The organism is uncultured Pontibacter sp. (assembly GCF_947492645.1).
In the GTDB taxonomy this organism is placed as follows: domain Bacteria; phylum Bacteroidota; class Bacteroidia; order Cytophagales; family Hymenobacteraceae; genus Pontibacter.
Genome location: NZ_CANLMZ010000007.1, coordinates 172,798 through 228,191 on the forward strand (window position 1 = coordinate 172,798; position 55,394 = coordinate 228,191).

Sequence of the window (55,394 nt, forward strand, 5' to 3'; positions counted from 1 at the left end):
GATGTTAAAGCCAACATGACTGCACTTAACTACCCTGGCAACACCGGCTATATGGATGTTGAGTCTGGCTCAAGAAACATCAAAGTAACACCTGCCGGAGCTACAACAAGCAACGCCGTGATAAACGCTGACCTGAGATTGGACGAAAACCAGGCTTATAGTGTGTTTGCGATCAATACGCTTAGCAACATAGAGGCTTTAGTGCTTGAAGATAACCTGACTGAGCCAGCCTCGGGTAAGGCACACGTTCGTTTTGTGCACTTATCACCGGATGCGCCTAACGTGGATATTGCCGTTGCAAACGGGCCCGTACTTTTCTCTGACATCGCCTTTAAAGAAAATACTGCTTTTACGCCTGTTGATGCCGGCACTTATACCCTGGAGGTACGGGCAGCCGGCACCACGCCAGCTGTATTAAGCACCCAGGTGCAACTAGCCAATGGTGGCATCTACACCATATTTGCCAAGGGTTTTGCAACGCCACCATCAGGTAACAACAACAGCCTGGGCGCCGAGGTGATCGTTAACAACTAACCAGCCATTGAAGAAGACAACTACAGCAGCGCCTGCCTAACAAGCAGGCGCTGTTTGTTTTAAGGTAATGGCAAGAGTTTCAGAAGTATAAGCGAAGTATAGTTGAACTTGCGCAACAATTTGCGTAATTTTGTGTTTTATCTGAAAAAACAACAAGAATGATCGATACACAGCTTAAGTACAAAGTAAAAGATATCTCACTTGCAGAGTGGGGGCGTAAAGAAATTAGATTAGCCGAGGCAGAAATGCCTGGTCTGATGGCTATCCGTGAAGAGTACGGCCCAAGCAAACCGCTTGCTGGCGCACGTATTGCTGGATGTTTGCACATGACTATTCAAACAGCTGTTCTTATCGAGACATTAGTTGAGTTAGGAGCAGAAGTTACCTGGTCATCTTGCAATATCTTCTCAACGCAGGACCATGCTGCCGCTGCCATTGCCGCTGCCGGCATCTCTGTTTATGCCTGGAAAGGTATGACAGCGGAAGAATTTGACTGGTGCATTGAGCAGACTTTGTTCTTCGGTGATGAGCGCAAGCCGCTTAACATGATCCTGGACGATGGTGGCGACCTTACCAACATGGTGTTGGATAACTATCCGGAGTTGGCAGGTGGTATCAAAGGATTGTCTGAAGAAACTACGACAGGTGTTCACCGCCTCTACGAGCGTATGAAGAACGGTACGCTTACAATGCCTGCCATCAACGTGAACGACTCGGTTACCAAATCTAAGTTTGATAACAAGTATGGTTGTAAAGAATCTCTGGTAGATGCTATTCGCCGTGCTACTGACGTGATGATGGCTGGTAAAGTAGCTGTTGTTGCTGGTTACGGTGACGTAGGAAAAGGTTCTGCCGCCTCGTTGCGTGGTGCTGGTGCCCGTGTTATTGTTACCGAGATTGACCCTATCTGTGCGCTACAGGCTGCTATGGATGGTTTTGCTGTAAAGCGCATGGTGGATGCTGTAAAAGAGGCTGATATCGTGGTAACTGCTACAGGTAACAAAGACATCATTGGTGAGCAGGAGTTCCGCCTGATGAAAGATAAAGCAATTGTTTGTAACATCGGCCACTTCGACAACGAGATCGACATGGCTTGGTTAAACAAAGCTTATGGCAATACAAAAGATGAAATAAAGCCTCAGGTAGACCTTTATAACATCGATGGTAAAGATATTATAGTATTGGCTGAAGGACGTTTAGTGAACCTTGGTTGCGCTACTGGCCACCCATCGTTTGTAATGTCAAACTCTTTCTCTAACCAAACGCTGGCGCAGCTGGAGCTTTGGACAAATACAGATGCTTACGAAAACAAGGTTTATACTTTGCCGAAGCACCTGGATGAGAAAGTTGCCCGCCTGCACTTGTCTAAGATCGGTGTAGAACTGGATGAGCTCTCTCCTGATCAGGCACGCTACATTGGCGTAGAAGTAGAAGGCCCATACAAGCCAGAATACTACAGATACTAGGCTAGTATAAAGTATAAAAAGAGCCGGTGCAGTTTTCTGTACCGGCTCTTTTGTTTACCTCAATATCTTAAAGTATAGTTACAAGCTTATATAATGTTAAACCGCGACATCAGGGTTTTCTTATATGATTTTCCGATGGGCACGTCGCCTTTTGCGAATACGACAGAATTTTCCTCCAGGGCTTCTATTTTATCCAGGTTGGCTATGTAAGACCGGTGCACGCGCACAAAGTTTTGTTGTGGCAATTTGTGCTCCATATCTTTTAAGGTAGAGCTAACAAGGTATTTCTGATCTGCGGTTACAATAAAAGAATAATTGTCGTAAGCTTCTACCCATATAATCTCGCTGTAGTGTACTTTAATAATACGGTGCTTTACTTTTACAAAAATATAGTCGGTCGCAACTTCTTGTTCTTTACCGTTTGTTGCTGTCCCATTCATCTCTTTGTCTTCGCGGTGGCCGCTGTCATGCTTGTACAAAGCAATTTCTATAGCTGAGCGCAGGCTCTTTTCATCAAAGGGCTTTACCAGGAAGCCGTCAGGCTCTGTTTTTTTTGCTCTGTCTATAGTGGCGTGGTCTGCGTAGGCAGTAAGGTAAATAAAGGGTATATCAAACTCCTGCCTGATACGGGAGCCAATTTCTACACCATCCTGATCACCGCCAAGATTAATGTCGAGCAACACCAGGTCCGGTTGTGTTTCGCGGATTCTATCTATTGTATCTTGCCCCGAATCTATTGCGCACGTGGTATAGCCTAACTCTTCGAGGCTAGCTGCAAGATCCTCTGCAATTATGACCTCGTCTTCCGATATAAGAATTTTGGGTTTTGTCATAGCTTTAGGTTCTTACGATAATTATAAAATTACGATGGCAAAACAAAAAATAATATTGAATTTGTGCCATTGTTGTTAGAAAAATCAATCTTGCCGTTCACCTTTTTGCTTAGTGAGGATACTAATTGCAGTCCGAACGAGTGTTTCATCTTTTGCTCAAAGTTGATGGGCAAGCCTTTGCCGTTATCGCTTACGGTTAAAGTATAACGGCCGTTTTGCTGCGGCGTTAAAACGATGCGCAGCAACCCTTTCTGTTTAAAATCAGGGAATGCATATTTTAACGAATTGGAAACGAGTTCGTTTACAATTAACCCTAAAGTTATAGCGTTATCTATATCTACTTTTATGGATGGTATACTTAACTCCAGTTCTACCTGCTCTTCTGTAACGCCATAGGCCTCATAGAGGCTCTCGCAAATGCCCCTGAAGTAATCATCTAAATCAATTTCCCCGAGGTTATCGTGGCGGTAAAGGCGTTCGTGAAGTATGGCCATAGAGCGTACCCTGCTCTTTAGCGCCCGCATTACATCTATAGCTTGCGGGTCCTGCACGTGCCTGGCCTGCAGGTTCAGCATGCTGATTACAATCTGGAGGTTATTTTTTACCCGGTGGTGTATTTCCTGCAGCAGCATCTCTTTCTCGCGGTTCTTGCGCTCGAGCAGGCGGGTGCGGTGGTTTACCCGCATCTCCAGCAGCGTATTCATTTTTACAAGGCTCCGTTCGCGCAATTTTACAATGCTAAGTACCGCCCCGGCAATAACAAGCAGCAATACACCTATAAACCATTCACGGCGCCAAATGGGGGGCACAATCGAGAAAGTATACATCAGCGGTTTAGGCGTCCAGTAGCCATCGTTGTTTTGGGCTAATAGCTCAAATGTATAGTCGCCGGGCGCTAGGTTGGAGAAGGTGGCATAAGACTGGCTTGTGGCAGCAGACCATTGTTCCTGGTAGCCTACAAGTTTATACTTATACTTTACCTGCTCCGGTCCCGAAAGGCAAATGGCATGAAAATCAAAAGAAAGGTGGTTTTGAGTATGTGGCAAGCGCAGTTTTACAGGTAAGCCAGTTGCAGAATCAGCAGTATAGCCTAGCTGTTGCCAGTTTGTAGGCTTCTGGTATAGCATAATCTCATTTAAGGATAGCTCCGGATATACTTTGTTGCGCCTGTCGAGGGCGGGTATGTATTTGGTTAAGCCTTTTGTGGTGCCAAACCAGATGCTGCCATCCTGTGTTTGTGTTATGGCATTATTACTTATCTCAATCCCTCTGAAACCGTTTGCATTGGAGTAGCTCCTGTAGCTTAATTTTTGGTCCTGGCGCAGTTTAGGCAGCAATACTTTAAGCATGTTCCGGCTGGTGCCAACCCATAGGTTATCCTGTGTATCTACATAAAGGCCTTTTATGCCCTGGTTGGGTAAGCCTTGCTCTATTATAAAGAGTTTTGGCTGGCTCCACTCCGGGTTTAGGACTGCAATGCCATAATTAAATGCACCAAAGTATAAAACGCCCTTACCGTCTTCTGCTATCGATGTTACCTCTTCTAACTTAAACTGGCTAAGTTCAGGGGCTTCCAGCAGTTTATCATCCTCAACTTTGTACACACCGCCGGTGGTGCCTATCCAGATCCTGTTTCGAGAGTCTTTGTGCATCTGGTATACTCTGCCTACCTGTACATTACCGGGTAAGGTATACTTTTTAAATTTGCCGTTGCTGTAGCACGAAATGCCACTAGCCGTAGACATCCATACTTTTCCGGTGGCAGCATCAGGTAAGCATTGAAAAACCTCGTTGGCTGGTAAACCGTCTTTTACAGTAAAGTGTGTTGATGCTGTTGGCGTTAGCTTCCAGGCGCCGTTGCTGGTGGCCACCCATGATGTTGTGTTGTCGAGCAAGCTTATGTGATGTACCGTTGTGCCCTCTGCCCATGTAGGATGCATGTTCCAGTTCAGGCGTCCGGCTCCATCTAAATAGGCCGTATTTCCTTCGTCTGTTCCAACCCACACCCTGCCTTTAACATCTTTGGCAAGGGCTGTTATTCTAGGTTCGCTTAGCTCAGCAAAATCAAAGTAGTGCACAAACCAAGGCGATGTAAACTGCTGCAGGCCATACCCATTTGTTCCTATCCAGATATTCCCCTCCGAATCGGTTGCCAACGTGTTGATGCGTTTTGAGCGTAGGCCGTTTTGCCGTATTAAATAAGTGTACCTTTTACCGTCATACTTAACTAAGCCGTTTTGCTTCAGCCCAATCCAAAGGTAGCCATAAGCATCCCTTAGGAAAGAAGAAACAGCAAGGTCGGTGCGGTTGATGGGAATTTTGAAGGGCTGTAAAGCACCGTTTTTAAATCTGGCTGCACCTTTATCAGTTCCTATCCAGAGGTCGTTGTTTGTATCTTTAAATAAGGTGGTTACGAGGTTGCTGGGTAAGTGGCTGTTATCTGTTGTATAATGGTTAACCTCATTTAACAGTAAATGATACAAGCCATTAGCCTGACTGCCTGCCCATAGGGTACTATCTGGTAAGGCAACAATAGAAGTATAAGGTTGCTCAGGCAGGGCTTCATGCTTTGTAAAAGTGCTGCCTGAAGAATAGAATAAGCCTGCTTCTGTTGCCAGCCAAATGCGGCCAGTAACGTCTTCGGTTATATCGTAAATTGTGTTGGCAGTTATGCCAGCTTCTGCGCCATATTTCCTGAAACTGCTGCCATTATATGTTACTACTCCTCTGTCTGAGCTGCCAATCCAGATGTGGCGGTTCTTAGCCTGATACAGTACTGTGGCATTGTTGCTGCTGAGCCCGTTTTCTGTAGTATAAGTATGAAATTGCCTGCCGTTAAAGCGGCTCACACCACCACGTGTGGCAATCCATAAGTGGCCGGTGTGGTCCTGGAGTATATCGTTTACCTGCGACTGTGGCAAACCTTGCTCCAGCGTCCAGTTACGGAAATTATACTGCTGTGCCGCAAGCTGCAACGTATGCAGCAGGCAGAGCGCTAATAGCACCGCAAAAGCAAAATAAGGGCGTTTATTCATGGGGCGGCAGCAATTAAGCTGACAGTAGCTATTCTTTACACAGAAGCACAAATATGTGTTGTACTATCATATGGCGATTTTGTTACTTTTAAACCTGCTGTAGCATAAGTTTTTAGCGATAAAAAGACGATATTTGCACCGCATTAACCTTTTAGCATTCCTTTAATTTATGCAAGTAAAGCTGTCTGTTACCATTATTACCTTTAACGAAGAGCAGAACATTGAGCGATGCCTGAAGTCTGTAGAGGGTATTGCCGATGAAATAATTGTGGTAGACTCGCTTTCCACAGACAGAACAAAAGAGATATGCTTAAGCTATGGTGTTACGTTTGTGGAGCGGCCTTTTACAAGTATGATCGATCAGAAAAACTATTCGTTAAGCCTTGCTACGCACCAGCATGTTTTGTCGCTTGATGCAGATGAAGCCCTTACGGATGAGCTGAGAGAATCGGTATTAAAGGTAAAGCATAACTGGAAAGCAGACGCGTATAAACTAAATCGCCTGACCAATTACAGAGGGCAATGGATCAGGCACTCCGGCTGGTACCCCGATCGCAAATTAAGGTTGTTTGACAGAACTAAGGCGCATTGGGGCGGGCAGAACCCACACGATAGGGTAATACCAGAAGAAGGTGCTAAAGTAGAAAACTTGAAGGGAGATATGCTGCACTACTACAGCTACAATGTAAAGCAGCACCTGGACCAGATAAACAGGTACAGCGATATTTATATGAATGAGATGTGGCGGAAAGGCAAAAAAACCTCTTTGCTTGCTGTAATTGTAAAACCGCCGTTCCGTTTTGTTCGGACATACTTTCTGCAACGAGGCTTTTTAGACGGATTTAACGGTTTGTTCATTGCAGGCCTATCATCCTATACAGTTTTTTTGAAGTATGCCAAGCTGTACCTGGCGCACCAAAGTGGCGGCCCCGACAAAGTATAGACTGGTTGACGAAACATTATGGTAACAGGCATTTCTGTTGTAATACCCAACTATAACGGTATTCATCTTTTTAAGCATACACTTGATACAGTAGCTGAGGCGCTGCAGAACACAGGTAAGCCATCCGAGATTATTGTGGTAGATGATTGCTCTACAGATGCGTCTGTGGCTTATCTGCAGCAACATTACCCGAACATTAAACTACTCCATAACAGCGTAAACAGCGGCTTTTCAGTAACAGCAAATAAGGGTATAAAGGCTGCGGTGTATGATAAGGTACTGCTTCTGAATAGTGATGTTAAGCTAACGCCCGATTACTTTTCCAATCAGTATAAGTACTTTGATAAGCCGGATACCTTTGGGGTGATGGGCCGCATTGTTGGCTGGGATGATGATAAAATTCAGGATGGAGCCAAGTTCCCCTACTACCATGGCAGCAAGATTAAAACATCTGGCAACTACCTTCTAAAAGACGAGAAGCTGATGCAGGAGGGGCTGTTCTCTATGTATCTGTCTGGAGCCAACGCGTTTATCGATAAAGAGAAGTTTCTGTTGATAGGAGGCTTTAACGAAATCTTTTCCCCTTTTTATGTAGAGGATTACGAGCTTTCGCTGCGGGCATGGCGGCTGGGTTTTAAATGCTACTACGATTATAACAGCGTTTGCCGGCACCAGGTATCTACCTCTATCAAATCTAAAAGCAAGAAGAAGTACGTAAGCGCCATTTACGACCGCAATAAGATGTTCCTGCATGCCATTCATTTAGAGGGTGTACAGCGTATGTTGTGGTATCTGCAGCTTATACCGGAGGCGTTGATCAGAGTGGTCACCTTCAGGTGGCACTATCTAAAGTCATTAAGCATGTTCCTGAACTCTTCCGGGCTTGTAGTGCAATCGCGACAGGATTTTAACGATAAGGCTAAAAAACTTAAATCCAGGAAAAGCCTTCAGGAGATTAAGTCTTTTATACTTGGCAATATCAAAGGAGAGAGGGTTACCCTTTAAGTAATAGCCTGCGATATAACTGTGTACTGCCAAAACGGTACAATTTAAGAAGTATAAACTGGCTTATACTTCCAGAAAACCATGCTTAACCTAAAGCGTATTTAAAGCAGCAGCTGATAAGTAATTTCGTTAATTCTGATGTGCAAAAGGGCTTGGTATAACTTTTATCAGCCCATTTGGTAAAAGTATACTATGCCGCGTATGCTTCAGCAAAAATCTGATACATTTAGGGGGTATCTGTTGCAACCCTGAAGCCCCAAGCGAGGTATGTAATTAAAATTTCTATATTTGCGTACAAATACGCGATTGAGGACTTCACAATAGTACAAAATCCAAGTTGATGAGCGAGCAAACAGGTAAACAACTAAGTAAAGAGGAAAAAGACGCTAGGTTCGAGGCCGAACTTTTGCCTGTGCTTGACCCTCTGTACAATTTTGCCTACAGGCTCACCTTAGACGAAGACGACGCCAATGACCTGGTGCAGGAGACCTATCTTAAAGCCTATCGTTTTTTTGACTACTTCGAGCAAGGAACTAATGCAAAAGCATGGCTGTTCCGAATCCTGAAGAACTCATTCATAAACGAGTTTCGGAAAAAGAGCAAGCAACCTGCAAAAGTAGATTACAGCGAAGTTGAGGGGTATTACAACTCCGAAGACGTAGAAGGTGAAAGCGGGGTGGCCTCTACTACAGATATGCGCACAGAAAGTGTGCAGGATTTGATAGGAGATGAGGTAGCCAGCGCCCTGAATGCCCTGCCCGTAGACTTTAGGACAGTAATTATACTTTGTGATTTAGAAGGCTTTACTTATGAGGAAATGGCCAAGATTTTGGACATCCCGATAGGTACTGTAAGATCGAGGCTGCACCGCGCCCGAAACTCTTTGAAGGAGAAGTTGGAAAAATACGCCAAAACCATGGGTTACAACAGTTAGAAAGACACTAAGAGTTTTAAGTTAAGATGGAATCGAAAATTACAGAAGTTTACCACAAAGAGCCGGACGAGAGGCACAACACAGATTGTAGCAAAGTATCCGAAATGCTGGACCTCGTTATCGACGGCGAAGCCACCTCCGAAGAAGAGAGATTTTTCAACACTCATTTAGAGGAGTGTGTCAGTTGTTTCGAAACCCATCAGAAACAGAAGCTTCTTAAAGGGATCATCAGCGGCCATCTCAAACGCGTGATTGTGCCGGAAAGCCTTGCGCTTTCTATAAAAGCGAGGATTCAAGAAACTTTATAACCCCTAATGCAAGGTAAAATCATCATCTTTTCGGCTCCGTCTGGTGCCGGCAAAACTACCATTGTTAAGCATCTGCTCCAGGTAAATCCAAAACTGAGCTTTTCTATTTCGGCCTGCACACGCGATAAGCGCGGGCGCACCGAAGAAAACGGTAAAGACTACTACTTTATAACTCCAGAAGATTTTAAGGCAAAAATAGCTAACGACGAGTTCGTAGAGTGGGAAGAAGTATACGAAGGCGCATTTTACGGCACCTTAAAGTCAGAGATTGAGCGCATCTGGCAAAGCGGCAAGCATGTAATTTTAGACGTAGACGTTAAAGGGGGATTAAGTATAAAGCATTTTTACAAAGAAAGAGCATTAGCCGTTTTCGTAAAGCCGCCTTCTGTAGAGGAACTGGCAAAACGATTAACCGCACGCAACACCGATTCGGCATCCAGTATATCTAGCCGCGTGTTTAAAGCAAAGTTTGAGTTAGGTTTCGAAGATCAGTTTGATACTGTAATCGTGAACGACGATTTAAACAGAGCCTGCAAGGAGGCGGAGACGTTAGTAAACGAGTTTTTAAGTTCAGAGCCCGCTATCGTATGAAAGTAGGGCTGCTGTTTGGCTCCTTTAACCCGATTCATACAGGGCACCTTATACTTGCTAATTTTATGGCAACCAACACCGACCTTGATACGGTTTGGCTGGTGGTGTCGCCGCAAAATCCGTTTAAGCCAAGCAACACATTGCTGCACGAGTTTGATAGGCTGCACATGGTAACGTTGGCCATTGCAGATAATCCGAACCTGGGTGTATCAAACATCGAGTTTGGGATGCCTAAGCCAAGTTATACTATTGATACACTTACTTATATTCAGGAAAAATATCCGAGCTATGAGTTTGTGCTGTTGATGGGGGAGGATAACCTGCCGCTTTTTCCGAAGTGGAAGAACTACGAAAGTATACTTAAGTTTCACAAAGTATATGTTTATCCCCGGTCGGGCTCTATCACTACGTCATTACCCGATATGCCGGAACTAACCTTCGTAAAAGCTCCTATACTTGATATCTCGGCTACGTTTATCAGGCAGTGCATCAAAGAAGAGAAAAGTATAAAGTACCTGGTACCTGACGAGGTGGCAGAGTATATTAAAGTACATAAGCTGTACCAATAGCTTTTCCTGGTTTAAAGATTTTATAGTTGTCATTAAAAGAGAGAGCCCTACAATATTTGCAGGGCTCTCTCTTTTATACTTGGGCGTAAGGTTCTTTGCCTTTCGACCTGGATATTTCCTCTTTCAGGAATTTAGATCGTCATGATCTCAGCTTCTTTCTTGGCTAGCAACTCATCAATCTTAACGATAAATGCATCTGTCAGCTTCTGCACTTTAGCTTCGGCATCACGCACCGCATCTTCAGAAGTGCCCTCTTTCTGCAGTTTTCGTAAAGCATCGTTCACATCTTTACGGACGTTACGCACGCTGATCTTGCCGTTTTCTGTCTCGTTCTTTACCTGCTTCACAAGCTCGCGACGGCGCTCTTCAGTAAGAGCCGGAATGTTAAGACGGATAGCGTCAGCCTCTTGTTGCGGGTTAAGGTTAAGGTCGCTGTTCTTGATCGCTTTATTGATCTCGCCTAACATGTTCTTTTCCCAAGGCTTGATAAGTATGGTGCGGGCATCCGGAGCGGCGATGTTAGCTACCTGAGAAATAGGAGTAAGAGTGCCGTAGTAATCAACACGAAGGCCCTCTACCATTGCCGGAGACGCTTTGCCAGCACGAATTTTAGTAAGTTCTGAGCCAGTATGCTGTACTGCCTTTTCCATAGACTCCTCTGCTTCGCTGAGGTAAAACTGAATTTCTTCCGTCATATCAATTATCGCTTAAAAAAGTTCTGATGAAACTATACGTATGGTTACGCTGCAAAAATATTAATTTTATTTGTTTTGTTTCGCCTGAAGTTGATCAACTGTTTCCTGTAATCCTTCGGCTATATCATCCATTGAAACAAGGGTGCCAATCTCCTCGCCTTGTACCAGTCGCTTCAGGTTGCCCTGTGTATTCATGTCAAATACAATGATAGACAAACCGTTTTCCTTGCAAAGGGTAAAGGCCGTCATATCCATTACATTTAAGCCTTTTTCAAAAACATCCTTAAAGGAAATATTTCTGTAGAAGATTGCATCCGGGTCTTTTTCTGGGTCAGCAGAATAAATGCCGTCTACGCGTGTTCCTTTTAGTACTACGTCTGCCTCTATCTCAATAGCTCTAAGCGATGCAGCAGAGTCAGTTGTAAAGTATGGGTTACCAGTACCGGCACCAAATATTACCACGCGGCCTTTTTCGAGGTGGCGTACTGCACGGCGGCGAATATACGGCTCGCATACCTGCTGAATATTAAGTCCAGACAGCAAGCGTGTGTATACACCAAGTTTTTCGAGGGCGCTTTGTAAGGCCATACTGTTTATAACAGTTGCCAGCATTCCCATGTAGTCACCTTGCACGCGGTCAAGGCCAACCTGCTCGGCCTGCACACCTCTAAAAATATTGCCGCCACCAATAACTACTGCTACTTCAACGCCAAGCGCTGCTACTTCTTTAATCTCCTTAGCATACTGTATCAATCTGTTCGAGTCGATACCGTATTGCTGTTCTCCCATCAGCGCCTCGCCGCTAAGCTTTAGTAATATTCTCTTATACTTCACGATCTATACTATTATGTTATAAGTTTGGTCTATAGTTTTAGCGGGCAGGCGGGTGCTGCCCAACTGGCAACACTAAAAAATTAAAATAAAATCAATACCTGGTTTTTTTCCACGTTCTGGCGGGCCTGTACTTTGATTTCTTTTACAACACCATCACCCGGCGATTTCAGGATATTCTCCATCTTCATGGCTTCCAGAATTAAAATAGGGTCACCTTTCTTTACCTCCTGCCCTGGCTGCACCTTAATTTCAAGTATAAGGCCTGGCATCGGGGCTTTTACGTCGTTTACCTTTTGGGCGTTTGCATCGCTCATACCCAACTTGTCAAGCAACAGGTCAAAACGGTCTTTTGCGCTTACCGTTTGCTTAATACCGTTAATCTTAAATGTAAAAGTTTTGGCCTGGTAATCTGCCTCAACCAACTCTGCAGTATAAGACTTGTTATCCTTGATGATGTGGTACGTTTGGGGGCCAATAGGCTGGATGTCCCAGTTAAAAGGTGTTCCGTTTAAGAGGATGGTGTCTTTTTGAATATCAACCTGCCATGTTTTGTCGTTAGCGGTTTTTATCTGGAGCATCTGGTATATGTGGTTTTAGAGCTTAAAGATAATTGATTTCTCAGAGTATTTTTAGAACTTGACTTCAAAATTAAAACATTCCATCATGAATCATAGGTTTTTGAGTGTAGTTGGCTTGGCGGCGGCTATGGCTTTTTCAACGAGCTGCAGCACAAACAAGGCAGCCGTAGATAGTACAACTTTGAAGGCGGTAACTGGCAAAGCTGCACCTGTTGCAGCTGATAGCATACCTGTTTGGGCGCCTAAAAATCATAGTTTTAACCCTTCCCGCACCTTAGAGCACGATCTGCTGCACACAAAACTTCGCGTTAGCTTTAACTGGGAAAAACAGCAGCTAAACGGTATTGCCGAGCTTACACTAAAACCATACTTCTATCCTCAGAACAAACTTATACTTGATGCGAAGGGGATGGATGTGCATACTGTAAACCTGATGAAGGGGTATGATGGTACTCCGCTAACATACGAGTATGATGGTGAGAAGCTGACTATTAACTTAAACAAGACCTATAGCCGCACCGAAGAGTACACCATTGAGATAGATTATACTGCTAAACCCAATGAGCTTAAAAGTGGTGGAAGCGATGCGATTACTCAGGATAAGGGATTGTACTTTATCAACCCACTAGGGCAAGACCCGAATAAGCCAAAGCAGATTTGGACACAAGGCGAAACAGAGGCAAGCTCAGCCTGGTTTCCGACCATAGATGCACCAAACGAGCGCATGACGCAGGAGATTTACATTACCGTAGATCCAAAGTATACTACGCTTTCTAACGGCGTATTTATGTATGCCCGCCAAAATGCAGATGGTACCAAAACTGAATACTGGAAGCAGGAATTACCGCACGCGCCATACTTAACCATGATGGCCATAGGCGAATACGCGGTAATAAAAGACAAGTGGCGCAATAAGGAAGTAAATTACTATGTAGAACCTGCATATAAGGGTACCGCTAAGAAAGTATTCGGCAACACTCCCGAAATGATGGAGTTCTTTTCTAAAAAGCTAGGTGTTGATTACCCGTGGGCAAAGTATTCGCAAGTAGTTGTCCGGGATTTTGTGTCTGGAGCCATGGAAAACACATCAGCCTCTACTTTTATGGAAGACCTGCAATTAAATGAGCGGGAGTTGATAGATAAAGATTGGGATGGCATTATAGCACATGAGCTCTTCCACCAGTGGTTTGGGAACTATGTAACAACAGAATCTTGGGCCAACCTGCCGTTAAATGAGGCCTTTGCCAACTACTCCGAATATTTGTGGGCCGAATACAAAAAAGGAGCCGACGAAGCTGCATACTTACAGATGGATGAGTTGGGCCAATATTTAGATGAGGCAGAAACAAAACGGGAGCCGCTGATACGCTACCGCTATGGCAACAGAGAAGATATGTTCGACAGCCACTCTTACGCAAAGGGTGGGCGCGTACTGCATATGCTTCGCAAAATGGTGGGAGATGAAGCATGGTGGGCTTCGCTAAACCGTTACCTGACGCAGCACAAGTATACTGCTGTAGAAGTGGCGGAACTTAGGATGGCTTTTGAAGATGTTACAGGGCAGGACCTGATGTGGTTCTTCGACCAATGGTTTATGCAACCAGGGCATCCGGAGTTGCAGGTAAGTCATACGTACCAAAACGGGCAGTTAAGCCTGCATGTAGTGCAACAGCAGGATACAGCATACATGCCGGTTTATCGCCTGCCGCTAAAAGTAGCAGCTTGGGTTAACGGCAAGCGTACAGATTATCCTATTGTAATAGACAAAGCAGATCAAACCTTTACGTTCCCGATGCCCAGCCAGCCACAATTAGTGCTTTTTGATGCAGAGCAACAAGTATTGGCAACAGTAGAACACGAAAAGTCGAAGCAAGAGCTGGTCTTTCAGTTCAATAATTCCAAAATGCTGGCGCCTAAGCTCGAAACATTGGTAAAGCTTCAGGAGCAGCTAAGTGATGCAGAAGCTATGAGGGTTATGCAAACTGCATTGAAAGATGACTATTGGATTGTTAGAAGTACAGCTATTAACACGCTTAGCCAGCTAGAGGCTGATAAAGTGAATCTGGTAAAAGAAAATATAATACAACTAGCAAAAGTAGATAAAAAGGGAGCAGTTAGGGCAGATGCTATACTTGCGTTGGCCAATTGGGAAGGGGCAAAGTATAAAGATTTGTATGAGACAGCCATGAGCGACAGTTCTTATGCTGTAGCGGCGGCAGGTATACTAGCATATGCAGGTACCGGAGCAGAAGATACCAAAACTAAGCTTGCAAAGTTTGATAAAGAAAAAGGCGAGGAGGTAGTATTGGCTTTATCTACATACTATGCAGTACAAGGAGGACCGGAAAAACATACTTGGTTTATGGAGCAAGTAAAAAACGCAAAAGGAGGAACGCTATACTATTTACTCCAAAGCTACGGTGCATTCTTAGCATCAAACCCAGAGACAAATACCCCAGAAGCGATCTCTTTACTTTCCGAAATGGCGCAAATTCATAGTATTTACTATATAAGGGGTGCAGCCTACCAAACTTTAATAGTAATGTCAGAAAAACCGGAGGTGCAGCAAATTTTAACGGAAATAAAAGAGAATGAGACTGATAAGAGGCTTAAAGAGATGTACAATTGATAGCTGGAAGTAGTGTTGAAGAAAAAAAAAGAACTTTTTTTTCGAGAATGTTTGACAGGTAAGAAAAAGCGCTTAATTTTGCATCTCCTTAGAACGAAGAACGCTTCGAAAGCGGAAAGTTCAAAGGAAAAAGTTCTGCTGATTTTAATTTGAAATTAGCTTTTTGGGGAGATTCCAGAGCGGCCAAATGGGACGGACTGTAACTCCGTTGTTGTAATGACTTCGCAGGTTCGAATCCTGCTCTCCCCACAATAAATTTATGCCGGAAAGGCTTTTAGTAATTAAGCGGGAGTAGCTCAGTTGGTAGAGCGATAGCCTTCCAAGCTATAGGCCGCGAGTTCGAATCTCGTCTCCCGCTCTCTCAAACATGAGGGAGCTGTAATTCTATTTATGGATTTTTGATTGAAGGAATTTCATGTTTATGGATTTCCTTTTTACTATAGGTAAAGATTGCAGTTCTTAAAATGGAGAAAAGCCGACGTAGCTCAGGGGTAGAGTACTTCCTTGGTAAGGAAGGGGTCGTGGGTTCAATTCCCATCGTTGGCTCTAAGTCCGTTACGTGTAATTAAAAAGCGCGACATAAACTTAAACGTTTTAACCTTAATTTAATATCATACAATGGCTAAAGAAACATTTGACCGTTCCAAACCGCACGTAAATATCGGTACTATTGGTCACGTTGACCACGGCAAAACTACTTTGACTGCTGCTATTACAACTGTACTAGCTAAAAAAGGTCTTGCTGCACTTCGTGACTTCTCTTCAATCGACAACGCTCCTGAAGAAAAAGAAAGAGGTATTACTATTAATACATCACACGTTGAGTACGCTACAGAAAACCGTCACTATGCACACGTTGACTGCCCAGGTCACGCTGACTACGTGAAGAACATGGTTACTGGTGCTGCTCAGATGGATGGCGCTATCCTTGTAGTTGCTGCAACTGATGGTCCAATGCCACAAACTCGTGAGCACATCCTTCTTGCTCGTCAGGTAGGTGTTCCTCAGCTTGTAGTATTCATGAACAAAGTTGACATGGTTGACGATCCAGAGCTTCTTGAGCTTGTTGAGATGGAAATCCGTGAGCTTCTTTCATTCTATGATTTCGATGGTGATAACATTCCAGTAATTCAAGGTTCTGCTCTTGGTGGCTTGAACGGTGATGAGAAGTGGGTGAAGACTATCGAGGAATTAATGGATGCTGTTGATAGCTTTATTCCGATTCCAGCTCGTTTAACTGATCTTCCATTCTTGATGCCAGTAGAGGACGTATTCTCGATCACAGGTCGTGGTACTGTTGCTACAGGTCGTATCGAGCGTGGTGTAATCAACTCTGGTGAGCAGGTTGATATTCTAGGTATGGGTGCTGAGAACTTGAAGTCTACAGTTACTGGTGTTGAGATGTTCCGTAAGATTCTTGACAGAGGTGAAGCTGGTGACAACGTAGGTCTACTTCTTCGTGGTATAGAGAAAACTGATATCCGTCGTGGTATGGTAATCTGTAAGCCAGGTTCTGTTAAGCCTCACACACACTTTAAAGCAGAGGTTTACGTTCTTTCTAAAGAAGAAGGTGGACGTCACACTCCATTCTTCAACAAATACCGTCCACAGTTCTACTTCAGAACTACAGACGTAACTGGTGAGATCATCCTTCCAGAAGGAGTAGAAATGGTTATGCCAGGTGATAACATCACTATCGAAGTGAAGCTTATCAACGCTGTAGCTATGGAGAAAGGCTTACGTTTCGCTATCCGTGAGGGTGGTAGAACAGTAGGTGCTGGTCAGGTAACTGAAATTCTTGACTAACTTCTGATATGTTTCAAACCCGATCTTAAAAAACTTTAAGATCGGGTTTGTTTTCATAAAAGATTTATATAAATTTGCACTCCATTTGATAAAAATGGCGTGCATTTTTTTACGGGTGTAGCTCAATTGGTAGAGTAGTGGTCTCCAAAACCATTGGCTGGGAGTTCGAGTCTCTCCACCCGTGCAAATTAAATTAACAAGGAAGCGAAGCAATGAGCAAAGTAACAAACTACATAAACGAGACAGTTGAGGAGATGAAGCAGAAAGTTTCATGGCCTACTTATTCTGAATTGCAGAATAGCTCTATATTAGTACTTATTGGCTCGCTTATCTTTGCTTTGGTAGTTGGTGCAATGGATTTTGTTTTTGATTCAGGCCTGACGTGGTTTTACAACCAGTTTTAATTAAGACAAGATGGCTGAATTAAAGTGGTATGTAGTGCGCGCTGTAAGCGGGCAAGAAAAGAAAGCTAAGGCTTACTTAGAGAACGAAATCATAAGACAGAATTTAGGTGAGTACGTTCCGCAAGTTCTTATTCCTGCTGAGAAGGTGTATGAAATGCGCGGTGGAAAGAAAAGAATTAGAGAACGTAATTTCTTTCCGGGGTATGTACTTGTAAATGCTGATCTTTCTCATGGTGAAGCAGAGCACATAATTATTAGCACTCCTGGCGTGATTGGGTTTTTAGGATCAAACGAAAAGGATGCTACTAAAAAGCCGGTTCCTTTGCGACAGTCAGAAGTTAACAGAATATTAGGTACTGTGGACGAGGCTGAAGAGCAAGCGGAAGTGTTGGATACTCCATTTATTGTTGGCGAAACTGTGAAAGTAATGGATGGTCCATTCAGCGGTTTCTCTGGTACAGTAGAAGAAGTGTTTGAAGAGCGTAAGAAGCTTAACGTTATGGTGAAAATCTTTGGTAGAAATACACCAGTTGAGCTAAACTACATGCAAGTAGAAAAAGAATCGTAGTAAATAAATAATGGCAAAGGAAATAAAAGGTTATCTGAAACTTCAGATAAAGGGAGGTGCCGCGAATCCATCGCCACCGGTTGGACCTGCACTTGGTTCTAAAGGTCTTAACATCATGGAGTTCTGTAAGCAGTTTAATGCTAGAACTCAGGATAAGCCTGGTCAAGTGTTACCAGTATTGATTACAATGTATGCAGACAAGTCCTTCGACTTCGTGGTTAAGACTCCACCTGCTCCAGTATTGTTAATGGATGCTGCTAAAATTAAAGGGGGCTCAAAGGAGCCAAACCGTAACAAAGTAGGTTCAGTTACTTGGGATCAGGTTAAAGAGATTGCAGAAACTAAGATGCCGGATTTAAATGCGTTCAAACTGGAGGCTGCTATGAAAATGGTAGCTGGTACAGCTAGAAGCATGGGTATCACAGTAACTGGTAATGCTCCTTGGAACGAATAATTAGAGTTAAAGGATAATGGCTAAGATTTCAAAAAACAGAAAAGCAGCTTTAGCAAAAGCTGACTTGACAAAAGAATATTCTTTAACAGATGCCGCTTCAGTAGTAAAAGATATCACTTTTACCAAATTTGATGCCTCTGTTGATATCGATGTACGTCTTGGTGTAGACCCTCGTAAGGCTGACCAAATGGTACGTGGTATCGTGACACTACCTCACGGAACAGGTAAGGATGTAAAAGTCCTTGCGCTAGTAACTCCAGACAAAGAGCAGGAAGCAAAAGATGCAGGTGCTGACTTTGTAGGTCTTGATGATTATATCCAGAAAATCGAAAAAGGATGGACTGATATAGATGTAATTATTACAATGCCTGCAGTAATGGCTAAAGTAGGTCGTTTAGGTAGAATTTTAGGTCCTAGAAACCTAATGCCAAACCCTAAGTCAGGTACAGTTACTCAAGATGTAGCGAAAGCAGTTAAAGAAGTTAAGGCGGGTAAAATTGACTTTAAAGTTGATAAATTCGGTATCATACACACAAGTGTAGGTAAAGCTTCTTTCTCAGCAGAGCAGCTTGCTGCAAACGCAGCTGAAGTTATTCAAACACTTAACCGTTTGAAGCCTTCTTCTGCAAAGGGTACTTACATAAAGAGCATAACATTGTCTAGTACAATGAGCCCGGCCGTAATCGTTGACAAGAACGCAACTATCTAAGAAAATGACCAGGGAAGAAAAAGAAATAATTGTAAAGGACCTGAGCGAGAAGTTAGCGAATACAAACTACTTCTATATTACTGATGCTACAACAATGACTGTTGCAAGTGTCAACGCTTTCAGGAGACTAGCATTCGATAGAGGTATCGAATATAAGGTTTATAAGAATACACTAATCAAGAAGGCTCTAGAAACTCTAGAGGCTGATACTACTGAGCTTGAAGGAGTTTTGAAAGGCGCTTCTGGCATCCTGTTCTCTACAGAGGCGGGCAATGCCCCTGCAAAACTAATCAAAGACTTCAGAAAAAAAGGTAATCAGCTTCCTCTCCTGAAAGGTGCATACATCGATGCAGGCTTATATGTTGGAGATGAACAGTTAGATGCTCTAACCAAGATCAAATCTAAGGAAGAGCTCATCGGCGAGATTATTGGCTTACTTCAATCTCCTGCGAAGAATGTGGTATCTGCACTTCAGAGCAGCGGCGGCAAGTTAGCTGGTATCTTGAAAACATTATCTGAAAAAGAATAAATTCTAAAAACGTAATCAATAAGTAACTTTTAATTTCAATAAAAATGGCAGATTTGAAAGCATTCGCTGAGCAGTTAGTAAACTTAACTGTTAAAGAAGTTAACGAACTAGCTACTATTCTTAAGGATGAGTATGGCATCGAGCCTGCTGCTGCTGCTCCAGTAATGGTTGCTGGTGGTGGTGGTGCTGAAGGAGGAGCTGCTGCAGAAGAGAAGACTTCTTTTGACGTAATCCTTAAGTCAGCTGGTGCTCAGAAACTAGCAGTAGTTAAGCTTGTAAAAGAGCTTACTGGTCTTGGTCTTAAAGAGGCTAAAGAACTAGTTGATGGCGCTCCAAAATCACTTAAAGAAGGTGTTGCTAAAGACGAAGCAGAATCACTAAAGAAATCTTTAGAAGAAGCTGGTGCTGAAGTAGAGGTTAAATAATCTCATTTCATCAACATACCGAAAACAGGTAGACCTGGCAAGTTCGTCAGGTCTTTTCCTGTTTGTATATGGATTCAAATTTTGAATCCTTTTTGGTCCACAGCTGTTTTGGACTCTGTGTACCTTTAACTGATTGTAAACGTAAAACTTCAAGGCTTTGGCTAAGAATAAAACGACAGATCGAATCAATTTTGCCTCTATAAAGCAGGTAATTGACTATCCTGACTTCTTAGATGTTCAGGTTCAGTCATTCCAAGACTTTTTTCAGTTGGAGACCCCAGCAGAAAATAGAGCTCAAGAAGGCTTGTTCAAGGTGTTTGCCGAGAACTTTCCTATCTCAGATTCCCGAGAAAACTTCGTGCTGGAATTCATCGATTACCACATCGATCCTCCAAAGTATTCTGTTGATGAAAGCATCGATAGAGGCCTTACATACTCAGTTCCTCTTAAAGCTAAACTGCGTCTTATCTGCAACGATGAAGACAATGAAGATTTTGAGACAATTGAGCAGGAGGTTTTCTTAGGAAATATTCCATATATGACAGAGAAAGGATCTTTTGTCATAAACGGTGCTGAGCGTGTTATTGTATCTCAGTTGCATAGATCACCAGGGGTGTTCTTTGCACAGAGCAAACACACGAACGGTACAAAATTATATTCTGCCAGAATTATCCCTTTTAAAGGATCTTGGGTTGAATTTGCTACAGACGTTAACAACGTTATGTACGCTTACATCGACCGTAAAAAGAAATTTCCAGTTACTACTCTTCTTCGTGCTATTGGTTATGGTACGGATAAAGATATATTAGACTTATTTGGCCTATCTGAAGAGATTCCTGCTACAAAAGCAGCTCTGAAGGATGTAGCAGGACGAAAGCTTGCAGCACGGGTTCTTAGAACATGGACTGAAGATTTCGTTGATGAAGATACAGGTGAGGTAGTATCAATAGATCGTAATGAAGTACTTCTTGAGCGCGATTCAGAAATAACAGCTGAGGACATTAACGTAATTGTTGACTCAGGTGTTAAATCTGTAATTCTGCACCGCGAGAATGTAAATATTGCTGATTACGCTATTATATATAATACACTTCAGAAAGATAACTCTAACTCTGAGCAAGAAGCAGTAGAGCAAATCTACCGCCAGTTGCGTAATACAGAGGCCCCAGATGTTGAGACAGCCCGAGACATTATTCAGAAGTTGTTCTTCTCAGACAAACGTTATGATTTAGGAGAAGTAGGACGTTACAGAATTAATAAGAAGCTTGGCTTAGATACAAATTGGGATGCTAAAGTTTTAACAAACGAAGACATTGTGTTGATCGTGAAGTACCTAATAGGTTTGATCAACTCAAGAGCAGTAGTGGATGATATTGACCACTTAAGCAATCGCCGTGTTAGAACTGTAGGGGAACAACTTTATGCACAGTTTGGTGTTGGTCTTGCACGTATGGCACGCACGATCAAAGAGCGTATGAACGTACGTGATAATGAAGACTTCAAGCCTGTTGATTTGATCAATGCAAGAACGCTGTCATCAGTTATCAACTCTTTCTTCGGTACCAACCAGCTTTCACAGTTCATGGACCAGACCAACCCTCTGGCAGAAGTTACACACAAACGTCGTGTCTCTGCCTTAGGACCAGGTGGACTTTCAAGAGAGCGTGCTGGCTTCGAGGTTCGTGACGTTCATTATACACACTATGGTCGTCTGTGTACCATTGAAACACCAGAAGGCCCTAATATTGGTCTGATATCTTCGCTATGCGTGCACGCACGTGTTAATCATATGGGTTTCATCGAAACTCCTTATAGAAAAGTAGAAGGTGGCAAAGTAAATGTTACCGGCGAAGTAGAATACTTAACTGCTGAAGAAGAAGATACACATCATATTGCACAGGCGAATGCCGTAATTGATGAGAATGGTAACTTCATCAACGATAGAGTTAAAGGTAGATTTGAAGGTGACTTCCCTGTAGAAGAGCCATCAACTTATACTTATATGGACATTGCTCCGAACCAAATTGTATCGGTGGCTGCTTCATTAATTCCATTCCTGGAACATGATGATGCCAACCGTGCATTGATGGGATCGAACATGCAGCGTCAGGCTGTCCCACTTCTAAAGGCAGAGGCTCCAATTGTAGGAACAGGCTTGGAGAGAAGAGCAGCTATAGACTCAAGAGCGTTAGTTATTGCTGAAGGAGATGGCGTTGTAGATTATGTAGATGCTAATAAAATCGTTATCAGATATGATCTATCTGAGGATGAAAAATTAGTATCATTCGATGCAGAGTATGTAACCTATAACTTAGTTAAATTCAGAAGAACTAACCAGGATACTTGTATCAACCTAACACCACTAGTGAGAACTGGGGAGCGTGTTGTAAAAGGTGAGCCGCTTTGTGAGGGCTACGCTACAAACAATGGCGAACTAGCTATAGGTAGAAACATGCAGGTGGCTTTCATGCCTTGGCAAGGTTATAACTTTGAGGATGCTATCGTTATCTCTGAGAGAGTAGTGCGCGAAGATATCTTTACTTCCATTCACATTGAAGAATTTGAATTAGAAGTTAGAGAAACAAAGCGCGGAGAAGAAGAATTGACTTCTGAAATACCAAACGTAAGTGAAGAAGCAGTACGAAATCTTGACGAGAATGGTATTATACGCTTAGGTGCCGAAGTAAAAGAAGGAGATATACTGATAGGCAAGATCACACCGAAAGGTGAAACAGATCCGACACCTGAGGAAAAACTACTTCGTGCTATTTTCGGTGACAAGGCAGGAGATGTGAAGGATGCCTCGCTTAAGGCGCCTCCATCATTAAATGGTGTGGTTATTGACACTAAGTTGTTCTCAAGACCTAAAAAAGACAAAAACCTTCGTGCTAAGTCTAAAAAAGAGGTAGAAGAACTTAAAGTAAAGTATGGCAAAGAGTTGACTGCTATCAAAAATGTGATGGTAGATAAACTAGTTGCTTTGCTTGAAGGCAAAACTTCACAAGGAATCAGACATAAGTTCGGAGATGAGATCTTATCTAAAGGAGTAAAATTCACTAGAAAGAACATCATAGAAGCGTTGTTCCCTGAAAAGAACCCTTATAAGGACGAAAGTAATTATGCGGTTCCGGAAGAAGTGAACATGTTTAAAGACTTGATTCTGGAAAGTTGGACAACTGATGATAAGGCTAATGGAATGCTTGTTGAGCTTGTTAAAAATTATAACAAGCGAAGAAACATCGTTTCAGCGCACTTCAAGCGTGAGCGTTTCACATTAGAAGTGGGAGATGAATTACCAGCAGGTATCGTACAGTTAGCCAAAGTATATATTGCCAAGAAGCGTAAGCTGAAAGTTGGTGATAAGATGGCAGGCCGTCACGGTAACAAGGGTGTGGTTGCTAGGATCGTTCGTGAGGAAGATATGCCATTCTTAGAGGATGGTACTCCGATGGACATCGTATTGAACCCACTAGGTGTACCTTCAAGGATGAACATCGGTCAGATATATGAAACTGTACTTGGTTGGGCAGGTCTGAAATTAGGAAGAACATATGCTACTCCTATTTTTGATGGCGCAACTGAAGAGCAGGTATCTGCCGAGCTAGCAGAAGCAGGATTGCCTAAGTTTGGCCGTTCATACTTATACGATGGTTTGAGTGGCGATCGTTTTGATCAACCAGTAACAGTAGGTGTTATTTACATGCTGAAACTTGGTCACTTGGTTGATGATAAGATGCACGCGCGTTCTATCGGTCCATACTCTCTGATTACACAGCAGCCGCTGGGTGGTAAAGCTCAGTTTGGTGGTCAGCGTTTCGGCGAGATGGAGGTATGGGCACTAGAGGCATTCGGTGCATCTAACGTATTGCAGGAAATACTTACAGTTAAGTCAGATGACGTGATTGGCCGTGCGAAAGCCTATGAGGCAATTGTAAAAGGCGATGTACTGCCAAAACCTAATATACCTGAGTCATTTAATGTATTGATTCATGAGTTAAGAGGTTTGGCTTTAGAGATCACATTGGAATAGTAAAGTATAACACTAAGCGCCAAGGCAATAGCCGAGGCGCTTAGTGCACTTTATAAGATATAGCTGTAAGGCATATTCATTGTATCGACATTATTATAATAATATGGCATTTGCAAAAAATAAAAAGCTAACTCAGGACTTCTCTAAAGTAACGATAAGCTTAGCTTCTCCAGAGTCGATTCTGGAGCGTTCTAACGGAGAAGTAACAAAGCCTGAGACAATAAATTATAGAACCTACAAGCCTGAAATGGGAGGTTTATTCTGCGAAAGAATATTCGGACCAGTAAAGGACTGGGAATGCCACTGCGGAAAGTATAAAAGAATCAGATATAAGGGTATCATCTGCGACCGTTGCGGTGTGGAGGTTACTGAGAAAAAGGTGCGCCGTGAGCGTATGGGCCATATTGAGCTTGTAGTTCCTGTAGCACACATCTGGTACTTCAAATCACTTCCAAACAAAATTGGATACCTGTTAGGCTTACCAACTAAAAAGCTTGACCAGATTATCTATTATGAAAGATATGTAGTTATTCAGCCAGGTATACTTGCAGAAGACAATGTAAATACATTGGACTTCCTGACAGAAGATGAGTACCTGGATATGATTGACAAGCTCCCGCGTGAGAACCAAATTTTGGACAACAATGATCCAAATAAGTTCATCGCTAAAATGGGTGCTGAAGCATTACAAATGCTGTTAGAGCGTACGAACTTAGACGATCTGTCTTACGAACTTCGTCACGCTGCCGCTCATGAGACTTCGCAACAGCGTAAAGCTGAAGCGTTGAAACGTCTTCGTGTAGTAGAAGCATTCCGTGATGCAACAACAAGAATCGAAAACAGACCAGAGTGGATGATCATCCGCATGGTTCCTGTTATTCCTCCAGAGCTACGTCCACTTGTTCCGTTAGATGGTGGTCGTTTCGCGACTTCGGATTTGAATGATCTTTACCGTCGTGTGATCATCCGTAACAACCGTCTGAAGCGTCTGATTGAGATTAAGGCTCCTGAAGTTATACTTCGTAACGAGAAGCGTATGTTGCAGGAAGCAGTTGACTCCCTGTTCGACAATTCACGTAAGGTTAACGCTGTTCGTGCTGAAGGAAACCGTGCATTGAAGTCGCTTTCTGACATGCTAAAAGGTAAGCAGGGACGTTTCCGTCAGAACTTACTTGGTAAGCGTGTTGACTACTCTGGCCGTTCAGTAATCGTTGTTGGTCCTGAACTGAAGCTGCATGAGTGCGGTCTGCCTAAGAACATGGCAGCTGAGCTTTTCAAGCCGTTCATCATCCGCAAGCTGATTGAAAGAGGCATTGTTAAGACAGTAAAGTCTGCAAAGAAAATAGTAGATCGTAAGGACCCTGTAGTTTGGGATATCCTGGAGAACGTGCTGAAAGGCCATCCAGTACTCCTTAACCGTGCTCCAACGCTCCACAGATTAGGTATACAGGCATTCCAGCCAAAACTAATCGAAGGTAAAGCAATTCAGCTACACCCACTTGTGTGTACGGCATTCAACGCCGACTTTGACGGTGACCAGATGGCGGTGCACGTTCCATTAGGACCTGCTGCTGTACTGGAGGCTTCGATGCTAATGCTTGCTTCACACAATATCCTGAACCCTGCTAACGGTGCTCCAATTGCAGTACCTTCTCAGGACATGGTACTTGGTTTATACTATGTATCAAAAGGAAAGCGTAGCACAGAAAACGAAAAGATAGCCGGTGAAGGTATGAGCTTCTACTCTGCGGAGGAAGTTATCATTGCTATTAACGAAGGTCGTTTATCAAAGCAAGCTTACATTAAAGTAAGAACTAAAGTTAAAAATGAGAAGGGCGAACTAGAGTTAAAACTCATCGAAACAGTTGCCGGACGCGTGTTATTTAACCAGTTCGTACCAGAAGAAGTAGGCTTTGTTGATGAACTGTTAACAAAGAAAAAACTTCAGCAGATTATATCAAGAGTGTTTAAAGAGACAGGTATGGCTCGTACGGCACACTTCCTTGATGATATTAAAACACTAGGTTTCCAATCAGCCTATAAAGGTGGTCTGTCAATGGGCCTTGGTGATATCAACATCCCTGCTGAAAAAGATATACTTGTTGAGCAGGCCAAGAAAGAAGTAGATGCTGTATGGCAAAACTACTCTATGGGTCTGATCACAGATAATGAGCGTTACAACCAGGTTATTGATATCTGGACCCGTATCAACAACCAGATTACTGAAACGTTGATGCGTCGTCTGGAGAATGATGATCAAGGCTTCAACTCGATCTTTATGATGATGCACTCAGGTGCTCGTGGTTCGAGAGAGCAGATCCGTCAGTTAGGTGGTATGCGTGGTCTGATGGCGAAGCCTCAAAAGTCATTACAAGGTTCGGTTGGTGAGATTATCGAAAACCCGATCCTTTCTAACTTTAAGGAAGGTCTTGATGTAATCGAGTACTTCATCTCTACGCACGGTGCTCGTAAAGGTCTTGCCGATACGGCTCTTAAAACTGCAGATGCTGGCTATCTGACTCGTCGTCTGGTAGATGTATCTCAGGATGTGATTGTGAATGAAGAAGATTGTGGTACACTTCGTGGTCTAGAGGTTAGCGCCTTGAAAGACAATGAAGATATAGTAGAATCTTTATCTGAGCGTATACTTGGTCGTGTAACTGTACATGATGTGTATGATCCAATTACAAACGAGCTAATTGTAGAATCAGGAAGTGAAGTAACAGAAGAGGTTGCACGCGCAATAGAGAATACAGCTATAGAAGCAGTAGAAATCCGTTCTGTACTTACTTGTGAGTCTAAACGTGGTATCTGTGCAAAATGCTACGGTCGTAACCTGGCAAGCGGATTTATGGTGCAGAAAGGTGAAGCCGTTGGTGTTATCGCTGCACAATCAATTGGTGAGCCTGGTACACAGTTAACACTACGTACATTCCACGTGGGTGGTACTGCATCAAACATTGCTGTTGATGCAACTATCATTGCTAAGTTTGGCGGTGTGATTGAGTTCGAAGATGTACGTACGATTGATACCATAAACAATGAAGGCGAAACTGTAAAAGTTGTAATGGGTCGTTCAGGTGAGGTTAAGATTATTGATGCTGCCACAGGTAAGCTATTAATAAGCAACCACGTGCCTTATGGTTCATTTATTACAGTAAGCGAAGGACAAACAGTAGAGAAAGGTGACAAGCTATGTAGCTGGGATCCATACAACGCTGTCATCCTATCAGAATTTGATGGTGAGATCAGTTACGAGTCTATCATAGAAGGCATCACTTACCGTGAGGAATCGGATGAGCAGACAGGTTACCGTGAGAAGGTGATTATCGATACAAAAGATAAAACACAAAACCCTGCAATTTTAGTTAATCCTAAAAATGGCGAACCAAAAGGTTACAACATACCGGTGGGTGCTCACTTAACTGTAGAAAATGGCGAAAAGATTAAGGCAGGTCAAATCCTAGTTAAAATTCCTCGCGCTATCGGTAAAACACGTGACATTACAGGTGGTCTTCCACGCGTTACAGAATTATTCGAGGCACGTAATCCATCCAATCCAGCGGTAGTATCTGAAATCGATGGTGTAGTTACGTACGGAAGTGTGAAACGCGGTAACCGTGAAATCTTCATCGAGTCAAAAGATGGTGTGAAGAAGAAATACATGGTGCCACTTTCGAAGCACATCCTGGTTCAGGATAATGACTTTGTTCGTGCGGGTATGCCATTGTCTGATGGTGCTATCACTCCTACAGATATCTTAAATATACAGGGACCAGGTGCAGTACAAGAATACTTGGTAAATGAAATTCAGGAAGTATACCGACTACAGGGTGTGAAAATCAATGATAAGCACATTGAAGTTGTTGTTCGCCAGATGATGCAGAAAGTAGTAGTAGTGGATGCAGGCGATACAAGCTTCCTAGAGCACCAGGTAGTTGACAAGGTGAACTTCATGGAAGAAAACGACAGAATCATTGACATGAAAGTTGTTGAAGATGCTGGAGACTCTGCTACATTGAAACCAGGTCAAATTGTATCAGCGAGACGACTGCGAGATGAAAACTCAAGTTTGAAGCGCCGCGATATGAAACTTGTAACTGTTCGTGATGCACAACCATCAGTATCAAGGCCAACACTACAAGGTATAACTCAAGCATCTTTAGGAACACAAAGCTTTATTTCAGCTGCGTCATTCCAGGAGACAACGAAAGTGTTAAGTGAAGCTGCTATCAAAGGTAAAGCAGATGAGTTATTAGGTTTGAAAGAAAACGTAATTGTAGGACACCTGATCCCAGCCGGTACTGGATTAAGAGAATATCAGAAACTGATTGTTGGAAACCAGGAAGAATATGATTCATTAGTAGAATCTAAAAGATCGTCTTCTAAAACTAAGCAGCAGGAATTACAAAATAGATAAATAAAATGGCTGAAGATCTGCAAAAGCAAAATCAAATTAACATCGAGCTGTCTGAAGAAATTGCTGAAGGTGAGTATGCAAATCTAGCGATGATAGCTCATTCTAGTAGTGAGTTTGTAATTGACTTTATAAGATTGATGCCAGGGTTGCCAAAAGCAAAAGTAAAATCAAGAATAGTTATCACGCCAGAGCATGCCAAAAGACTTTTGGCTGCTTTGGCGGATAATATCGAGAAATTTGAAACAAGCTTTGGCGATATTAAGCAATCTCAAGGAGCTCCTTCTTTCCCAATGAACTTTGGAGGAACAGTAGGAGAAGCATAAGGTGCTAATAATTAATGAATTAAAATTTTGAATTTGCAAAGCGTTTTTCCTACCTTTGCAGACCAAATTTTAGAGTGAAAAAAATCTATAATTAACAAATTATAAATGCCTACTATACAGCAACTAGTAAGAAAGGGAAGAGAGAAATTAACTTCAAAGTCGAAGTCTCCTGCCCTAGATTCATGCCCACAACGTCGTGGAGTATGTACAAGAGTATATACTACTACGCCTAAAAAGCCAAACTCAGCTATGCGTAAAGTAGCTAGGGTTAGACTTACAAATGGCAAAGAAGTAAATGCCTATATCCCTGGTGAAGGTCACAACCTTCAGGAGCACTCAATTGTGCTTATAAGAGGAGGTAGAGTTAAAGACCTTCCAGGTGTACGTTACCACATTGTACGTGGTGCGCTGGATACCGCAGGTGTAAGCGGACGTCTTCAGTCACGTTCGAAGTATGGTGCTAAGAGACCAAAACCAGGTCAAGCTCCAGCTGCTGCAGGTAAAGGTGGAAAGAAAAAGTAATTCATAGAGTTTTAATACAATGAGAAAAGCAAAGCCTAAAAGTAGAATTCTCCTCCCTGATCCAAAGTACAAAGAGACATTGGTAACGCGTTTTGTTAACTACATGATGGTTGACGGAAAGAAAAGTGTTGCTTATGGTATCTTCTACGACGCTGTAGAACTAGTAGAGCAAAGAACAAAAGAAAACGGACTGGAAACTTGGAAGAAGGCATTGAATAACATTATGCCAAGTGTCGAAGTAAAAAGCCGCAGGGTGGGTGGTGCTACTTTCCAAGTGCCGACTGAGGTTCGTCCGGACCGCAGAGTATCTCTTGGTATCAAATGGATGATATCATATGCCCGCAAGAGAGGTGAGAAGACAATGAAGGATAGATTAGCAGGTGAAATAATTGCAGCTGCTAAAGGTGAAGGTGCTGCCGTTAAGAAAAAAGACGACACGCATAGAATGGCAGAAGCGAACAAAGCATTCTCACACTTTAGATTCTAGTAATGGCAAGAGACTTAAAATACACAAGAAATATTGGTATTGCAGCACATATTGATGCTGGTAAAACCACTACTACGGAGCGTATTCTTTACTATACTGGTAAATCACACAAATTAGGTGAGGTTCACGAAGGTGGTGCTACAACTGACTGGATGGAACAGGAGCAGGAAAGAGGTATAACAATTACCTCAGCTGCTGTAACTGTTAGCTGGCCATATAGAGGTAATGATTATCATATTAACATTATCGATACTCCTGGACACGTGGACTTTACTGTAGAGGTAAACCGTTCATTACGTGTACTTGACGGACTGGTGTTTTTATTTAGTGCAGTAGATGGTGTAGAGCCTCAGTCTGAGACTAACTGGAGACTTGCAGATAACTATAAAGTAGCACGTATCGGTTTCGTTAATAAAATGGACCGTTCAGGTGCTGACTTCTTAGCAGTTTGTAAGCAGGTAAAAGAAATGTTAGGCAGCAATGCTGTAGCACTGCAATTACCGATAGGTTCAGAAGATAACTTTAAAGGAGTAGTAGACTTAGTAAACTTCAGAGGTATCGTTTGGAACGAAGCTGATAAAGGAATGACCTTTACTGAAGTTCCTATTCCGGATGATATGTTGGAGGAAGCAGAGGAGTATAGAGAAAAACTTCTTGAAGCAGTAGCTGAGTACGATGAGTCTTTAATGGAAAAATACTTTGAAGATCCTAATTCAATTACTGAAGATGAAATTCTTGCTGCTTTGCGTGCTGCAACTATTGACTTAGCAATTGTACCAATGCTTTGTGGTTCTTCATTCAAGAACAAAGGTGTTCAAACAATGCTAGACTATGTGATGGCACTATGCCCATCTCCAGTAGATAAGGAAAGCATAAAAGGTATTAATCCTGATACAGGCGAAGAAATTGCTCGTAAGCCAAGCGTTAGTGAGCCATTCGCAGGCCTAGGATTCAAAATTGCTACTGACCCTTATGTAGGTCGCTTATGCTTTGTAAGAGCATACTCGGGTGTATTAGAGTCTGGTTCTTATGTGTACAATACACGTTCAAACAGTAAAGAACGTATATCACGTATTTTCCAGATGCACGCTAATAAGCAAAACCAAATCGAAAGATTGGAAGCTGGAGACATTGGCGCAGTAGTTGGTTTCAAAGACATCAAAACAGGTGATACCCTTTGTGACCAAAATGCAAAGATTGTACTTGAATCTATGGAGTTCCCAGAACCTGTAATTGGATATGCAATTGAGCCTAAATCTCAAGCAGATTCTGATAAGATGGGTATGGCAATTGCTAAGCTTATTGAAGAAGATCCAACACTTCAGGTTAATACAGACGAAGAAACTGGTCAGACTATTCTACGTGGTATGGGTGAGCTTCACTTAGAGATCATCATTGATCGAATGAAGCGCGAGTTCAAAGTAGAATTAAATCAGGGTGCACCACAGGTTGCTTACAAAGAAACCATCACTAAGAGTGTTGAACACAGAGAAGTGTTCAAGAAGCAGTCTGGTGGTCGTGGTAAATTTGCTGATATTGTGTTCGAAATGGGACCACGTGAAGATGGCAAACAGGGACTAGAATTTGTTAACGGTATTGTAGGTGGTGTAATTCCGAAAGAATTCATTCCAGCTATTCAGAAAGGCTTCGAAGAGGCAATGAAGAATGGTATTCTTGCAGGCTTCCCTATAGACTCAATGAAAGTGCGTTTGTTCCACGGTTCATTCCATGATGTTGACTCTGATTCTTTATCATTTGAATTAGCTGCACGTCAAGGTTTCAAAGAGGCAGGTAAGCAATGTGCTCCTAAACTTCTAGAGCCGATTATGGCAGTTGATGTAGTTACTCCAGATGAGTATACAGGCCCTGTTACTGGTGACTTGAACAGAAGAAGAGGTATCATGAAAGGAATGGATACAAAGGGTACTGCAACTGTAGTTAAAGCAGATGTTCCTTTATCAGAACTTTTTGGATATGTTACAGACCTGCGTACAATTACTTCAGGTAGAGCAACTGCCTCTCTTACTTTCTCTCATTATGAGCAAGTACCACAAAACTTGGCTGATGCCATCGTTGCTAAAGTAAAAGGAACAGCAGCTAAATAATTTAGTATAGAAATGAATCAGAAAATCAGAATAAAGCTTAAGTCTTACGATCACAACTTAGTTGATAAGTCATCTGAGAAAATCGTGAAAGCTGTTAAAGCAACAGGTGCTATCGTAAGTGGTCCTATTCCACTTCCAACAGAAAAAGATAAATTTACAGTTCTGCGTTCACCGCACGTGAATAAAAAATCTCGTGAGCAGTTCCAGCTGTGCACTTACAAGAGATTAGTAGATATCTATTCAACTAGCTCTAAAACAGTAGATGCATTGATGAAGCTTGAACTTCCAAGTGGAGTTGATGTAGAAATTAAAGTTTGATGAACTAAAGTTTCATAAAAAGGGGAGCCGTATAGCTCCCCTTTTTTATTTAAGTACTGATAATAAATAATTTATAAAACACTTGTAAAACAAGTCTAAAAATTATTAACTTTGCACTCCCTTAGCAAAACTGAGGGGCTAAAATAATGTATCCATCTTTAAAAACAAGTTGAATGCCTGGAATTATCGGTAAAAAAATCGGAATGACAAGCCTCTTCACATCAGATGGTAAATACACACCTGTAACGCTTATTCAAGCAGGTCCGTGTGTAGTTACTCAAGTGAAGACAGTCGAGACTGATGGCTATGAAGCTGTACAGCTTGGCTATGGTGAGAAGAAGCTTAAAAGAGTAACGAAAGCGGAAGCTGGACATTACAAGAAAGCAAATACTTCTGCTAAGAAGAAAGTTGCTGAGTTTGATGTAGAAGGAACTTCATTAAATCTTGGTGACACGGTAGATGTGAATCTATTCGTAGAAGGTGAATTTGTTGATGTTGTAGGTACATCAAAAGGAAAAGGTTTCCAAGGTGTAGTTAAACGTCATGGATTTGCCGGTGTTGGTGGCCAAACACACGGTCAGCACAATAGGGCAAGACACCCTGGTTCAATTGGTGCCTGCTCATGGCCATCAAGAGTATTCAAAGGAATGCGTATGGCTGGTAGAACGGGTGGTAACAGAGTTAAAATCCAAAACCTTACGGTAGTTCGTGTAATAGCAGATAAAAATTTGCTAGTAGTTAGTGGCTCTGTACCAGGTGCCAAAAATTCTTACGTGTTAATTGAGAAGTAAAATGGAGCTTTCTGTATTAAATATCAAAGGTGAGGATACAGGCAGAAAGGTAAATCTTTCTGATGCAATATTTGGACTTGAGCCAAATGAGCATGCAATGTATCTTGACGTGAAGCAGTACTTGGCTAATCAAAGACAAGGAACGCACAAATCAAAAGAGCGAAATGAAGTTGCAGGCTCTACTAAGAAGATCAAGAAGCAAAAAGGAACTGGCGGCGCTCGTGCAGGTAGTATAAAATCCCCTTTGTTTGTTGGTGGTGGTAGAGTATTTGGTCCAAAGCCAAGAAACTACAGCTTCAAGTTAAATAAGAAGCTAAAAGAAGTTGCTCGTTTATCAGCACTTTCTCTATTAGCGAGAGACAATAAAGTTGCACTAGTTGAGTCGTTTACAATCGATACTCCAAAGACGAAAGAACTTATTTCAATTTTGGGTAACTTGAATTCAACTGGTAAGACATTGGTTGTTACTCCTTCAGTAAATCAAAATTTAGTATTATCAGGAAGAAACATTCCTAAAGTAAAAGTAGCAACAGCTTCTGACTTGAATACTTATGATTTACTGAATACTGATAAACTTATACTGGTAGAAGAATCAGTAAACGTATTAGAAAACCTCTTTAGCGCATAATCATGAACGTTCTAAAAAGACCACTAATCACTGAAAAGTATGCTGCCATGAACGAGGTCGGTAAATATGCTTTTGAGGTTGATAAGAAAGCCAACAAAGTAGAAATCAAGAAGGCAGTTGAGAAAATGTATGGTGTTACTGTAGCAAAAGTAGCAACTATGAGATCACTTGGTAAAGTGAAAACAAAGTATACAAAATCTGGCGCTGTTTCTGGTCGTACTTCGTTGATCAAGAAAGCAATCATCACCGTGAAAGAAGGTGAAGTTATAGACTTTTATAGCGGTATATAATTAAGTAGAAATGGCTTTAAAAAAATTAAGACCAACAACACCAGGTCAAAGATTTAGAGTAGCCCCAGCGTTTGACGAGATCACTACGTCTACTCCTGAAAAATCTTTGTTGGCACCAATCAAAAAATCTGGTGGACGCAATAACTCTGGTAAAATGACGATGCGCTATATTGGCGGTGGTCATAAGCAAAAGTACAGAGTGATAGATTTCAAGCGTACAAAACATGGCATTCCAGCTACTGTTAAAACGATCGAATATGATCCAAACAGAACTGCACGCATTGCTTTGGTTTATTACGCAGATGGAGAGAAAAGCTACATTATTGCACCAGCTGGATTACAGGTTGGTACAGTAATAGTTTCAGGATCAGGCAATGCTCCAGAAGTTGGTAACTGCCTACCTTTATCTGAAATTCCTTTAGGTACGATTATTCATAATATCGAACTACAGCCAGGCAATGGTGCAACTTTAGCACGTAGTGCAGGTTCATATGCTCAACTTGTAGCACGTGAAGGCAAATATGCGACTATCAAATTGCCTTCTGGTGAGTTGAGAATGGTATTAGCAAATTGCTATGCAACTGTAGGAACTGTTTCTAACTCTGACCATATGAACGTTAAGCTTGGTAAAGCTGGTCGTAACAGATGGTTAGGTAAGCGTCCAAGAGTACGTGGTGTTGCGATGAACCCAGTTGATCACCCTATGGGTGGTGGTGAAGGTAAATCTTCAGGCGGTCACCCACGTTCACGTAAGGGCTTGTATGCTAAAGGTCTAAAAACCAGAAACAAGAACAAGTATTCTGAAAAACTTATAGTTAATAGAGGAAAGAAAAAATAAATGGCTAGATCATTAAAAAAAGGGCCTTATATTGACTATAGGCTCCAGAAAAAAGTGGATGTAATGAACGAGGCTGGTAAAAAAACAGTTATCAAGACCTGGTCACGCAGATCGATGATATCTCCAGAATTCGTAGGTCATACATTCGCAGTTCATAACGGAAATAAATTCATACCTGTGTATGTTACTGAAAACATGGTAGGTCATAAATTAGGTGAATTTGCTCCAACTAGGAACTTTAGAGGTCACATTGCTAAAAAAGATAAAGGCAAGCGTTAATCATGGAAGCAGTAGCAAGATTAAATAATGTGCCTACTTCTCCTCGTAAAATGAGATTAGTAGCAGGCTTGATACGTGGTAAAAGCGTATCTAAAGCCTTAGGTTTACTTAAATTTGAACCTAACTCAGGTGCGGCAAGGATTGAAAAGCTTCTTTTATCAGCTTTAGCTAACTGGCAGCTGAAAAATGAAGATGCACGCATCGAAGAAGCAAACCTTTTTATCAAGGAGATCTTTGTTAATGAAGGTAAAATGCTTAAGCGTCTTCGTCCGGCTCCACAAGGACGTGGTTATAGAATCAGAAAAAGATCTAACCATGTTACATTGATCATTGATACAATGACTGATGAGCAGATCGAGAAGCAATCAAAGAAATCTAAAAAAGCCAGCAAGTAAGAAATGGGACAGAAAGTAAATCCAATTGGTTTTCGCCTCGGCATCGTTAAAGGTTGGGACTCTAACTGGTATGGCGGCAAAGATTTCGCTGAGAAGCTGATTGAGGATGAGAAAATCAGAAAATATATACTAGCGCGTATTCCTAAAGGCGGTATCTCTAAGATAATAATCGAAAGAACCCTTAAGCGCATCACTATAACTATCAATACTGCACGACCAGGTGTCGTAATCGGTAAAGGTGGCCAGGAAGTAGATAAGATAAAAGAAGAGCTAAAGAAGCTTACAAACAAAGATGTTCAAATCAACATTTTTGAAATTAAGCGTCCAGAGCTAGATGCTAAATTAGTTGGTGAGTCTATTGCTCAGCAATTACAAGCTCGTATCTCTTTCCGCCGTGCCATGAAACAAGCGATTGCATCTGCTCTTCGTGTTGGTGCTGAAGGTATCAAAGTTCAAGTTTCAGGTCGTCTAGGCGGTGCTGAAATGGCCAGAACAGAGCATTATAAAGAAGGTAGAACTCCTCTACATACTTTACGTGCGGATATCGATTACGCATTATCTGAAGCTCAGACAGTATATGGTAAACTAGGTATCAAAGTGTGGATCTTTAAAGGCGAAGTTTATGGCAAAAAAGATCTTACACCAAACGCTGGCTTAGAAAGCAAAGGCGGACCTAGCTCTGCGCCAGGTGATAGACGTGGTGGTCGTAAAAAGACCGATGGTGCTCCAAAGCGCAAACGTCGTCAATAATTGTTCTATAACATTATTAGGTATTAGAAAATGTTACAGCCAAAAAGGACTAAATATAGAAAAATGCAAAAAGGCCGTGTGAAAGGTCTGGCTCATAGAGGCAGTACTATTTCATTTGGTTCGTTTGCGATCAAATCTCTTGAAGCATCATGGATTACCAGCCGCCAAATAGAAGCAGCTCGTATCGCGATGACAAGAGCTATGAAACGTGAGGGTCAAGTATGGATCCGAATTTTCCCTGACAAACCTATTACTAAGAAGCCAGCCGAAGTTCGTATGGGTAAAGGTAAAGGTTCCCCAGAATATTGGGTAGCAGTTGTTAAACCAGGCACTATCATGTTTGAATCTGATGGTGTTACATTAGATGTTGCAAGAGAGTCTCTAAGACTAGCTGCTCAGAAACTGCCAGTTAAAACAAAGTTTGTAGTACGTAGAGATTACGTTGAGAAATAGTATATGAAAAATTCAGAGATAAAAGCTTTGTCTTTAGAAGAGTTAAAAGAGAAGCTTAATACTGAGAGCTCCAACATGCATAACATCCGTTTTGCACATGCTATATCTCCGTTGGAGAACCCGATGAGAATTCGTGAGACAAAGCGTTTGATCGCTCGTCTTAATACAGAGATACGTCGTCGTGAAATTGAAGCTAACTCTTAATACTTAAATTAATCATGGAAGAGAGAAATCTTAGAAAAGAAAGAAGTGGTAAGGTTGTTAGCAACAAGATGGACAAATCTATCACTGTGCTTGTGGAAAGCAGAATGAAACACCCTATGTATGGTAAATTCGTTAGTAAGTCCACAAAATTCATGGCTCACGATGAGAAAAATGAATGCAACATAGGTGACTATGTTAGAATTCAGGAAACTCGTCCGCTAAGCAAGAACAAAAACTGGCGTTTAGTAGAAATAATAGAAAGAGCGAAGTAAAATGATACAGCAGGAATCAAGACTCACAGTTGCGGATAATAGCGGTGCTAAGGAAGTGCTATGCATCCGTGTATTGGGTGGTACTGGTAAAAAGTATGCCTCAATAGGAGATAGAATTGTAGTGACTGTTAAATCAGCTCTTTCTTCTGGTAACGTAAAAAAAGGTACTGTTTCAAAAGCAGTAATTGTAAGAACTAAAAAAGAGGTAAGAAGAAAAGACGGTTCATATATCAGATTTGATGATAATGCTGCAGTTCTTCTTAATGCAAACAACGAACCACGTGGTACGCGCATTTTCGGACCGGTAGCTCGTGAACTTCGTGAAAAGCAATTCATGAAAATTGTTTCGTTAGCTCCTGAAGTTCTATAAACCCTAATTCAGATTAAGATGAATAAGAAAAAACTTCATGTAAAAACTGGCGATACAGTAAAAGTTATTGCTGGTGATGAGCGTGGCAAAACTGGCCGCATTATAGCTGTTAATCTTGAGAAGCAGAAGGTTACTATTGAGGGATTAAATTTAGTTACTAAGCATTCTAAGCCTAGTGCTAATAATCCTCAAGGAGGAATCTCTAAAGTAGAAGCTCCTATCCATGCTAGTAATGTAACTTTAGTAGATGCTAAAGGTGAAACATTTAGAGCTGGAAGCAGAAAAAACAGCGAAGGAAAAACAGAGCGTTATTCTAAAAAAACAGGAGAAGTAATCTAAAATGGCTACTACAAGATTAAAAGAGAAGTATCAGAATGAAGTAGTGCCTGCTCTTAGAGAGAAGTTCCAGTACAAGAACATTATGGAGGTGCCTAAAATCACCAAAATCTCTATCAATAAGGGTATCGGTGCTGCAGTAGCTGATAAAAAATTAGTTGACATAGGAGTAGAAGAATTAACTACTATTACCGGTCAGAAAGCTGTTGCGACGATAGCAAAAAAATCTGTCTCTAACTTCAAATTACGCGAAGGTATGCCAATTGGCGCCAGAGTGACTTTAAGAGGAGAGAAGATGTATGAGTTTTTAGATCGTCTATTAACTATTGCTCTACCTCGTGTGCGTGACTTTAGAGGCGTAAATGAGAAAGGTTTCGATGGCCGTGGTAATTATACTTTAGGTGTTAAAGAGCAAATCATTTTTCCAGAAATTAGCATTGATAAAATTAAATCCATTACTGGTATGGATATCACTTTTGTTACTACAGCTAAAACTGACGAAGAAAGTTATGAATTGCTTAAAGCATTCGGTATGCCTTTCAGTAACATCAAGAAATAAATAACATGGCTAAAGAAGCAGTTAAAGCTAGAGAGCTTAAAAGACAAAAGTTAGTAGCCAAGTATGCTACTAAAAGGGCCGAATTAAAGGCAAATGGTGATTATGATGCATTAGATAAATTGCCTCGTAACGCCTCTCCGGTTAGGTTACATAACCGTTGCAAATTATCTGGACGTCCAAGAGGATATATGAGAAAGTTTGGTATTTCTCGTGTAGTTTTCAGAGAACTTGCAGTAATGGGTAAGATTCCTGGTGTAACTAAGTCGAGCTGGTAAATATTTTCTTAACATACTAAGAAAGTATTAAAGATATTCGTATCTTTGCCGCTCGCTTAGAGTAAGCATTCATTATTTAAGTGATTCGTAATGAACTCAGATCCAATAGCAGATTATTTAACTAGAGTGCGTAATGCTATCAAAGCAAACCACAGAATAGTTGAAATACCATCTAGCAACATAAAAAAAGAGATAACAAAAGTATTGTACGAGAAAGGGTATATTCAAAGTTATAAGTTTGAAGACTCCGCTGTACAAGGTTCTATCAAGATAGCGCTAAAATACAATCCTAACACTAAGCAATCTGCTATTGTTAAATTAGAGAGGATTAGTAAGCCAGGGCTACGTAAATACGCTGGAAGTGAAACTCTACCAAGAGTTTTAAATGGCTTAGGTATTGCCATATTGTCTACTTCTAAAGGCGTAATGACTGAAAAAGAAGCCAGATCACAAAAAGTGGGTGGTGAAGTATTGTGTTACGTTTATTAATTAAGGAGGATAGACAATGTCACGTATAGGAAAATTGCCAATCAGCCTGCCAAGTAATATTGAAGTTAGTATCAATAATGATAATATTGTTACTGTAAAGGGTCCAAAAGGTTCTTTAAGTACTCCAGTAGACAAGGATATTATTGTTAAGCAGGAAGACAACCAAATAGTTGTTGAGCGCCCAACAGAGCAAAAGCGCCATAAAGCAATGCATGGTCTTTACAGATCTCTAATCAACAACATGGTAGTTGGTGTGAGTGAAGGTTATAAGGAGCAACTTGAGCTTGTAGGTGTTGGTTATAAAGCTACTGTTCAGGGTGACGTTCTTGAATTAGCTTTGGGATATTCTCACAATATCTTTATGACTATGCCTTCCGAGATTACTGCTTCTGCAGTAACTGAAAAAGGTAAAGCTCCAGTAATAACGCTGGAAAGCAATGATAAGCAGTTACTAGGTCAAGTTGCTGCTAAAATTAGATCACTACGTAAAGTTGAGCCTTACAAAGGTAAGGGTATCCGCTTTGTTGGTGAAGTAATCAGAAGAAAAGCTGGTAAGACAGCATCTAAATAATTATCATCATGTCTGTTAATAAAGTAACAAGAAGACTTAGAATTAAGAGAAGTATCAGAAACAGGATTTCTGGTACGGCTGAAAGACCGAGACTGTCTGTTTTTAGAAGCAATAAAGCTATCTATGCACAGATCATCGATGATACTACTGGTAAAACAATTGCAGCTGCTTCTTCTGTCAAGATCGAGGATGCTAAAGCAAACATCGAGACTTCAAACAGAGTTGGTAAAGAAATTGCGGCTAAAGCAATAGAGAAAGGTATCACTCAAGTAGTTTTCGACCGCTCTGGTTACCTATACCACGGTAAAGTAAAATCATTGGCAGAAGGTGCTCGTGAAGCAGGCCTTAAATTCTAAAAATTTATGTTGAAGAATAATATACGTAGTGTGAAAGCTAGCGAAATCGAATTAAAAGAGAAAGTAGTAGCTATTAATCGCGTTGCCAAGGTTGTTAAAGGTGGTAGAAGGTTTAGCTTTGCAGCCATTGTGGTTGTAGGTGACGGTAATGGCGTTGTAGGTTACGGATTGGGCAAAGCTAATGAAGTAACTGATGCTATAGCTAAAGGTATCGATGATGCAAAGAAAAACCTAGTGAAGGTCCCTGTGTATCATAATACTGTTCCTCACTCAATGGAAGGAAAGTACTCAGGTGGTTTCGTTTTAGTTAAACCTGCTGCTCCAGGTACTGGTGTTATAGCAGGCGGTGCTATGCGTGCAGTATTAGAAAGTGCTGGCATTAAGGATGTACTTTGTAAGTCTAAAGGATCTTCAAACCCACACAACGTAGTTAAAGCCACTTTCGATGCTTTATCTAAAATGCGTGATCCTTTAGCAGTTGCTCAGCAAAGAGGTGTAAATCTTCAGAAAGTTTTTAACGGTTAATTGAGATGGCTAAGGTTACTATCACACAAATCAAAAGCATTATTGACAGACCTAAAAACCAGAAGCTTACAATTCAAGCTTTAGGTTTAGGTAAGATCAGTAAATCAGTAACTGTTGAATTAACACCTCAGATTGCTGGTATGGTAAACAAAGTTCATAACTTAGTAGAAGTAAAAGAAATTTAACAATGTATTTAAACTCTTTAAAACCTGCAGAGGGCTCTGTAAAGACTCGAAAAAGGATTGGTAGAGGTACTGGATCAGGCAGAGGTGGTACTTCTACAAGAGGTCACAAAGGTGCTAAGTCACGTTCAGGATACTCACAAAAGTCTGGTTTTGAAGGCGGTCAAATGCCTTTACAAAGACGTGTTCCTAAATTTGGTTTCAAAAACATCAATAGAGTTGAGTATAAAGCTATCAACCTTGATGTAATTCAATCATTGGCAGAGTCAACAAATGAGACAGTTTTGAACTTTGACTTTTTCAAAGCACATGGTCTTATTTCTAAAAATGATAAAATTAAAGTTTTAGGTAGAGGTGAGTTAAATAAAGCTGTTGAGATCCATGCTCATGGCTTTTCTCAAACAGCTATCGAATCTATTGAAAAGGCAGGCGGAAAAACAGTTGCGATATAGTAGATATGAAGAAGTTTCTAACAACTATTAAGAACATTTGGACTATAGAGGACCTAAGGGTAAGAATTTTAAATACTCTTGGTTTTATAGCCATATTTAGACTGGGTTCTTTCGTAGTTCTTCCTGGCATTGATCCTAATCAGCTTCAAGCGAATACAGAAGGACTATTCGGTTTGTTAGATACTTTCCTAGGTGGTGCATTTAGCAATGCATCCATCTTTGCATTAGGTATCATGCCTTATATATCTGCTTCGATTGTGTTGCAGCTACTAACTATTGCTGTTCCTTACTTCCAAAAAATGCAGAAGGAGGGTGAATCTGGTAGAAAAAAAATCAACCAAATCACCCGAGTTCTTACTATTGTGATTACTTTAGCTCAAGCTGTTGGCTTTGTTGCGACAATCAACTCTGATGCTATTGTTATTAATACAACATTATTCACAATTACCTCTATGATTGTACTTACTTCTGGTACAATCTTCTGTATGTGGTTAGGTGAGAGAATTACCGATAAGGGTATAGGTAATGGTATATCCATGCTAATCATGATTGGCATCATATCTCGTTTCCCAGGAGCGATTTTGGCTGAAGGCCTTTCAAAACAGTTAAATGGTGTTTTATTATTTATTTTTGAAATTATCGTTCTGTTCTTCGTGGTGATGTCTGTTGTTATGTTAACTCAGGCTATCAGAAGAATCCCTGTTCAGTACGCTAAGCAAGTTGGCGGTAATTCACTTTATAGTGGTCAGCGCCAATTCATCCCTTTAAAGGTAAATGCTGCTGGTGTTATGCCAATAATATTTGCTCAATCATTAATGTTTTTGCCTTCTATGATTGCTTCAATCTGGGCGGATTCAAATGATACTGCGAATTATATTGGTGCTACTTTTTCTGACTTTACTTCTTGGCAGTATAATTTAGTATTTGGATTAATGATTCTTTTGTTCACTTATTTCTATACGGCTATAAGTGTTAATCCAAATCAGATTGCTGATGATTTAAAAAGAAGTGGTGGTTTTATCCCTGGTGTTAAGCCTGGAAGAGCTACTTCAGAATATATTGATACTATTTTAACCCGAATAACTCTTCCAGGAGCTATATATCTTGCCTTGGTTGCTATTTTCCCTTCTATTGCAATGCTTTTAGGTGTAACTAGAGAGTTTTCTCAATTCTTTGGTGGTACATCCCTAATCATTATGGTTGGCGTTGTTTTAGATACTTTACAGCAAATTGAGAGTTATTTATTAATGAGACACTACGATGGCATGATGAAATCCGGTAAACTGAGAGGTAGAACGGAAAACATTGCTATGGTATCTTAATAGATGATATTTTATAAAACTGAAGAAGAAATTGAGCTAATTCGCCAGAGTGCTTTGATATTATCCAAAGCACATGGCGAAATAGCTCTTCTTGTAAAAGAAGGTGTTTCAACTCTTGAGCTCGATAAAAGGGCTGAGGAGTTTATACTTGATCATAACGCTAAACCTTCTTTTAAGAACTACAATGGGTTTCCTTATAGCTTGTGTATTTCAGTAAATTCAACTGTTGTACATGGCATGCCTAGCGAGTATATTCTCAAAGATGGAGATGTAATCTCTGTTGATGCCGGGGTATATTTTAAAGGCTTTCATAGTGACTGTGCTTATACCCATGCCATTGGTAATGTGGATCCTGAAGTACAGAAGCTGTTAACTGTTACAGAGGAATCCTTGTATAAGGGTATCGAAAATGCAACAGTAGGTTCAAGACTTGGAGACATCAGCTTTGCAGTACAGCAACATGCCGAAAATAATGGTTATGGTGTTGTACGTGAACTTGTTGGTCATGGATTAGGGCGGAACTTACATGAGTCTCCCGAAGTTCCTAACTATGGTCGTCGTGGACAAGGTATCAAATTGCAAAATGGCCTTGTTATAGCTATTGAACCTATGGTTAATTTAGGTACTCGGAATATTGTTCAGGAAGATGATGGATGGACTATTAGAACACGAGATAATAAGCCTTCTGCTCATTTTGAACATACAGTAGTTGTCAGAAAAGACAAAGCAGAGATTTTAACAACTTTTGAATATATAAAACAAGCTAAACAACAATAAATGGCGAAACAGTCATCTATAGAGCAGGACGGAACAATCATCGAAGCTTTATCAAACGCAATGTTCCGTGTGGAGCTTGAAAACGGTCATCAGGTTATAGCTCACATTTCCGGTAAAATGAGAATGCACTACATTAAAATCTTACCAGGAGATAAGGTAAAATTAGAGATGTCACCTTATGATTTAACTAAAGGTAGAATTGTTTATCGATATAAATAAATACAATGAAAGTTAAAGCATCAGTAAAAAAGAGAAGTGCTGAGTGTAAAGTTATCCGCCGTAAGGGGAAGCTTTATGTTATCAACAAAAAAAATCCAAGATATAAACAAAGACAAGGATAATTATTAATTATGGCTAGAATAGCAGGAGTAGATATTCCGGATAATAAAAGAGGCGAGATCGCATTAACGTATATTTACGGAATCGGTCGTAATTTGTCTCAATCTATCTTACAAAAGGCCGGGGTGGATCTTGACAAAAAGGTTAAAGACTGGACTGAAGATGAAGCTAATGATATTAGAAATGTCATTGCAGCAGATCATAAAACAGAAGGTGTTTTAAGATCAGAAGTGCAATTGCACATTAAGCGTCTTCTTGATATTGGTTGCTACCGTGGTTTAAGACACCGTAAAGGATTACCTGTACGTGGACAGCGCACGAAAAATAACTCGCGCACTAGAAAAGGCAAGCGTAAGACAGTTGCAAACAAGAAGAAGGCTTCTAAATAATCATTAATCATGGCTCAGAAAAGAAAAGATAAAGCTAAAAAGCGTGTCGTAATCGTTGAATCAATCGGGCAGGTACACATCAAAGCTTCTTTCAATAACATTATTATATCTGTAACCAATAACGCAGGACAAGTTATATCTTGGGCTTCTGCTGGTAAAATGGGTTTCAAAGGTTCTAAAAAGAACACTCCTTACGCTGCACAAATGGCAGCTTCAGATTGCGCTAAAGTTGCTTATGATCTAGGTATGCGTAAAGCTGAAGTTTTTGTTAAAGGCCCTGGTGCAGGTAGAGAGTCTGCCATCCGTACTGTACAAAACTCAGGTATCGAAGTAACTTCTATCAAAGACGTTACACCGCTTCCTCACAACGGATGTCGCCCTCCTAAACGCAGAAGAGTTTAATTTTTAAAGTAGATTAAATAAAATGGCAAGATATACTGGTCCAAAAAGTAAAATCTCCAGAAAATTCAACGAAGAGATTTTCGGTCCTAGCAAGGCATTAAAGAAAAAAGCATACCCTCCAGGGATGCACGGCCGTGGCCGTCGTAAAAAGCAATCTGAATACGCTATACAGTTAGCTGAGAAGCAGAAGGCTAAATATATTTACGGTGTTCTGGAGAAACAATTCGCTAACCTTTTCGAAAAAGCACACAGAAAAGGTGGTATTACTGGTGAGAACTTGTTAATTCTTCTTGAATCAAGATTGGATAACACAGTTTACCGTTTAGGTATTGCTCCTACAAGAAGAGCAGCTCGTCAGCTTGTACTTCATAAGCATATTACTGTAAATGGTGAGGTGGTAAATATTCCATCTTATAGCTTAAAAGTTGGTGAGGCTATAGCAGTAAGAGAGAAATCTAAATCTCTTGAGGCTATTACTACTAGTTTAAGTGTACGTAATGCTCGTGCATTTAGCTGGTTAGAGTGGGACGCAACTCAGATGGTAGGTAAGCTAGTAGCTACTCCTGACCGTGAGCAGATTCCTGAGAAAATTCAGGAGCAGCTTATTGTCGAGCTTTACTCTAAGTAATCAGCTTAATCAATTTTTAACCTTTAACACTGCAAGTATGTCAATATTAGCATTTCAAATGCCAGAGAAAGTCGTAATGGAAAAAGCTGACGACTTTCATGGTTTATTTGAATTCAAGCCGCTTGAAAAAGGTTACGGTGTAACCATTGGTAATGCACTGCGTCGAATTTTGCTTTCTTCTTTAGAAGGATATGCAATCTCTAGCATTCGTATTCCTGGTGTACTGCATGAGTTTTCGTCAGTTGAAGGAGTGGTTGAGGATGTATCTGATATAATACTTAACCTGAAAATGGTTCGCTTTAAAAAAATAGGCGAGGTTTTCGATGATAAGATCACTGTTTCTATAAGCGGTAAAGATGTTTTTACTGCTGGAGATATCAACAACTTTACTTCAAGTTTTGAAGTTTTGAATCCTGAGCTTGTTATCTGCCATTTAGATACAAATATTACTTTAGAGATTGAGCTAACTATTCAGAAAGGTCGTGGTTACGTACCTGCTGATGAGAACAAGGCTCAGGATCAGGTATTTGGTCTTATTGCAATTGATGCTATTTTCACTCCAATCAAGAATGTTAAGTTTAGTGTTGAAAATACACGTGTAGAGCAGAAAACTGACTACGAAAAACTTATACTTGATATTCAGACAGACGGTTCCATACATCCTGAAGATGCATTGAAAGGGGCGGCTAATATTCTGATTCAGCACTTTATGCTGTTCTCTGACAACACTATGACGTTTGAGACTGCTAAGCCTGAAGAAGAGGAGGCCGTTGACGAAGAAATGCTTCACATGCGTAAGGTTCTTAAAACTTCATTGCAGGATATGGATCTTTCAGTTAGAGCATACAACTGTTTAAAGGCTGCTGACATTAAAACGCTTGGCGACCTGGTACAGCTTGATATTTCTGACATGATGAAGTTCAGAAACTTTGGTAAGAAGTCTTTGACTGAACTAGAGAATCTAGTACAGGAGAAAGGTTTAACCTTCGGGATGGATCTTTCTAAATATAAATTAGAAGAAGAATAATAACTTACGGCATAATTCCCGATCCCGTATAGGTTGATCGACGGTATGCCCGTGCACAATTCAAAATAATGAGACACGGTAAAAAAATTAATCATTTAGGTAGAACGGCTTCGCACCGTAAGGCAATGCTTTCAAACATGGCATCGTCTTTAATTCTGCACAAGCGCCTTTCTACTACAGTTGCTAAAGCAAAAGCATTACGTAAGTATGTTGAGCCTCTGCTAACAAAGTCAAAGAACGATACTACTCACTCCAGAAGAACTGTCTTTGCTTATTTGCAAAATAAAGAGTCTATCAAGGAGCTTTTTGATGAAGTAGCTGCTAAAATAGCAGGAAGACCAGGTGGTTATACTCGTATCCTTAAAACAGGCTATAGATTAGGTGACAATGCAGAAATGTGTGTTATCGAGCTTGTTGATTACAACGAGGACATGCTGTCAGCTTCAGCTTCTGCTTCTACAGGTGCTAAGAAAACCCGTCGTCGTTCTTCTGGTAAGAAGAAAGATGAGGCTTCTTCTCCAGAGACAAAAGCAGCTGCAACTGATGCAAATGATGAGGCGAAAGATGCTGAATAAGCTAAGCCTATAAATATTTTGAAAGGGACATGACGTTAGTCGTGTCCCTTTTTTATTTTTGTAGCAAATCTTTATAATGAAAAAGCACATAACATCTGAAGCTGTTCTTTTACTTGAAGACGGCACAATTTTTAGAGGCAAAAGCCTCGGACGTATCGGTACATCTGGTGGTGAACTTTGCTTTAATACTGGCATGACTGGCTATCAGGAAATATTTACAGATCCATCTTATTATGGGCAAATGGTGGTTACTACTGTTTCGCATGTAGGTAATTATGGTGTGCAGCATCAGGAGGTTGAGTCTGGTAAAGTTCAGATTAGTGGTTTAGTATGTAAAGACTTTTCACATCACTTTTCCCGCAATACTGCTGAGGGTTCTTTGCAGGACTATTTCGTCGACGCTGGCATAGTTGGTATCTGCGAAATTGATACCAGAGCCTTGGTGCGCCATATCCGGGATAAAGGTGCCATGAATGCTATTGTGTCTTCTGAGATAACTGATATTGAAGAGTTGCGTAAGAAGTTGGCGGAAGTGCCGTCTATGGATGGTTTAGAGCTTGCTTCTCATGTAAGTACACCGCAATCGTATGATCAAAAACCTGAAGAAGTAAAGTATAAAGTTGCGGTGTTGGATTTGGGCGTAAAGCGCAACAGCTTGAATAATTTGGTAGCGCGGGGATGCGAGGTAAAAGTTTTCCCTTTCAATACATCTTTTGAGGAGATGGAGACCTGGAACCCGGATGGTTACTTTATTTCAAATGGGCCCGGTGATCCTGCTGCTACCAAAGTAGCCATTGAGAGCGTTAAGCAAATCCTGGAAAAAGAAAAACCAATGTTCGGTATTTGTATGGGGCATCAAATGCTGGCACAAGCCAATGGCATTAGCACCTATAAAATGCATAATGGGCATAGAGGGTTAAACCATCCAGTAAAAAACCTTTTAACAGGTAAAAGCGAGATCACCAGCCAAAACCACGGATTCGTAGTCGATTCTGAACAACTCAAGAACCATCCTGACGTTGAGGTTACGCATATAAATTTAAATGATAATACGGTTGAAGGTATCCGAATGAAAACTAAACCTGCGTTTTCGGTGCAGTATCATCCGGAGTCTTCTCCTGGGCCGCATGACTCGACTTATCTTTTTGATGACTTTATAGCCCTTTTAGAGCAAAGTAAAAACAAGTAAAACTATAGTTAAAACCAAATCTATGAGTTTGATAACAGACATTAAAGCAAGGCAAATCTTTGATTCCAGAGGCAATCCTACTGTAGAAGTAGATGTAATAACGGAAAGCGGTGTTTTAGGCCGAGCAGCCGTGCCATCTGGAGCATCAACTGGTATACACGAGGCAGTTGAGCTAAGAGACGGCGACAAAGGCAAGTACATGGGCAAAGGTGTACTGCAGGCTGTGAAGAATGTGAATGAAAAGATTGCAGAAGAGCTTGTTGGTTTTCCTGTGTATGAGCAAAACCTGCTTGATAAAATAATGGTTGAGCTGGATGGGACTGCCAATAAAGGTAATTTAGGTGCCAATGCCATACTTGGTGTTTCGCTTGCTATGGCACGCGCTGCTGCCCTTGAGCTTAACATGCCGCTTTACCGCTATGTTGGTGGTGTTAATGCTAACACTTTGCCAGTACCGATGATGAACATTCTGAACGGTGGCAGCCATGCAGATAATGCTATCGACTTTCAGGAGTTTATGATCATGCCTGTTGGTGCTCCTTCTTTCTCAGAAGCACTACGTATGGGTTCTGAGGTTTTCCATCACCTGAAGAATGTACTTAAGAAGAAAGGACTTTCTACTAACGTAGGTGATGAAGGTGGCTTTGCTCCAAACATTGCATCTAACGTAGAGGCTATTGAGGTTGTATTGCAAGCCATCGAAGCTGCTGGTTATAAGCCAGGAGACGACATGATGATTGCCATGGACGCAGCAAGTTCTGAGTTCTACGATAAGTCTACAGGCCTTTATACTTTCAAAAAATCTACAGGCGACAAACTTACATCTTCTGAAATGGTAAGCTACTGGAAAGAGTGGACTGAAAAGTACCCGATAGCTTCTATAGAAGATGGTATGGATGAGGACGACTGGAAAGGCTGGAAAGAGCTGACACAATCTATTGGCGACAAAGTACAGCTAGTAGGCGATGATCTGTTTGTAACAAATGTAGAGCGTCTGCAGCAAGGTATAGATCAAGGTGTGGCTAACTCAATCCTGATCAAAGTAAACCAGATTGGCACGTTAACTGAAACAATCAACGCCATCAACCTTGGTTTGCGCCACGGGTATAAGAGCGTAATGAGCCACCGTTCTGGTGAAACTGAAGATAACACGATCGCAGATCTTGCAGTAGCGTTAAACACAGGGCAAATAAAAACAGGTTCTGCTTCCCGCTCAGACAGAATGGCTAAGTATAACCAGTTGCTTCGCATTGAAGAGGAGCTGGGAGAAGTGGCATACTTCCCTGGGAAAAAGTTCTAATACTTCAGTTATAAAAATATTTATAGCTAAGGCTGTGGGTTTTATGACTCACAGCCTTATTTTTGTATAAGTCCTCTTATAAAAGTGTTTATGATCAAGCGCATTCCAAAGTTTTTCCGCAATTACTATTTTATTACCACAGCTGCGTTTCTGGTTTGGATGCTCTTCTTTGATTCAAATGATTTTATCACGCAGTTTCAGATGAAAAAGGAGCTGAGCAGGCTTGAGTCTGAAAAGCAGTATTACCTGGACAGGATTGATGAGGTGCAGAAAGACCGTAGAGAACTGCTGAGTAACCAGGAACTACTCGAGAAATTTGCCCGTGAGAAATACTTGATGAAGAAACCTAATGAAGAGGTGTTTATAGTAGTGCCTCAGAAAGAAGATTAATAGCAGGCAAGTATAGTCTGATTCTGTAGCCGCGTTAGGTGTTCTGCCTTTGAGGCCAATCCCTCCCCAAATTATTCGTAACTTTGTGCCACGTGCCGCTGTTCTTTAGCAGAGGCCTAATGTAAATTATAGACTATGGCAAAAGTTGCAATAAACCTTTCAACAGGTTCCATACAGCAGGAAGAAATAATAGTAGGAATAGATTTAGGAACGACAAACAGTTTAGTAGCCTACATCCATCCGGAAGATAGAAACCCTATTCCGATAAACGACCAGGGGCAAGGTGCTATTGTACCTTCTGTTGTGCATTTTTCGCAAAACGGCGATACAATAGTGGGTACTGAAGCAAAAGATTACCTCATCACGGATCCGGCAAACACCATCTACTCTGTTAAGCGCCTGTTGGGCAAATCATATAAAGACCTGGGTGAGCACAAAGATTACTTTGGGTATAAGATAATCGATGACAACAGCGAAGGTTTGGTTAAAGTACGTGTTCAGGACAAGTTTTACTCTCCGATAGAGCTTTCAGCGGAGATACTGAGAGAGCTGCGCGAACGTGCTGAGCACTCCCTAAAAACTCCGGTTAACCGTGCGGTTATAACCGTGCCCGCATACTTCAACGATTCACAGCGACAGGCCACCAGAGATGCCGGTAAACTGGCAGGTTTAGAAGTGCTTCGTATCGTGAACGAGCCAACGGCTGCAGCGCTTGCCTATGGTATCGGTATAGACCCTAACGAGGAGAAAACTGTAGCGGTATATGATTTAGGAGGTGGCACATTTGATATTTCTGTACTTAGCATACATCAGGGCATTTTTGAGGTGCTTTCTACTAATGGCGATACTTACCTGGGGGGGGATGACTTTGATCGTGCCATTATCAACCATTGGATACAGAATAACGAACTAATTGCAGACACAGTAAACCAGGACAAGAACCTGTCGCAGGAGCTGCGTTTGAAGGCAGAAGAAGCAAAGCGAACGTTAAGTACACAGGAAGTATACACAGGCACAATAGGCGGCAAAATAGACTGCCACATAGAGCGGCATACGTTTGAGACCCTTATTACACCAATCGTAAACAGAACCATTGAAAGCTGCCGCATGGCCATGAGCGATGCAAAGCTGCAGCAAGAGCAAATTGATGCTGTGATTATGGTAGGCGGCTCTACGCGTGTGCCATTAGTATACGAGGCAGTATCAGCGTTTTTCGGGAGGTCTGCTAACAACTCGCTTAACCCCGACGAGGTAGTAGCTCTTGGTGCTGCCATACAAGCCGACATACTTGCCGGTAACCGCAAAGATATTTTGTTGCTAGATGTAACGCCCTTAACATTAGGTATAGAAACAATGGGCGGCTTGATGGACCCAATCATACCCCGCAACTCTAAGATCCCGACAAAAGCTGGACGCCAGTACACAACATCTGTAGACGGGCAAGTGAACATGAAAATCTCTGTTTACCAGGGAGAGCGCGACCTTGTAAAAGAAAACCGTAAGCTAGCCGAGTTTGATCTGAAAGGTATACCAGCCATGCCAGCCGGTTTCCCGAAAGTGGATGTTAACTTTATACTTAATGCCGATGGTATACTTAAAGTAGAAGCCATTGAACTGCGTTCTGGTGCACGGCAGGAGGTAGAAGTAAAGCCACAGTATGGTTTGACGGATGAACAGGTAGAGCAGATGCTGATGGACTCTATGGTAAATGCCAAAGACGATGTAGCGGCACGCATGCAGATAGAGGCGCGGTCTACAGCAGAGCAGATGCTATACCAGGTAGAGCGGTTTGTGCAGAAAAATGGCGAGCACCTGACAGGGGAGGAGATACAGTTAACAAATAAAAACCTGCAGAACCTAAGAGATGTGTTGGCCGCTGGTGGCGATAAGGATGCAATTTATGCGGCCATAGATGTGCTGGAGGAACAAACCAGCCCGTTTGCTGAGCGTGTTATGCAAATATCCATTAAGCAGGCCATGCAAGGCAAAAAGATAGAGTAAGTAAAATAACCATACTTAAAACAAAAGTGCCGGCAGCTAAAACTGCCGGCACTTTTGTTTTGTCTGCTACAAGTATAAACCAATAATACAGGTGTGCTATACAATCAGTACAATTATAGCACGAGTTTTAAAAGCGTTGCCATACAAATAGGTGCTGGCTGTACAGTTATACTTTAAAGGAACTTAAGCTTGAATTTTTGAGCCAACGACTCTAAATCGCGCTCTACAGGTGCCAACAAGGGGATGCCTTTTTTAAGCCTTTTCTCTGTCATTTCACGTTCCGGGTCGCCGGGTATAACTACGCACTTCTCACCTTTCACCACATTCGCTTTCCGGAACGTTTCTATCCAGTTATCCATGTGTGCTTTAAAATCATCTGCTGGCCTGAAAGCATCGATGCGCATAGCACCCAGAAAATGACCAATACCTTCGCCAACCGGGTTTTCTGGTGGAGACAAAAAGCTAACAAACGGAGGTACCCACGGGCCATAGTTAGCTCCCGAAAGCACCGCTGAAAAAATATCAACTATAGAGGCCAGCGCATAGCCTTTGTGGCTGCCGTGCGTTTTATCGCTACCTAGTGGCAGCAAAGCACCGCCATCTTTTAACTCGTTTGCATTCGTAGAGCGTTCTCCGTCTTTTGTCTGTATCCAACCTGCAGGCGCTTTCTTTTCTTTGCGTTGCAAAATTTCAAGTTTACCGTTTGCTGCAGAGGCCGTGGCAAAGTCGGCTACAAAAGGAGGTTGGTTTTTTGTAGGTACGGCTACTGCTATCGGGTTAGTGCCTAGCATTCTATCTGTAGAAAAGGTAGGAGCTACCAACGGTGAGGCATTGGTCATGGCCATGCCGATCATATCGGACGCTAAGGCTTCCATGGCGTGTATACCAGCAATACCAAAGTGGTTTGAGTTTTTAACCGATACCCAGCCTGTACCTACCTGCGCTGCTTTGGCAATGGCAATTTTCATGGCCTGTGGTGCTACCACAAGGCCTAGGCCACCGTCTCCGTCTACTGTTGCGGTACTGGGCGTTTCGTGTACAATACGCACGTTTGGGGTAACGTTTATGCGGCCTGCTTCCCAAAGGCGCACGTAACCGCTAAGGCGGGCCACGCCATGCGAATCTACACCGCGAAGGTCTGCCTCTAATAAAACTTCCGTAGCTAGTTTGGCATCTTCAGGAGGGCAGCCCATGCTCAGGAAGACTTCCTGTGTAAAATTGAATAGTTGTTTATAGGAATACATAAAGGATACACGCTGTTAAAAGGCAGCAAATTAAGAAAATATCAAACCAATGGCTCAACTTTATACTTTATATAAAGGAGCGTACCAATTTTATACTTGTTTTTAAATGCTGATAACGAGTTAAATATATACTTTTTCTATACTTTCGTGGATTCAACGATTTTGTGGAACAGATTTTGTCTTGGGCAAATCAGGTTCTAAAGGATTTGCTATATGAAACAAGCTCTACTTCTTTTTTCGCTGTTGCTGGCTGTACTAACTGTACAGGCACAAACCAAGGTTATCTTCGAGGAAAACACCTCAGATTCATACTTGATGAAGCATGGTAACAGCAACCAGGCCCCTCTTAACAGCATGTTATCTATATTGGGTAATGCCCCGGTTACAGCCAAAGGAGGTGGACGCCCAACGCGCATTCCAGAATTTACGGTGCGCCTGGAGCAGCATGCCCGCATCACCGATGCCGGTGATAACCTACTGCTGCAGGTTCATCTTAAAAGCGTTGCTGTAAGCGGCGACATCTACAACAAGGGTTTTGACTTAGGTGATGTACTTAAGCCGGAGGAACTGAAGTATAAAGTATGCCTGCTTAACAGCAAAAACGAGAAGGTTAAAGAATATGCAAACCAACGCGTGCAGCTGTACGGCAGCAACCAGAAAATACTGGAGGTTACGATACCCGATACTGCCGCAGCGCAAGGGTATAAACTTAAGCTGGAGGAGAAGGAGGTAATTTATACTACTGCAACTGAAGCTCGCCTGAAAGAACGTCTGAGCCTGGTTAAAGAATACTTTGCAGTTGAGGCTAAGATACAGCAAGCCCTGCAGGAGGTAGCGCATATACGCCCGGATGACGTGGACCGGATAAACCTGCAGGACCGCAACCTAAAAGGAATGGAAGTACTGCATGCCAGCCTGAAGAGCCAATTAGCTAATAAGCTGGACCTTGAAAAGAACGACCCACAACGCCTGAACTATAAACTTGCGCAACTGCAGGAAACGCTACAAAACCGCCGCAGCGCCATTAACCATACATTGGCTACCCTGGATCAACAGTTTTTCAACCGCGGTTTAGGTATGATGAAGCAAGGTAACCGCTCAGGGGCCCAGGTATACTTTGCCAAATCAGTAGAGGCTAACCCGCGCTTTGCACCAGCACACGTAGAGCTGGCCCGGCTGGATTTTATGAATGGCTACATACGCGAGGCATCTAACCGTAACCGCGATGTACTAACCAGCATGCGCGTTGACCGCGAGACGGAAGCAGTTGCGTTGGATTTGATGCACGATATTTATGGAGCAATCATTACTAGTGGCAATACCTTAACTACACGCGGTGATTACCATAATGCTTTGGCTTCTTATGCCGAGGCCAGAGACTTGTGCAGTACTATTCGCGGCCTTCGCTGTAACATGACCGCCCTGAACGATGGCGAAAGCAGAGCCGCTATGGGAGCCTATCGTGCCTTGATAGATAATGGAAAGCGCCTGCTGTCGCGCAATGATTTAAGAGAGGCAGAGCGCGTGGCAGAAGAAGCTTTGGCTTTTCAGCAGGATTACGACTTTATACTTAGCCGTGAACAGGAGGCAGCTAACTTAATGGGCCAGGTAAAATTCCAGTACTACCTGCAGCACATTGATCTGGGCAAGCGCTACCTGAGCCAGCAAAACTACAGCGCTGCCCTTAGCGAGTTTGAGGGAGCTTTGGAACTGGAAAACCGTTATACTTTTAAGCCGGTGCAGGAGTTAGGTGGTTTGGCCCGAAAAGCTGCAAAGCCTATACTTTTAGCGAAGCTAACCGAGGGCTATGAGCAGGCCATGGGAAACAGGTTAAGCAATGCCCGTGCAACAGCATCTGCTGCCGTGGCCATGCAAGACCGTTATGGGTTACAAAGCGATACTGAAGTGCTAGGCAAGTATAACCTGCTCCGTGAGCGCATTTTTACCCAGGAGTGCGTTAACACACAGGCCGCTTACGACAAGCATTTTCAGAATGCCAAAGAGTTGATGCAGCAAAGAAAATACATTGCTGCCGATCAGGCTTTTGTGGCTGCCATAAAAGCTGCAGAAGAGAAAACAGACTGCAGCATAGCCACCTTTACAGCCCAGGATGGCCGCACCGAGATATTGGCAGCTGCTACCTACCAACGCATGCTGGAAGATGTAAACCGCCATGTTTCTGCCAAGCGTTATGCTGATGCGGTGCAATTATATGAGCAGGCCCGCGCTTACTACCTGGATAAAGGTGTTGGTAAATTCGGTTTAAATCATGTGTCGCTTTTCAATTTTGCGAGAGAGCATAAAAAGCAGGATTTTGCATCTCATGTTGTATCGTATTTTGCCAGCCAGCAAGAGGAAGGTGTTGCGACACAATTGCTAACCTCGCTGCTAGACAAAGGCTATGCAAAACGCAAAACGAAGAAAGTGCAGGAGCAAATTGGCAGGCAGCTGGCTTTAAAGGATATTCAGAACAGAGCGTTACAAGAGGCAAAAGTATCCGCAGCCCAGCATACGCAAAACCATAAGGGCCTGAAGAAGCTGCGCAAGGCCTACGAGAAAGAACGGAAACGATTGGCAAAGCTTGGGTAGCTTTACAGATATTAATGTTGCAGCCCCGGAGTTTATACTTCCGGGGCTGTTTCTTTTCTGTTGTACCGGGTCCAACCACCCCTTTATCCCCTCCTTATCCAAGGCGGGGAATTTTCTTACTAATTCAACTGCATCAATAATAGCAACTATACA

At 41.9% G+C, this 55,394-nt stretch carries 63 protein-coding genes and 4 tRNA genes (1 of these 67 running past the window's edge); 61 read left to right on the top strand and 6 right to left on the bottom strand.

Going from position 1 to position 55,394, the window contains the following annotated elements:
- Together Q1A23_RS10140 and ahcY are read left to right on the top strand one after the other, a co-directional pair.
- Window positions 1-534, top strand: the 3' portion of a protein-coding gene (locus tag Q1A23_RS10140; protein WP_299822720.1) for a DUF4397 domain-containing protein. It extends 159 nt beyond the left edge of the window; only the last 534 of its 693 coding nucleotides appear in the window; the start codon falls outside the window, past its left edge; its stop codon occupies window positions 532-534.
- A gap of 158 nt (window positions 535-692) precedes the next feature.
- On the top strand, window positions 693-2,000 hold the full coding sequence (gene ahcY, locus Q1A23_RS10145; protein WP_299822723.1) for an adenosylhomocysteinase: 1,308 nt from the start codon (window positions 693-695) through the stop codon (window positions 1,998-2,000).
- An 86-nt stretch (window positions 2,001-2,086) separates the two neighbouring features.
- Here the strand turns inward: ahcY and Q1A23_RS10150 are convergent, their stop codons facing one another.
- Together Q1A23_RS10150 and Q1A23_RS10155 are read right to left on the bottom strand one after the other, a co-directional pair.
- Window positions 2,087-2,833, bottom strand: a complete 747-nt coding sequence (locus tag Q1A23_RS10150; RefSeq protein WP_299822726.1) for a LytTR family transcriptional regulator DNA-binding domain-containing protein — start codon at window positions 2,831-2,833, stop codon at window positions 2,087-2,089.
- Between the two features lie 29 nt (window positions 2,834-2,862).
- Window positions 2,863-5,868, bottom strand: a complete 3,006-nt coding sequence (locus Q1A23_RS10155) for a two-component regulator propeller domain-containing protein (protein WP_299822729.1) — start codon at window positions 5,866-5,868, stop codon at window positions 2,863-2,865.
- A gap of 169 nt (window positions 5,869-6,037) precedes the next feature.
- Here Q1A23_RS10155 and Q1A23_RS10160 point away from each other — a divergent pair, with 169 nt between their 5' ends.
- The 6 genes from Q1A23_RS10160 to nadD all read left to right on the top strand — a co-directional run bounded on the left by Q1A23_RS10160 (window position 6,038) and on the right by nadD (window position 10,218).
- A complete protein-coding gene (locus Q1A23_RS10160) occupies window positions 6,038-6,811 on the top strand; it encodes a glycosyltransferase family 2 protein (RefSeq protein WP_299822732.1) in 774 nt (257 codons plus the stop codon).
- 18 nt (window positions 6,812-6,829) lie between these two features.
- Window positions 6,830-7,816 (top strand): glycosyltransferase family 2 protein, encoded by a 987-nt coding sequence (locus Q1A23_RS10165; protein ID WP_299822734.1) that lies wholly within the window; start codon window positions 6,830-6,832, stop codon window positions 7,814-7,816.
- Window positions 7,817-8,156: 340 nt separating this feature from the next.
- Window positions 8,157-8,750: a sigma-70 family RNA polymerase sigma factor gene (locus Q1A23_RS10170; protein ID WP_299822737.1), complete on the top strand. Its 594-nt coding sequence runs from the start codon at window positions 8,157-8,159 to the stop codon at window positions 8,748-8,750.
- 26 nt (window positions 8,751-8,776) lie between these two features.
- Window positions 8,777-9,058 (top strand): zf-HC2 domain-containing protein, encoded by a 282-nt coding sequence (locus tag Q1A23_RS10175; protein WP_299822739.1) that lies wholly within the window; start codon window positions 8,777-8,779, stop codon window positions 9,056-9,058.
- A 6-nt stretch (window positions 9,059-9,064) separates the two neighbouring features.
- Entirely contained in the window at window positions 9,065-9,649 is a 585-nt protein-coding gene (gene gmk, locus Q1A23_RS10180) for a guanylate kinase (protein ID WP_299822742.1), read from the top strand.
- The gene (gene nadD, locus Q1A23_RS10185) at window positions 9,646-10,218 is read left to right on the top strand and encodes a nicotinate (nicotinamide) nucleotide adenylyltransferase (protein ID WP_299822745.1); all 573 of its coding nucleotides are present in this window, start codon (window positions 9,646-9,648) and stop codon (window positions 10,216-10,218) included. The genes gmk and nadD overlap by 4 nt, the downstream gene beginning before the upstream one ends.
- 131 nt (window positions 10,219-10,349) lie before the next feature.
- On the opposite strand, the gene frr is transcribed toward nadD, so the two are convergent.
- The 3 genes from frr to Q1A23_RS10200 form a co-directional block, all read right to left on the bottom strand.
- Window positions 10,350-10,913, bottom strand: coding sequence for a ribosome recycling factor (gene frr, locus Q1A23_RS10190; RefSeq protein WP_299822748.1), 564 nt, complete (start codon window positions 10,911-10,913; stop codon window positions 10,350-10,352).
- Between the two features lie 66 nt (window positions 10,914-10,979).
- Window positions 10,980-11,747 carry a UMP kinase gene (gene pyrH / locus Q1A23_RS10195; protein WP_299822750.1) on the bottom strand — a complete coding sequence of 256 codons (768 nt, stop codon included), beginning with the start codon at window positions 11,745-11,747 and terminating at the stop codon, window positions 10,980-10,982.
- An 80-nt stretch (window positions 11,748-11,827) separates the two neighbouring features.
- Window positions 11,828-12,325: an acetyl-CoA carboxylase biotin carboxyl carrier protein subunit gene (locus tag Q1A23_RS10200; RefSeq protein WP_299822753.1), complete on the bottom strand. Its 498-nt coding sequence runs from the start codon at window positions 12,323-12,325 to the stop codon at window positions 11,828-11,830.
- Window positions 12,326-12,410: 85 nt separating this feature from the next.
- On the opposite strand from Q1A23_RS10200, the gene Q1A23_RS10205 reads away from it, so the two are divergent.
- The 52 genes from Q1A23_RS10205 (at window position 12,411) to hscA (ending at window position 51,408) form a co-directional block, all read left to right on the top strand.
- Window positions 12,411-14,954 carry a M1 family metallopeptidase gene (locus Q1A23_RS10205; RefSeq protein WP_299822756.1) on the top strand — a complete coding sequence of 848 codons (2,544 nt, stop codon included), beginning with the start codon at window positions 12,411-12,413 and terminating at the stop codon, window positions 14,952-14,954.
- Between the two features lie 165 nt (window positions 14,955-15,119).
- Window positions 15,120-15,203, top strand: a tRNA-Tyr gene (locus Q1A23_RS10210).
- A 36-nt stretch (window positions 15,204-15,239) separates the two neighbouring features.
- Window positions 15,240-15,312, top strand: a tRNA-Gly gene (locus tag Q1A23_RS10215).
- A 116-nt stretch (window positions 15,313-15,428) separates the two neighbouring features.
- Window positions 15,429-15,500, top strand: a tRNA-Thr gene (locus Q1A23_RS10220).
- Window positions 15,501-15,572: 72 nt separating this feature from the next.
- Window positions 15,573-16,760 (top strand): elongation factor Tu, encoded by a 1,188-nt coding sequence (tuf, locus tag Q1A23_RS10225; protein ID WP_299822758.1) that lies wholly within the window; start codon window positions 15,573-15,575, stop codon window positions 16,758-16,760.
- A gap of 111 nt (window positions 16,761-16,871) precedes the next feature.
- Window positions 16,872-16,944, top strand: a tRNA-Trp gene (locus Q1A23_RS10230).
- Window positions 16,945-16,972: 28 nt separating this feature from the next.
- Complete coding sequence (gene secE / locus Q1A23_RS10235) at window positions 16,973-17,164, top strand: preprotein translocase subunit SecE (RefSeq protein ID WP_299822761.1); 192 nt, start codon at window positions 16,973-16,975, stop codon at window positions 17,162-17,164.
- Between the two features lie 10 nt (window positions 17,165-17,174).
- Complete coding sequence (nusG, locus tag Q1A23_RS10240) at window positions 17,175-17,732, top strand: transcription termination/antitermination protein NusG (RefSeq protein WP_299822763.1); 558 nt, start codon at window positions 17,175-17,177, stop codon at window positions 17,730-17,732.
- 10 nt (window positions 17,733-17,742) lie between these two features.
- Entirely contained in the window at window positions 17,743-18,186 is a 444-nt protein-coding gene (rplK, locus tag Q1A23_RS10245) for a 50S ribosomal protein L11 (protein WP_299822765.1), read from the top strand.
- A gap of 16 nt (window positions 18,187-18,202) precedes the next feature.
- Window positions 18,203-18,895, top strand: a complete 693-nt coding sequence (rplA, locus tag Q1A23_RS10250; protein ID WP_299822768.1) for a 50S ribosomal protein L1 — start codon at window positions 18,203-18,205, stop codon at window positions 18,893-18,895.
- Window positions 18,896-18,899: 4 nt separating this feature from the next.
- A complete protein-coding gene (gene rplJ / locus Q1A23_RS10255; RefSeq protein ID WP_299822771.1) occupies window positions 18,900-19,424 on the top strand; it encodes a 50S ribosomal protein L10 in 525 nt (174 codons plus the stop codon).
- 44 nt (window positions 19,425-19,468) lie between these two features.
- Window positions 19,469-19,849: a 50S ribosomal protein L7/L12 gene (gene rplL, locus Q1A23_RS10260; RefSeq protein WP_299822773.1), complete on the top strand. Its 381-nt coding sequence runs from the start codon at window positions 19,469-19,471 to the stop codon at window positions 19,847-19,849.
- Window positions 19,850-20,006: 157 nt separating this feature from the next.
- Entirely contained in the window at window positions 20,007-23,879 is a 3,873-nt protein-coding gene (gene rpoB / locus Q1A23_RS10265) for a DNA-directed RNA polymerase subunit beta (protein ID WP_299822775.1), read from the top strand.
- 103 nt (window positions 23,880-23,982) lie between these two features.
- Complete coding sequence (gene rpoC / locus Q1A23_RS10270; protein WP_299822778.1) at window positions 23,983-28,299, top strand: DNA-directed RNA polymerase subunit beta'; 4,317 nt, start codon at window positions 23,983-23,985, stop codon at window positions 28,297-28,299.
- Window positions 28,300-28,304: 5 nt separating this feature from the next.
- Entirely contained in the window at window positions 28,305-28,622 is a 318-nt protein-coding gene (locus Q1A23_RS10275; protein WP_299822781.1) for a DUF3467 domain-containing protein, read from the top strand.
- A 105-nt stretch (window positions 28,623-28,727) separates the two neighbouring features.
- Entirely contained in the window at window positions 28,728-29,144 is a 417-nt protein-coding gene (gene rpsL, locus Q1A23_RS10280; protein ID WP_219875622.1) for a 30S ribosomal protein S12, read from the top strand.
- Window positions 29,145-29,163: 19 nt separating this feature from the next.
- Window positions 29,164-29,631, top strand: a complete 468-nt coding sequence (gene rpsG, locus Q1A23_RS10285; RefSeq protein ID WP_187066943.1) for a 30S ribosomal protein S7 — start codon at window positions 29,164-29,166, stop codon at window positions 29,629-29,631.
- A 2-nt stretch (window positions 29,632-29,633) separates the two neighbouring features.
- Complete coding sequence (gene fusA, locus Q1A23_RS10290) at window positions 29,634-31,736, top strand: elongation factor G (RefSeq protein WP_299822791.1); 2,103 nt, start codon at window positions 29,634-29,636, stop codon at window positions 31,734-31,736.
- 12 nt (window positions 31,737-31,748) lie between these two features.
- Window positions 31,749-32,054: a 30S ribosomal protein S10 gene (gene rpsJ, locus Q1A23_RS10295; protein ID WP_007654312.1), complete on the top strand. Its 306-nt coding sequence runs from the start codon at window positions 31,749-31,751 to the stop codon at window positions 32,052-32,054.
- A 173-nt stretch (window positions 32,055-32,227) separates the two neighbouring features.
- The gene (rplC, locus tag Q1A23_RS10300; protein WP_299822794.1) at window positions 32,228-32,845 is read left to right on the top strand and encodes a 50S ribosomal protein L3; all 618 of its coding nucleotides are present in this window, start codon (window positions 32,228-32,230) and stop codon (window positions 32,843-32,845) included.
- A 1-nt stretch (window position 32,846) separates the two neighbouring features.
- Window positions 32,847-33,473 carry a 50S ribosomal protein L4 gene (gene rplD / locus Q1A23_RS10305; RefSeq protein WP_299822797.1) on the top strand — a complete coding sequence of 209 codons (627 nt, stop codon included), beginning with the start codon at window positions 32,847-32,849 and terminating at the stop codon, window positions 33,471-33,473.
- 2 nt (window positions 33,474-33,475) lie between these two features.
- A complete protein-coding gene (rplW, locus tag Q1A23_RS10310) occupies window positions 33,476-33,763 on the top strand; it encodes a 50S ribosomal protein L23 (protein ID WP_299822800.1) in 288 nt (95 codons plus the stop codon).
- A 10-nt stretch (window positions 33,764-33,773) separates the two neighbouring features.
- Window positions 33,774-34,601, top strand: a complete 828-nt coding sequence (gene rplB, locus Q1A23_RS10315) for a 50S ribosomal protein L2 (RefSeq protein WP_299822803.1) — start codon at window positions 33,774-33,776, stop codon at window positions 34,599-34,601.
- Window positions 34,602-34,880, top strand: a complete 279-nt coding sequence (gene rpsS / locus Q1A23_RS10320) for a 30S ribosomal protein S19 (protein WP_299822806.1) — start codon at window positions 34,602-34,604, stop codon at window positions 34,878-34,880. It begins immediately after the preceding gene.
- Between the two features lie 2 nt (window positions 34,881-34,882).
- Window positions 34,883-35,275 (top strand): 50S ribosomal protein L22, encoded by a 393-nt coding sequence (gene rplV / locus Q1A23_RS10325; protein ID WP_299822809.1) that lies wholly within the window; start codon window positions 34,883-34,885, stop codon window positions 35,273-35,275.
- Window positions 35,276-35,278: 3 nt separating this feature from the next.
- The gene (gene rpsC, locus Q1A23_RS10330; protein WP_299822812.1) at window positions 35,279-36,025 is read left to right on the top strand and encodes a 30S ribosomal protein S3; all 747 of its coding nucleotides are present in this window, start codon (window positions 35,279-35,281) and stop codon (window positions 36,023-36,025) included.
- A gap of 30 nt (window positions 36,026-36,055) precedes the next feature.
- A complete protein-coding gene (gene rplP / locus Q1A23_RS10335) occupies window positions 36,056-36,478 on the top strand; it encodes a 50S ribosomal protein L16 (RefSeq protein ID WP_299822814.1) in 423 nt (140 codons plus the stop codon).
- A 3-nt stretch (window positions 36,479-36,481) separates the two neighbouring features.
- Window positions 36,482-36,682 carry a 50S ribosomal protein L29 gene (gene rpmC, locus Q1A23_RS10340; RefSeq protein WP_299822817.1) on the top strand — a complete coding sequence of 67 codons (201 nt, stop codon included), beginning with the start codon at window positions 36,482-36,484 and terminating at the stop codon, window positions 36,680-36,682.
- 14 nt (window positions 36,683-36,696) lie between these two features.
- Window positions 36,697-36,954, top strand: coding sequence for a 30S ribosomal protein S17 (gene rpsQ / locus Q1A23_RS10345; protein WP_299822819.1), 258 nt, complete (start codon window positions 36,697-36,699; stop codon window positions 36,952-36,954).
- 1 nt (window position 36,955) lies between these two features.
- Window positions 36,956-37,324, top strand: a complete 369-nt coding sequence (rplN, locus tag Q1A23_RS10350; protein ID WP_147920494.1) for a 50S ribosomal protein L14 — start codon at window positions 36,956-36,958, stop codon at window positions 37,322-37,324.
- An 18-nt stretch (window positions 37,325-37,342) separates the two neighbouring features.
- A complete protein-coding gene (rplX, locus tag Q1A23_RS10355; protein ID WP_299822825.1) occupies window positions 37,343-37,663 on the top strand; it encodes a 50S ribosomal protein L24 in 321 nt (106 codons plus the stop codon).
- A 1-nt stretch (window position 37,664) separates the two neighbouring features.
- Entirely contained in the window at window positions 37,665-38,219 is a 555-nt protein-coding gene (gene rplE, locus Q1A23_RS10360) for a 50S ribosomal protein L5 (protein ID WP_299822828.1), read from the top strand.
- A 5-nt stretch (window positions 38,220-38,224) separates the two neighbouring features.
- Window positions 38,225-38,494 carry a 30S ribosomal protein S14 gene (gene rpsN / locus Q1A23_RS10365; protein WP_299822831.1) on the top strand — a complete coding sequence of 90 codons (270 nt, stop codon included), beginning with the start codon at window positions 38,225-38,227 and terminating at the stop codon, window positions 38,492-38,494.
- Between the two features lie 90 nt (window positions 38,495-38,584).
- Complete coding sequence (rpsH, locus tag Q1A23_RS10370; RefSeq protein ID WP_299822833.1) at window positions 38,585-38,983, top strand: 30S ribosomal protein S8; 399 nt, start codon at window positions 38,585-38,587, stop codon at window positions 38,981-38,983.
- A gap of 16 nt (window positions 38,984-38,999) precedes the next feature.
- Window positions 39,000-39,554 (top strand): 50S ribosomal protein L6, encoded by a 555-nt coding sequence (gene rplF, locus Q1A23_RS10375; protein ID WP_299822836.1) that lies wholly within the window; start codon window positions 39,000-39,002, stop codon window positions 39,552-39,554.
- A gap of 8 nt (window positions 39,555-39,562) precedes the next feature.
- The gene (gene rplR / locus Q1A23_RS10380) at window positions 39,563-39,910 is read left to right on the top strand and encodes a 50S ribosomal protein L18 (protein WP_299822839.1); all 348 of its coding nucleotides are present in this window, start codon (window positions 39,563-39,565) and stop codon (window positions 39,908-39,910) included.
- 6 nt (window positions 39,911-39,916) lie between these two features.
- On the top strand, window positions 39,917-40,435 hold the full coding sequence (gene rpsE, locus Q1A23_RS10385) for a 30S ribosomal protein S5 (protein WP_219875603.1): 519 nt from the start codon (window positions 39,917-39,919) through the stop codon (window positions 40,433-40,435).
- Between the two features lie 5 nt (window positions 40,436-40,440).
- Window positions 40,441-40,620 carry a 50S ribosomal protein L30 gene (gene rpmD, locus Q1A23_RS10390; protein ID WP_299822843.1) on the top strand — a complete coding sequence of 60 codons (180 nt, stop codon included), beginning with the start codon at window positions 40,441-40,443 and terminating at the stop codon, window positions 40,618-40,620.
- A 2-nt stretch (window positions 40,621-40,622) separates the two neighbouring features.
- Window positions 40,623-41,069: a 50S ribosomal protein L15 gene (gene rplO, locus Q1A23_RS10395; RefSeq protein ID WP_299822846.1), complete on the top strand. Its 447-nt coding sequence runs from the start codon at window positions 40,623-40,625 to the stop codon at window positions 41,067-41,069.
- A 5-nt stretch (window positions 41,070-41,074) separates the two neighbouring features.
- Entirely contained in the window at window positions 41,075-42,391 is a 1,317-nt protein-coding gene (gene secY, locus Q1A23_RS10400) for a preprotein translocase subunit SecY (RefSeq protein WP_299822849.1), read from the top strand.
- A gap of 3 nt (window positions 42,392-42,394) precedes the next feature.
- Entirely contained in the window at window positions 42,395-43,168 is a 774-nt protein-coding gene (gene map, locus Q1A23_RS10405) for a type I methionyl aminopeptidase (protein WP_299822852.1), read from the top strand.
- Entirely contained in the window at window positions 43,169-43,387 is a 219-nt protein-coding gene (gene infA, locus Q1A23_RS10410; protein WP_219875598.1) for a translation initiation factor IF-1, read from the top strand.
- Window positions 43,388-43,392: 5 nt separating this feature from the next.
- Window positions 43,393-43,509: a 50S ribosomal protein L36 gene (gene rpmJ, locus Q1A23_RS10415; RefSeq protein ID WP_007654264.1), complete on the top strand. Its 117-nt coding sequence runs from the start codon at window positions 43,393-43,395 to the stop codon at window positions 43,507-43,509.
- Between the two features lie 9 nt (window positions 43,510-43,518).
- A complete protein-coding gene (gene rpsM / locus Q1A23_RS10420; RefSeq protein WP_299822858.1) occupies window positions 43,519-43,896 on the top strand; it encodes a 30S ribosomal protein S13 in 378 nt (125 codons plus the stop codon).
- Window positions 43,897-43,905: 9 nt separating this feature from the next.
- Window positions 43,906-44,298 (top strand): 30S ribosomal protein S11, encoded by a 393-nt coding sequence (rpsK, locus tag Q1A23_RS10425; protein ID WP_299822861.1) that lies wholly within the window; start codon window positions 43,906-43,908, stop codon window positions 44,296-44,298.
- A 22-nt stretch (window positions 44,299-44,320) separates the two neighbouring features.
- Window positions 44,321-44,926, top strand: coding sequence for a 30S ribosomal protein S4 (gene rpsD / locus Q1A23_RS10430; protein WP_299822864.1), 606 nt, complete (start codon window positions 44,321-44,323; stop codon window positions 44,924-44,926).
- A gap of 37 nt (window positions 44,927-44,963) precedes the next feature.
- The gene (locus Q1A23_RS10435) at window positions 44,964-45,953 is read left to right on the top strand and encodes a DNA-directed RNA polymerase subunit alpha (protein ID WP_299822867.1); all 990 of its coding nucleotides are present in this window, start codon (window positions 44,964-44,966) and stop codon (window positions 45,951-45,953) included.
- A 68-nt stretch (window positions 45,954-46,021) separates the two neighbouring features.
- Window positions 46,022-46,528: a 50S ribosomal protein L17 gene (gene rplQ, locus Q1A23_RS10440; RefSeq protein WP_299822870.1), complete on the top strand. Its 507-nt coding sequence runs from the start codon at window positions 46,022-46,024 to the stop codon at window positions 46,526-46,528.
- Between the two features lie 76 nt (window positions 46,529-46,604).
- Window positions 46,605-47,717 (top strand): glutamine-hydrolyzing carbamoyl-phosphate synthase small subunit, encoded by a 1,113-nt coding sequence (gene carA / locus Q1A23_RS10445; RefSeq protein WP_299822872.1) that lies wholly within the window; start codon window positions 46,605-46,607, stop codon window positions 47,715-47,717.
- A 22-nt stretch (window positions 47,718-47,739) separates the two neighbouring features.
- Window positions 47,740-49,017 (top strand): phosphopyruvate hydratase, encoded by a 1,278-nt coding sequence (gene eno / locus Q1A23_RS10450; protein WP_299822875.1) that lies wholly within the window; start codon window positions 47,740-47,742, stop codon window positions 49,015-49,017.
- A 90-nt stretch (window positions 49,018-49,107) separates the two neighbouring features.
- Window positions 49,108-49,407: a septum formation initiator family protein gene (locus Q1A23_RS10455; RefSeq protein ID WP_299822877.1), complete on the top strand. Its 300-nt coding sequence runs from the start codon at window positions 49,108-49,110 to the stop codon at window positions 49,405-49,407.
- 135 nt (window positions 49,408-49,542) lie between these two features.
- A complete protein-coding gene (gene hscA, locus Q1A23_RS10460; protein ID WP_299822880.1) occupies window positions 49,543-51,408 on the top strand; it encodes a Fe-S protein assembly chaperone HscA in 1,866 nt (621 codons plus the stop codon).
- 173 nt (window positions 51,409-51,581) lie between these two features.
- Here the strand turns inward: hscA and Q1A23_RS10465 are convergent, their stop codons facing one another.
- On the bottom strand, window positions 51,582-52,652 hold the full coding sequence (locus Q1A23_RS10465; protein ID WP_299822883.1) for an Ldh family oxidoreductase: 1,071 nt from the start codon (window positions 52,650-52,652) through the stop codon (window positions 51,582-51,584).
- 213 nt (window positions 52,653-52,865) lie between these two features.
- Here Q1A23_RS10465 and Q1A23_RS10470 point away from each other — a divergent pair, with 213 nt between their 5' ends.
- On the top strand, window positions 52,866-55,241 hold the full coding sequence (locus tag Q1A23_RS10470) for a hypothetical protein (protein WP_299822886.1): 2,376 nt from the start codon (window positions 52,866-52,868) through the stop codon (window positions 55,239-55,241).
- The last annotated feature ends 153 nt before the right edge of the window (window positions 55,242-55,394 follow it).

What these genes read in the sequence shown, in the direction of transcription:
- Q1A23_RS10170 (WP_299822737.1), top strand. Translation starts at nt 8,157, where the DNA reads ATGAGCGAGCAAACAGGTAAACAACTAAGTAAAGAGGAAAAAGACGCT.
- carA (WP_299822872.1), top strand. Translation starts at nt 46,605, where the DNA reads ATGAAAAAGCACATAACATCTGAAGCTGTTCTTTTACTTGAAGACGGC.
- rpoC (WP_299822778.1), top strand. Translation starts at nt 23,983, where the DNA reads ATGGCATTTGCAAAAAATAAAAAGCTAACTCAGGACTTCTCTAAAGTA.
- rpsL (WP_219875622.1), top strand. Translation starts at nt 28,728, where the DNA reads ATGCCTACTATACAGCAACTAGTAAGAAAGGGAAGAGAGAAATTAACT.
- Q1A23_RS10435 (WP_299822867.1), top strand. Translation starts at nt 44,964, where the DNA reads ATGTCAATATTAGCATTTCAAATGCCAGAGAAAGTCGTAATGGAAAAA.
- rplO (WP_299822846.1), top strand. Translation starts at nt 40,623, where the DNA reads ATGTATTTAAACTCTTTAAAACCTGCAGAGGGCTCTGTAAAGACTCGA.
- map (WP_299822852.1), top strand. Translation starts at nt 42,395, where the DNA reads ATGATATTTTATAAAACTGAAGAAGAAATTGAGCTAATTCGCCAGAGT.
- rplX (WP_299822825.1), top strand. Translation starts at nt 37,343, where the DNA reads ATGAATAAGAAAAAACTTCATGTAAAAACTGGCGATACAGTAAAAGTT.
- Q1A23_RS10465 (WP_299822883.1), bottom strand. Translation starts at nt 52,652, where the DNA reads ATGTATTCCTATAAACAACTATTCAATTTTACACAGGAAGTCTTCCTG.
- rpsH (WP_299822833.1), top strand. Translation starts at nt 38,585, where the DNA reads ATGAACTCAGATCCAATAGCAGATTATTTAACTAGAGTGCGTAATGCT.
- Q1A23_RS10165 (WP_299822734.1), top strand. Translation starts at nt 6,830, where the DNA reads ATGGTAACAGGCATTTCTGTTGTAATACCCAACTATAACGGTATTCAT.
- rplK (WP_299822765.1), top strand. Translation starts at nt 17,743, where the DNA reads ATGGCAAAGGAAATAAAAGGTTATCTGAAACTTCAGATAAAGGGAGGT.
- infA (WP_219875598.1), top strand. Translation starts at nt 43,169, where the DNA reads ATGGCGAAACAGTCATCTATAGAGCAGGACGGAACAATCATCGAAGCT.
- Q1A23_RS10155 (WP_299822729.1), bottom strand. Translation starts at nt 5,868, where the DNA reads ATGAATAAACGCCCTTATTTTGCTTTTGCGGTGCTATTAGCGCTCTGC.
- rplJ (WP_299822771.1), top strand. Translation starts at nt 18,900, where the DNA reads ATGACCAGGGAAGAAAAAGAAATAATTGTAAAGGACCTGAGCGAGAAG.
- rplB (WP_299822803.1), top strand. Translation starts at nt 33,774, where the DNA reads ATGGCTTTAAAAAAATTAAGACCAACAACACCAGGTCAAAGATTTAGA.
- secY (WP_299822849.1), top strand. Translation starts at nt 41,075, where the DNA reads ATGAAGAAGTTTCTAACAACTATTAAGAACATTTGGACTATAGAGGAC.
- Q1A23_RS10470 (WP_299822886.1), top strand. Translation starts at nt 52,866, where the DNA reads ATGAAACAAGCTCTACTTCTTTTTTCGCTGTTGCTGGCTGTACTAACT.
- rpmD (WP_299822843.1), top strand. Translation starts at nt 40,441, where the DNA reads ATGGCTAAGGTTACTATCACACAAATCAAAAGCATTATTGACAGACCT.
- rpsD (WP_299822864.1), top strand. Translation starts at nt 44,321, where the DNA reads ATGGCAAGATATACTGGTCCAAAAAGTAAAATCTCCAGAAAATTCAAC.
- hscA (WP_299822880.1), top strand. Translation starts at nt 49,543, where the DNA reads ATGGCAAAAGTTGCAATAAACCTTTCAACAGGTTCCATACAGCAGGAA.
- rpsC (WP_299822812.1), top strand. Translation starts at nt 35,279, where the DNA reads ATGGGACAGAAAGTAAATCCAATTGGTTTTCGCCTCGGCATCGTTAAA.
- rpsG (WP_187066943.1), top strand. Translation starts at nt 29,164, where the DNA reads ATGAGAAAAGCAAAGCCTAAAAGTAGAATTCTCCTCCCTGATCCAAAG.
- rplV (WP_299822809.1), top strand. Translation starts at nt 34,883, where the DNA reads ATGGAAGCAGTAGCAAGATTAAATAATGTGCCTACTTCTCCTCGTAAA.
- rpsQ (WP_299822819.1), top strand. Translation starts at nt 36,697, where the DNA reads ATGGAAGAGAGAAATCTTAGAAAAGAAAGAAGTGGTAAGGTTGTTAGC.
- rplE (WP_299822828.1), top strand. Translation starts at nt 37,665, where the DNA reads ATGGCTACTACAAGATTAAAAGAGAAGTATCAGAATGAAGTAGTGCCT.
- rplA (WP_299822768.1), top strand. Translation starts at nt 18,203, where the DNA reads ATGGCTAAGATTTCAAAAAACAGAAAAGCAGCTTTAGCAAAAGCTGAC.
- rpsN (WP_299822831.1), top strand. Translation starts at nt 38,225, where the DNA reads ATGGCTAAAGAAGCAGTTAAAGCTAGAGAGCTTAAAAGACAAAAGTTA.
- rplF (WP_299822836.1), top strand. Translation starts at nt 39,000, where the DNA reads ATGTCACGTATAGGAAAATTGCCAATCAGCCTGCCAAGTAATATTGAA.
- rplQ (WP_299822870.1), top strand. Translation starts at nt 46,022, where the DNA reads ATGAGACACGGTAAAAAAATTAATCATTTAGGTAGAACGGCTTCGCAC.
- rplL (WP_299822773.1), top strand. Translation starts at nt 19,469, where the DNA reads ATGGCAGATTTGAAAGCATTCGCTGAGCAGTTAGTAAACTTAACTGTT.
- rpsS (WP_299822806.1), top strand. Translation starts at nt 34,602, where the DNA reads ATGGCTAGATCATTAAAAAAAGGGCCTTATATTGACTATAGGCTCCAG.
- rplP (WP_299822814.1), top strand. Translation starts at nt 36,056, where the DNA reads ATGTTACAGCCAAAAAGGACTAAATATAGAAAAATGCAAAAAGGCCGT.
- gmk (WP_299822742.1), top strand. Translation starts at nt 9,065, where the DNA reads ATGCAAGGTAAAATCATCATCTTTTCGGCTCCGTCTGGTGCCGGCAAA.
- rplW (WP_299822800.1), top strand. Translation starts at nt 33,476, where the DNA reads ATGAACGTTCTAAAAAGACCACTAATCACTGAAAAGTATGCTGCCATG.
- Q1A23_RS10200 (WP_299822753.1), bottom strand. Translation starts at nt 12,325, where the DNA reads ATGCTCCAGATAAAAACCGCTAACGACAAAACATGGCAGGTTGATATT.
- secE (WP_299822761.1), top strand. Translation starts at nt 16,973, where the DNA reads ATGAGCAAAGTAACAAACTACATAAACGAGACAGTTGAGGAGATGAAG.
- rplR (WP_299822839.1), top strand. Translation starts at nt 39,563, where the DNA reads ATGTCTGTTAATAAAGTAACAAGAAGACTTAGAATTAAGAGAAGTATC.
- nadD (WP_299822745.1), top strand. Translation starts at nt 9,646, where the DNA reads ATGAAAGTAGGGCTGCTGTTTGGCTCCTTTAACCCGATTCATACAGGG.
- Q1A23_RS10160 (WP_299822732.1), top strand. Translation starts at nt 6,038, where the DNA reads ATGCAAGTAAAGCTGTCTGTTACCATTATTACCTTTAACGAAGAGCAG.
- rpsM (WP_299822858.1), top strand. Translation starts at nt 43,519, where the DNA reads ATGGCTAGAATAGCAGGAGTAGATATTCCGGATAATAAAAGAGGCGAG.
- fusA (WP_299822791.1), top strand. Translation starts at nt 29,634, where the DNA reads ATGGCAAGAGACTTAAAATACACAAGAAATATTGGTATTGCAGCACAT.
- rpsJ (WP_007654312.1), top strand. Translation starts at nt 31,749, where the DNA reads ATGAATCAGAAAATCAGAATAAAGCTTAAGTCTTACGATCACAACTTA.
- rplN (WP_147920494.1), top strand. Translation starts at nt 36,956, where the DNA reads ATGATACAGCAGGAATCAAGACTCACAGTTGCGGATAATAGCGGTGCT.
- rpmJ (WP_007654264.1), top strand. Translation starts at nt 43,393, where the DNA reads ATGAAAGTTAAAGCATCAGTAAAAAAGAGAAGTGCTGAGTGTAAAGTT.
- Q1A23_RS10275 (WP_299822781.1), top strand. Translation starts at nt 28,305, where the DNA reads ATGGCTGAAGATCTGCAAAAGCAAAATCAAATTAACATCGAGCTGTCT.
- rpsK (WP_299822861.1), top strand. Translation starts at nt 43,906, where the DNA reads ATGGCTCAGAAAAGAAAAGATAAAGCTAAAAAGCGTGTCGTAATCGTT.
- tuf (WP_299822758.1), top strand. Translation starts at nt 15,573, where the DNA reads ATGGCTAAAGAAACATTTGACCGTTCCAAACCGCACGTAAATATCGGT.
- rplD (WP_299822797.1), top strand. Translation starts at nt 32,847, where the DNA reads ATGGAGCTTTCTGTATTAAATATCAAAGGTGAGGATACAGGCAGAAAG.
- eno (WP_299822875.1), top strand. Translation starts at nt 47,740, where the DNA reads ATGAGTTTGATAACAGACATTAAAGCAAGGCAAATCTTTGATTCCAGA.
- rplC (WP_299822794.1), top strand. Translation starts at nt 32,228, where the DNA reads ATGCCTGGAATTATCGGTAAAAAAATCGGAATGACAAGCCTCTTCACA.
- ahcY (WP_299822723.1), top strand. Translation starts at nt 693, where the DNA reads ATGATCGATACACAGCTTAAGTACAAAGTAAAAGATATCTCACTTGCA.
- rpsE (WP_219875603.1), top strand. Translation starts at nt 39,917, where the DNA reads ATGTTGAAGAATAATATACGTAGTGTGAAAGCTAGCGAAATCGAATTA.
- nusG (WP_299822763.1), top strand. Translation starts at nt 17,175, where the DNA reads ATGGCTGAATTAAAGTGGTATGTAGTGCGCGCTGTAAGCGGGCAAGAA.
- frr (WP_299822748.1), bottom strand. Translation starts at nt 10,913, where the DNA reads ATGACGGAAGAAATTCAGTTTTACCTCAGCGAAGCAGAGGAGTCTATG.
- Q1A23_RS10175 (WP_299822739.1), top strand. Translation starts at nt 8,777, where the DNA reads ATGGAATCGAAAATTACAGAAGTTTACCACAAAGAGCCGGACGAGAGG.
- Q1A23_RS10150 (WP_299822726.1), bottom strand. Translation starts at nt 2,833, where the DNA reads ATGACAAAACCCAAAATTCTTATATCGGAAGACGAGGTCATAATTGCA.
- Q1A23_RS10455 (WP_299822877.1), top strand. Translation starts at nt 49,108, where the DNA reads ATGATCAAGCGCATTCCAAAGTTTTTCCGCAATTACTATTTTATTACC.
- Q1A23_RS10205 (WP_299822756.1), top strand. Translation starts at nt 12,411, where the DNA reads ATGAATCATAGGTTTTTGAGTGTAGTTGGCTTGGCGGCGGCTATGGCT.
- rpmC (WP_299822817.1), top strand. Translation starts at nt 36,482, where the DNA reads ATGAAAAATTCAGAGATAAAAGCTTTGTCTTTAGAAGAGTTAAAAGAG.